We start from the raw sequence: 57,671 nt of genomic DNA, 5'->3' as shown, positions 1-57,671 counted from the left end.
TTCGTTCTTCCGCTTTCTTCCGCGGCGGGCCCCGGCCTTCCTTGGTCCGAGGCCGCCGGGGGTGTTGCATGGTGGGCTGTGACTCCGGAATCACAGCCCACCGCGGCCCCGCACGGCAACACCACGAACTCACGCGGCAACGCCACCGACCCGCACACCACCATCGAGACCGTCTTCCGCATCGAGTCCCCCCGCATCATCGCCGCCGTCGCCCGCACGGTCCGCGACGTCGGCATCGCCGAGGAACTTGCCCAGGACGCCCTGGTCGCCGCCCTTGAGCAGTGGCCGAGGGACGGCGTGCCCGACAACCCGGGCGCCTGGCTCATGGCCACCGCCAGGCACCGCGCCGTCGACCTGATCCGGCGCCGGGAGAACTACGCCCGCAAGCTCCAGGAGATCGGCCGCACCCTGGAGACCACGGCCCCGCCCGAGGAACCCGCCACCCCCGACGACATCGACGACGACCTCCTCCGCCTGGTCTTCACCACCTGCCACCCGGTGCTGTCCCCCGAGGCCCGCACCGCCCTCACCCTCCGCCTCCTCGGCGGCCTGACCACCCCTGAGATCGCCCGCGCCTTCCTCGCCCCCGAGCCGACGATCGCCCAGCGCATCGTCCGCGCCAAACGCACCCTGGCCACCAAGAACATCGCCTTCGAGGTCCCCTACGGCCCCGACCGCGAGGCCCGCCTCGGCTCCGTCCTGGACGTCATCTACCTGATCTTCAACGAGGGTTACGCGGCGACGACCGGCGACGACTGGCTCCGCCCCGGCCTCTGCGAGGACGCGCTCCGCCTCGCCCGCCTCCTCGCCGGCCTGATGCCGAAGGAACCCGAAGTGCACGCCCTGGCCTCGCTGTTGGAGTTCCAGGCCTCCCGCTCGGCCGCCCGCACCGCCCCGAACGGCGACCCCGTCCTCCTCAAGGACCAGAACCGGCGCCGCTGGAACCGCCTGCTCATCGCCCGCGGCATCACCGCCCTCGGCCGCGCCGACGCGGCCGCCACCGGCGCCCCCGGCCCCTACGCCCTCCAGGCCACCATCGCCGCCTGCCACGCCCACGCGTACACCTACGACGAGACCGACTGGCCGACCATCGCCACCCTGTACGGCCTCCTCGCCGCCCGATCGCCGTCCCCGGTGGTCGAGTTGAACCGCGCGGTGGCCGTCTCGATGGCGGACGGTCCCGCCCCCGCGCTGGAGATCGTCGACACCCTCGCCGCCGAACCCGCCCTGCGCGACTACCACTTGCTCCCGAGCGTCCGCGGCGACCTGCTGCTGCGCCTGGGCCGTACGACGGAGGCGAGGGCGGAGTTCACCCGAGCCGCTTCCTTCGCCCGCAACGAACGCGAACGCCAACTCCTGCTGCGCCGGGCGGAGAAGGTGTCGTAACGGGATACACACGGCACCCCCGGTACCAGAATTCGACGGAGCGTCACATGGCTGGCCGGGGGACTCGGGGGACTGAGACGTGCTGGATGCTGTCGACGGCCAGATCCTCGCGCTGGACGGCGCGTCGGTCATCACGGCCGTAGGAGGAGTGGCGGCCGCCGCCACCTCGGCCGCCTGGGGGACACCACTCGGACTCGACGTCGTCCGCAACGCCATCCTGGACGGTTCCGTGCCCCACGAACTGAGGTACGACACGGGGCGGGGTGGGTTCCGCTCCTGGCCGGGGAGGATCGCCCGTCGTCTCGCCGAGACCCTGTCCCCGTACGGGGATCTCGGCGTCGCACAGCATCTCTCCGACGTGGACCTGACGTCCCCCCAGGCGGTCGACCACGCCCTTGGCTGGCTCCACGCGTTGGCTCCCGAGGCGGGGGTGGACCTCTATCTGCGTCTCAGCAGGCAGGGGTACCTGGGCCTCCAATCGCCGGCCCCAAGACAGGTTCCGCACTCGCGAGTCCATGCGGTCCTTGAGTACACGCGTGGTGCTTCGACGTCGTCGGACCATGAGGTGAGGAGCCTTCTCTCGGCCGCCGCCACGGTCGCCGACGACGCCGAGTCGATCAGCCTGTTGTTGTGGCACATTCGATGGCCGAACCACGAGATGAACCGTCACGCCCACGACCTCGCCCACACAGCAAGCCGCCGCGCCCGCGTCCGAGTCCGAGTCCTCCGAGACCACACCATCGAACCCCTCCCCTGACAGCCCGACCGTCAGACAGGCCGCCCGATCAACATCGCCGGCGCCCCCGCCACCCGAGTAAGAAACACCGTCGCCGAGTTGGGCCCCTGAGGCTTCACCTTCTTCCGCAACTCCTCCGGCTCGACCGCGGACCCCCGCTTCTTCACCGTCAGCACACCCACCCCCCGCTCCCGCAGCACCGCCTTCAACTTCTTCACGCCGAACGGCAGTTGATCGGTGATCTCATAGGCGGAGGCGTACGCAATCGGCCGTAGCTCATCGGCCGTCACATACGCGATGGTCTCGTCGATGAGCCCACCCCCCACCTCCTCCGCGACCTCGGCGACGAGATGCGCGCGGATGACGGCACCGTCGGGCTCGTACAAGTACCGCCCCACGGAACGGACTTCAGGGTCCCGCAGCCCACGTCCGTGCAGAACTCGCGGACCGGGCAGCAGAGTTGCCCGGACGGCACCCGGCCGCACCCCCGCCCCGAACCACAGCACCGCCTCCTTCACATCGCCCCCGTCGGAGATCCACTCCGCCTCGGCCGTCGAGGGGATCGCCTCGTGAGGGACCCCGGGCGCGATCTTCAGCGCGGCGAGCGGGGCCGCCGTAGCCGCGCCGATGGCCCAGGACAACGGCGGTGAGTACGCCTCGGGATCGAAGATGCGTCCCCGTCCACCCCGCCGCGCGGGATCGACGAACACGGCGTCGTACGACGACGTGTCCACGTCCGTGACATCCGCCTCGCGCACCTCGATGAGGTCGGCGAGGCCCAGTGCCTCCGCGTTCGCGCGGGCCACCGCGACCGTCAGCGGGTCGCGGTCGACGGCCAGCACCCGCACCCCCGCCCGCGCGAGCGCGATCGCGTCGCCGCCGATTCCGCAGCAGAGGTCGGCGACGGAGGTCACGCCCAGGTCCAGCAGCCGGCCGGCGCGGTACGTGGCGACGCTCGACCGGGTCGACTGTTCGAAGCCGTTCGGGGTGAAGAACATGCGGTCGGCGTCCTCGGGGGCGAACTTCGCCGCTGCCGCCCGTTGCCGCAGCCGGGCCTGGCCGAGGGCCGCCGAGACGAGCTCGACGGGGTGTTCGCGGCGCAGCCGGGTCGCGACGGCGAGTTCCTTGGCCGGGTTGGTGCCGCGGACCTCGTCGAGGAGGGCGCGGCCCTCGGGGGTGAGCAGGGCGGCGAAGGCGAGTACGGGGTCGTTCACCGGGTCATTGTGGGCCAGTCGGTGGACGGTGTGCCTCCGGTGGCGGTGTGTTGGCGGTGTCGGCGCGGGGATCGGGGCCGGTGCCTGAAAAGATCCGACCCCATGCGAGTAGTCGTACAAAATGACATCAATCGGGCGCGTGGAGATCAGGCGGGCCGGGGAATCCGGGGCGATCGGGGTCGGCTGACGGGAGTCGCCCGTGGCGCGCTCGCCGCCCTCGCGCTGGCCGCTCTGGTCTCCGGGTGCGGTGAGTCCGGTTCCGGCGCGGCCGTCCACCCGGCAGGCGGCGCGCAGCCGCTGCACGCGCCCCCGGCCCGCGCGCTGGACTCCTACGCGACCAAGTTGCGCGCCGCCTACGCGGCCCGGGTGGCCGCCGCGAAGCGCTGGGGGCTGCCGAAGGTGCCCCTCCAGGCGCCGTCGGCCCCCGCGCGGAAGCCGGAGATCACCGCGCGCAAGGGCTTCGAGGTGGACGACCAGGAGGAGCTGAACCTCCCGCCGGTCTTCACGACGATCCCCACCAAGCAGAAGATCGTGTTCCTGACGATCGACGACGGCGAGAACAAGGACCCCGCGTTCCTGCGGATGATGAGCGACCTGAAGATCCCGTACACCGCCTTCCTCAGCAACTACCTGGTGAAGGACGACTACGGCTACTTCAAGAAGATGCAGGCCCAGGGGCACACGCTCAACAACCACACCCTCACGCACCCGTACCTGCCGGGTCTGTCGTACGCCGAGCAGAAGCGCGAGATCTGCGGCATGCAGGACATCATGAAGAAGCAGTTCGGCAAGGCCCCGACGGTCTTCCGCCCGCCCTACGGCAACTACAACCACGACACCCTCGTCGCCGCGAAGTCCTGCGGGATCAAGTACGCCCCGATCTGGGACGAGGAGGTGTACGTCGACCACTGGGAGTACCGCGAGGACGACCAGGAGCTGCACCCCGGTGACATCGTCCTGACGCACTTCCGCGGCCGTGACGAGTGGAAGGGCACGATGGTCGACGACATGCGCCGCTTCCTGGGCAAGGTCACCGCCGAGGGGTATGCGGTGGCCCGCCTGGAGGACTACCTGTGAGGGTTCGGGTACCGGTGGCCGTCGTCCTGGCGGCCACCCTCCTCACCGGTTGCGCCCAGTCCGTCGACCCCATCGAACGGCTGGGCAAGAAGGCCGCCCAACGCGTCCACCCGCACGGCCCGACCCGCGAACAGCCGTACCGCCACTGGGGTTTGACGGCCCCCCTGGCCCCGGCCCCCACACCCTCCCTCCGGCCCGCCGCCCGCTCGGCGGGCCCGGGCCTGCCACCCGTCGTGGACCACGTCCGCACCCGTGACAGGGTCGTCTTCCTGACCTACGACGACCATGCCACCGGTGCGCGACAAGAGCCGAGGGACCCGAGGTTCGCCGATCTGGTTCGTGAACTGCGGCTTCCAGTCACGGTGTTCCCCACCGCCCCGGAGCGCGGCCACTTCGCCGGCCTGCCCTACGCCGCCCAGCGCACCGAGATCTGCGGCCACCGTCCGCGCCCCAACTCCCGCCTGCTCAGGCCCCCTTACGGGACGTACGACACGACGACCCGCCGAGCCGCGGCCGACTGCGGAGTCTCCGCCCTGGTCCTCTGGCGGGCCTCCACGACGACGGGCACCCTGACCTACGCCCGAGGCGAGCACCGCCTCACCCCCGGCGACATCGTGCAGGTGGGCCCGGCCGACAGCACGGCCCGACTGTTGCGCGGAATTCAGCAACGGGGGCTGACGGTAGGGCGGTTGGAGGACTACCTGTAGCCCAGGATCGTCACCATGAGCCCCAGGAACACGGCGGCGGTCAGGGCCTGCGCGGACCCGCTGATCGAATATCCGCGCCGGAAGAAGGAGACGCCGGCCGCGAGCGCCGCGACGATCAGCACGCCCAGCCACGCCGACGCCGCCAGGATGCTGCCGCCCATCCCCACGATCACGCTGGACATGAGGCCGAAGATGACCTCCACGGGCATCAGAATCGCCATCGCGCAGCCCTCGACGGCGGGGGAGGGACGGGGTGGGGAGGGAGCCGTCGTGGGGGAGGGGGACCGGGGAGGCATGGGGAGACGCTACGGGGTGGCTTGAGCGCCGGTCGGGGAGATCGGCCTGTCGGGGGTTCGGGGAGGAATGCCGGCTCGGGCGGTCTGGGCGAGGGCGCGGCTCTTCGGCGTAGGCCAGTCTTCGGCGCAGGCCGGCGAATCCGGTTCGTCCGGTGTTCGGGGAGTGGGACCGCGGTCTCCGCCGCAGGCCGGCGAAATCAGCCGTCCGGCGTTCGAGAGGACCGGGCCGCCCTCCTTCGGACCAGGCCGGTAGATCCGGCCTTCGCGGCGGTCATGGACCGGGCCCGCGCCTCTCCCGTGCAGGTCGGCGGCGAAGTCGGCCTGTCCGGTGTTCGAGGGTGGGGCACCTGGTCAGCTCAGGTCGGCCTTCAGGGCAGGCGGTTCTTGAGTACAGGCGGTTCTTGAACGCAGGCGGACACAATCAGCCCGTCCGGCGTTTGAGGACGAGGCCGTTCAGGCCGAAGGGGGGTCTGGGGGCCCAGCCCCCAGGGACGGCGACACCAACACCCCCGCCACACAGCCCAGGGCGACTGAAAAATTCGGCTCAAGCGCCGCGGGCATTGGCACTCCGCTTGACCGAGTGCTAATCGCAGTCATAGTCTCAGGTCTGGCACTCCCCCCTGGAGAGTGCCAATAGCGACGGGCAGGTCCGGCACCCGCGACGACGGATCCACCTGGTCGCCACCTCAGACAGTTAACCCCGTGAGATCTCCGAAGGGGGAGGTCGGATCGTGACGACCACCAGCTCCAAGGTTGCCATCAAGCCGCTCGAGGACCGCATTGTGGTCCAGCCGCTCGACGCCGAGCAGACCACGGCCTCTGGCCTGGTCATCCCGGACACCGCCAAGGAGAAGCCCCAGGAGGGCGTCGTCCTGGCCGTGGGCCCGGGCCGCTTCGAGAACGGCGAGCGACTTCCGCTCGACGTCAAGACCGGCGACATCGTGCTGTACAGCAAGTACGGCGGTACCGAAGTGAAGTACAGCGGCGAGGAGTACCTCGTCCTCTCGGCCCGCGACGTGCTCGCGATCATCGAGAAGTAAGAGCCTCCGGGGTCACCCCCGGAAGTTCTGTGCTTCACGCACATTCTGTATGTGAGCTACGCCCCTGGCCCCCGCGACCTTATGAAGCCGGGCGTCAGGGGCGTAGTTCGTTTCACCCACGTTTTCCGAGAGGGCTGAACCGCTCCCATGGCGAAGATCCTGAAGTTCGACGAGGACGCCCGTCGCGCCCTCGAGCGCGGCGTCAACAAGCTTGCCGACACGGTCAAGGTGACGATCGGCCCCAAGGGCCGCAACGTCGTCATCGACAAGAAGTTCGGCGCCCCCACCATCACCAACGACGGCGTCACCATCGCCCGCGAGGTCGAGCTCGACGACCCGTACGAGAACCTCGGTGCCCAGCTGGTGAAGGAGGTGGCGACCAAGACCAACGACATCGCGGGTGACGGCACCACCACCGCCACCGTGCTCGCCCAGGCGCTCGTGCGCGAGGGCCTGCGCAACGTCGCCGCCGGCGCCTCCCCGGCTTCCCTGAAGAAGGGCATCGACGCCGCCGTCAAGGCCATCTCCGACGAGCTGCTCGCCACCGCGCGGCCGATCGACGACAAGGCCGACATCGCGGCCGTCGCCGGTCTGTCCGCGCAGGACAGCCAGGTCGGCGAGCTCATCGCCGAGGCGATGGACAAGGTCGGCAAGGACGGTGTCATCACCGTCGAGGAGTCCAACACCTTCGGTCTGGAGCTGGACTTCACCGAGGGCATGGCCTTCGACAAGGGCTACCTGTCGCCGTACTTCGTGACGGACCAGGAGCGCATGGAAGCGGTCCTCGAGGACCCGTACATCCTCATCCACCAGGGCAAGATCAGCTCCATCCAGGACCTGCTGCCGCTGCTGGAGAAGGTCATCCAGGCCAACGCCTCCAAGCCGCTGCTGATCATCGCCGAGGACGTCGAGGGCGAGGCCCTGTCGACCCTGGTCGTGAACAAGATCCGCGGCACGTTCAACGCGGTCGCGGTCAAGGCCCCCGGCTTCGGCGACCGTCGCAAGGCGATGCTCGGCGACCTCGCCACCCTCACCGGCGGTCAGGTCATCGCCGAGGAGGTCGGCCTCAAGCTCGACCAGGTCGGCCTGGACGTGCTGGGCTCCGCCCGCCGCGTGACGGTCACCAAGGACGACACCACGGTCGTCGACGGTGCCGGCGACTCCTCCGAGGTCGCGGGCCGCGTCAACCAGATCAAGGCCGAGATCGAGAACACCGACTCCGACTGGGACCGCGAGAAGCTCCAGGAGCGCCTCGCGAAGCTGGCCGGCGGCGTGTGCGTGATCAAGGTCGGCGCCGCCACCGAGGTGGAGCTCAAGGAGAAGAAGCACCGTCTGGAGGACGCCATCTCCGCGACCCGCGCCGCGGTCGAGGAGGGCATCGTCTCCGGTGGTGGCTCCGCACTGGTCCACGCCGCCAAGGTCCTCGAGGGCAACCTCGGCAAGACCGGCGACGAGGCCACCGGTGTCGCGGTCGTGCGCCGCGCGGTCGTCGAGCCGCTGCGCTGGATCGCCGAGAACGCCGGCCTCGAGGGCTACGTCATCACCGCCAAGGTCGCCGACCTGGAGCCCGGCCAGGGCTTCAACGCCGCGACCGGCGAGTACGGCGACCTGGTCAAGGCCGGTGTCATCGACCCGGTCAAGGTCACCCGCTCCGCCCTGGAGAACGCCGCCTCCATCGCCTCCCTGCTCCTCACGACCGAGACCCTGGTCGTAGAGAAGAAGGAAGAGGAGGAGCCGGCCGCCGGTGGTCACGGCCACTCCCACTGACGCGAGTCGGTGACCCCGTAACACACCGAAGGCCCGGCGCCCCTCTGGGGGAGCCGGGCCTTCGTGTCGCCGTCACTGTCAGCGGGACGGCTGCCGTCACTGCGGCCCGTACTTCCGCCCGGTCTTCGACGTGATCCCGCCCAGCACCGCCTGCGGGGTGACCTTCACCAGGCCCATCAGCGCCTTGTAGCGCGGGTCCGGGATCGACAGCGACTTGCCGCGCGCGAGGTCCGCGAGCGCCGCCGCGACCAGCTTGTCCGCGTCCAGCCACATCCAGTTCGGGATGTTGTCCGTGCCCATCCCGGCCCGCTGGTGGAACTCGGTCCGTACGAAACCGGGCGCCAGCGCCATCAGCCGTACGCCGGTCCCGGCCAGGTCCTTGGCCGCCCCCTGGGTGAACTGCACCACCCACGCCTTCGACGCGCCGTACGTCCCGCGCGGCACGAAGGCCGCCACCGACGCCACGTTGACCACCCCGCCGCGCCCGCGCTCCCGCATCGCCTCGGTCGCCGCGCCGGTCAGCCGCAGCACCGCCTCGCAGTGCACCTTGAGCATCCTCAGCTCGTCGGCCATCGGTACGTCGAGATAGCGGCCCTTGTTGCCGAAGCCCGCGTTGTTGACCAGCAGGTCGACGGGGTGCTTGCGGTCGGCGAGGCGGGCGGCCACCGCCTCGATGCCCTCGTCCGTGGCGAGGTCGGCGGTCAGCACCTCCGCCTCGATGCCGTGCCGGTCGTGCAGTTCGGTCGCCTGCTCCCCGAGCCGCGCGGTGTTCCGCGCCACCAGCACGAGGTTGTGCCCGTCCGCCGCGAGCCGCCGCGCGAACGCGGCACCGATCCCCGCGGTCGATCCCGTAATCAATGCCGTTGTCATGGCGCAAGATTAGTGACCCGGAGCGAGCCGGTCCGATCTCTGCACAGGGCCTCCCGATCCGTGACGAACACGTGTCGAACACCGCGTCGAACGGGCGGTGGCGCCAGGTCAGCCCGGGTACTCCGCGACATACTTCCGCGCCTGCGCCAGCGCCTCCGGATGCAGCGCCTCGCCCGCCAAAAGCAACTGCGGCAGCAGCTCCCGCTCGGTCGTCACGGCCCGGAACTGGAGGGCCACCGTCACCTCGTGGTCGGGCCGGTGCACGATCTCGATCGCGTCGCCCGCCCGGATCTCACCGGGCTCGATCACCCGCAGATAGGCCCCCGGCGCCCCCTTCACGGTGAACCGTTTCACCCACCCGCGCTCGCCCAGATGGTCCTGGAACGTACGGCACGGGATCCGCCCGCAGGTGACCTCCAGGACCACCTCGGAACCGATCCGCCAGCGCTCGCCGATCCGCGCCCCGGACACGTCGAGCCCCAGCGTCGTCAGGTTCTCCCCGAAGGAGCCGTTGGCCAGCGGGCGCCCCAACTCCCGCTCCCAGTCGTCGAGATCCTCGCGCGCGACCGCGTACACCGCCTGGTCGTCGCCGCCGTGGTGGCGCCGGTGACACACCGCGTCCCCGGCCAGCCCGCTCCCGGCGACACCTTTGGGCCCGGGCGCGCTCACCCGCACGGCCGCGCCGGTCGGCCGCTTGTCGATGCCGGTCACCCCGTCGGGCTGCTCCGTGTACGGCACGGCCGTGGCCCGGCCCAGATTCAGCGAGAGAAGCTTCATGGAGGCACGGTAGGCGAGATCACCTCAAAGGTGCGACGCGTTTTTCATCGCCGTACCAAAGAAGCACTTATGCTCGACACATGATCGAGGCCCGACATCTCCGTGTGCTGCGCGCCGTCGCCGCCACCGGCTCCTTCTCGGCGGCCGGGCGTGAACTGGGCTGCACCCAGCCCGCCGTGAGCCAGCAGATGAAGGCCCTGGAGACCTCGGTCGGCACCCCGCTGCTGATCCGCACCGGCCGCGAGATGCGCCTGACCCAGGCGGGCGAGGCCCTGGTCCGGCACGGGGCGGGCATCCTCGCCGGCCTCACGGCAGCGGAAGAAGAGGTCGCAGCGATCGCGGGCCTGCGCGCCGGCCGGGTCCGCCTGGTCTCCTTCCCCAGCGGCAGCTCGACGCTCGTCCCCACCGCACTGGCCGCCCTGCGCGCCGCGCACCCCGGAACCCGCGTCTCCCTGGAGGAGGCCGAGCCGCCGGACTCCGTCGACCTCCTCCGGGAGGGCGATTGCGACGTGGCACTGGCCTTCCGTTACGAGGCCGCCACGGGCGCCGAGGACTGGTCCGACCTGGTGGTCCGCCCGCTGCTCAGCGACCGCCTGGTCGCCCTGGTCCCGGAAAAACACCGGCTCGCGCGCGCGGGGTCGGTCGCCATCGGCGAACTCGCCCGCGAACCCTGGATCGCCGGGTGCCCGCGCTGCCGGGGCCAGTTGGTCGAGGTGTGCGAGACGGCGGGCTTCACCCCGCGCATCGATTTCGCGACCGACGACTATCCGGCGGTCGTCGGCCTGGTGAGCGCGGGCCTGGGCGTCGCCGTCCTGCCCCAGCTCGCCATCGAGTCCGTACGGCCCCGGGGCGCGCGGACGGTGACGCTGGAACCGGCGGTGCGGCGGGAGATCGTCGCGCTCACCCTGCCGGACCTGGAGCGGGTGCCGGCGGTGGCGGCGACCCTGGGCCAGTTGGAGCGCGCTGCCGCGACGGGACGCCCGGGGCGCGAAAAGTAAGGGGCACGCGCGTGCGTGCCCATCCGTGCGGAAACGTTCCTTCAGTTGTTCGAAGCGGAGTCCCCGCCGGCCGCCGAGGCCGACACGAGCCGATTGCGGGCCCGCCCCATCAGTTCTTCGCGCTCGTCCTCGGTCAGGCCGCCCCAGACGCCGTACGGCTCGCGCACCGCCAGCGCGTGCGCCGCGCACTGTGCGCGGACCGGGCACCTCATGCAGACCTCTTTGGCCGAGTTCTCACGAGCGCTTCGTGCCGCACCGCGCTCGCCCTCGGGATGAAAGAAGAGCGAGCTGTCGACCCCTCGGCAGGCAGCCAGGAGCTGCCAGTCCCACAGGTCCGCGTTCGGTCCGGGAAGGCGGGAGAAATCTGCCATTGCGTGACCCCTTGTAGCCGTTATGGGCGGATACGGTGTCCACGACCGTACAACTACGATCTAAGGAGATGAAAATATGACTCATTGCGAATCTAGCCTCAGACACCAGTAAAAGGGAAGAAATAGGGCTGAATGGGGCACCGGTTGTGATGAAAGCTTGAGGGTCGGCCCCGCATGCCTCCACCGTGTCCGCACCCTCACGTAGAGTGCCGAAGAGGACACACGGCCCCGTAACTCTTTCGAGTGACCGTCGTTGAGAGTGCGAGGCGGTTGAGAACAACAAGAGCTCGGGCAGGCGTCCGAGACGGTCGACCGCACAGGTGACGATTTCGTACCAGCCTGGAGGCTCAAGGTGACGCGCATCAGTTGCGGAGGGCGGCCATGACATCCGTCCTCGTCTGTGACGACTCCCCGCTTGCCCGAGAGGCGCTCCGCCGCGCGGTCGCGACCGTGCCCGGTGTCGAGCGCGTGACGACGGCGGCCAACGGCGAGGAAGTCCTCCGCCGCTGGGGTGCCGACCGTTCGGACCTCATCCTGATGGACGTCCGCATGCCCGGACTCGGCGGTGTCGAGACCGTGCGGCGGCTGCTGTCCGCCGACCCGGGCGCACGCATCATCATGCTCACCGTCGCCGAAGACCTGGACGGCGTGGCCCTCGCGGTCGCGGCCGGCGCCCGCGGCTATCTGCACAAGGACGCCTCGCGCGCCGAACTGCGGGCCACGGTCACCCAGGCCCTCGCCGACCCGACCTGGCGACTGGCCCCCCGCCGGCTGCGCTCCGCCGAGATGGGCGCCGCACCGACGCTCACCGCGCGCGAGATCCAGGTCCTGGAGGGCATGAGCCACGGCCGCTCGAACGCGGAGATCGGCCGTGAGCTGTTCCTCTCCGAGGACACGGTCAAGACCCACGCCAGGCGGCTCTTCAAGAAACTCGGCGCCTCGGACCGGGCACACGCCGTGGCGCTCGGTTTCCGCTGGGGCCTGGTCCGTTAGGGCCAGGTCAGTGGGTCGTAGCGGGGATACGAGAATCCCCGCCCGCCACCGGGTGGGCGGGGACGGTGAAGGGGCCCGCCGGGCGCCCGCTGCTCGTTTCGCCGCGGATGCCGCATCCTTGAGGTGTGGAGTTCCTCGGGGACGAGTCGGTCGAGCGGGAGGGGAGGGCGCAGGAGATGAGTTCCGGCGCACCTGCTCATAACGCTTCGGTGCACAACAACGGACGCGGTGCCACGGACCCTTCGGCCACAAGGCACCATGGACCGATGCGTGACGACGAGGGGGCCAGTGCCCAAGGGGCGATTGGTGGACTCGTCCTTCGCGCGGTCGACGGAGACGAGCAGGCCACCCACGATCTGCTCGCCCACGTCCACCCCCTGGCACTGCGCTACTGCCGCACCCGGCTGTCCCGACTCCCGGGTGACGCGCGGCACTTCGTGGAGGACCTCGCCCAGGAGGTCTGCGTGGCTGTCCTCCTCGCACTGCCGCGCTACAAGGACACCGGCCGCCCCTTCGAGGCCTTCGTCTTCGCCATCGCCGCCCACAAGGTCGCCGACCTCCAGCGGGCCGCGATGCGCCACCCCGGCTCCACGGCCGTCCCGTCCGACGAGATGCCCGAGCGGCCGGACGACTCCCTCGGCCCCGAGGAGCGCGCCCTGCTCAGCAGCGACGCCGAATGGGCCAAGAAACTCATGGCCAACCTCCCGGAGAACCAGCGCGAGTTGCTTCTGCTGCGTATCGCCGTCGGCCTCACCGCCGAGGAGACCGGCCAGATGTTGGGAATGTCACCCGGCGCGGTCCGGGTCGCCCAGCACCGCGCGCTGAGCCGGTTGCGGGCACTGGCCGAGCAGTAGCACCCGTACGGGCGCCACCTTTTTTGAACAGCCGGGCGCCCGGTTCCGTACGAACATACGAAGCCCGGAGTCAGCCGTAGCCGTGGAATCGTGGAATTCGGGGCGCCTGCTTCCCGTTAGCATGGACATCCGCACCGATCAAGGCCATTTGGGGAAGGTGTCATGACTGCCAACGTCGACGGAGTGCCCGCCAAATTCGCGACACTAGGGCTGACCTACGACGACGTGCTGCTGCTGCCGGGCGCGTCCGACGTGCTGCCGAACGCGGTCGACACCTCGTCCCGCATCTCGCGCAACGTCCGGGTCAACATCCCGCTGCTCTCCGCGGCGATGGACAAGGTGACCGAGTCCCGCATGGCCATCGCGATGGCCCGCCAGGGCGGCGTCGGCGTGCTGCACCGCAACCTGTCCATCGAGGACCAGGTCAACCAGGTCGACCTCGTGAAGCGCTCCGAGTCCGGCATGGTCACCGACCCGATCACCGTGCACCCGGACGCCACGCTGGCCGAGGCCGACGCCCTGTGCGCCAAGTTCCGCATCAGCGGCGTCCCGGTGACCGACGGCAACAAGAAGCTGCTCGGCATCGTCACCAACCGTGACATGGCCTTCGAGACCGACCGCTCCCGTCAGGTGCGCGAGGTCATGACCCCGATGCCCCTGGTCACCGGCAAGGTCGGCATCACCGGCGCCGACGCCATGCAGCTGCTGCGCCGCCACAAGATCGAGAAGCTTCCCCTGGTCGACGAGTCCGGGATCCTCAAGGGCCTCATCACGGTCAAGGACTTCGTCAAGGCCGAGCAGTACCCGAACGCCGCCAAGGACGCCGAGAGCCGCCTGATCGTCGGCGCCGCCGTGGGCGCCAGCCCCGAGGCGCTGGAGCGCGCCCAGGGCCTCGCCGAGGCCGGTGTGGACTTCCTGGTCGTCGACACCTCGCACGGCCACAACAGCAACGCCCTCAACTGGATGGCGAAGATCAAGTCGAGCGTGAACGTCGACGTGATCGGCGGCAACGTCGCCACCCGTGACGGCGCCCAGGCCCTGATCGACGCCGGTGTCGACGGCATCAAGGTCGGCGTCGGCCCCGGCTCCATCTGTACGACCCGCGTCGTCGCCGGCATCGGCGTCCCGCAGGTCACCGCGATCTACGAAGCGTCCCTCGCCGCCCGCGCGGCCGGCGTCCCGCTCATCGGCGACGGCGGCCTGCAGTACTCCGGCGACATCGGCAAGGCGCTCGCCGCCGGCGCCGACGCGGTGATGCTCGGCAGCCTGCTCGCGGGCTGCGAGGAGTCGCCGGGCGAGCTGCAGTTCATCAACGGCAAGCAGTTCAAGTCGTACCGTGGCATGGGCTCGCTCGGCGCGATGCAGTCCCGCGGCCAGGGCCGGTCGTACTCCAAGGACCGCTACTTCCAGGCCGAGGTCGCCTCCGACGACAAGCTCGTGCCCGAGGGCATCGAGGGCCAGGTGCCCTACCGCGGCCCGCTGGCCAACGTGCTGCACCAGCTCGTCGGCGGGCTGCGCCAGACCATGGGCTATGTGGGCGCGGCCACCATCGAGGAGATGGACACCAAGGGCCGCTTCGTCCGCATCACGTCGGCGGGCCTCAAGGAGAGCCACCCGCACGACATCCAGATGACGGTCGAGGCACCGAACTACAGCCGCAGCAAGTAGTCGCCACGCGCGCGTGAACCGAGTCGAGGGCGGCTCCGGAGCATCCGGGGCCGCCCTTGTCGTACCCGTCGGCGATACTGGAAGACGCTGAAACGCAGAGGAAAGGCCACAGACGTGACTGAGATCGAGATCGGGCGCGGCAAGCGCGGCCGCCGGGCGTATGCCTTCGACGACATCGCCGTCGTCCCCAGCCGCCGTACGCGGGACCCGAAGGAGGTCTCCATCGCCTGGCAGATCGACGCCTACCGCTTCGAACTGCCCTTTCTGGCCGCCCCCATGGACTCGGTCGTCTCCCCGGCCACCGCGATCCGCATCGGCGAGCTCGGCGGCCTCGGCGTGCTGAACCTCGAAGGACTCTGGACGAGGTACGAGGACCCCCAGCCCCTGCTGGACGAGATCACCGAGCTGGACGCGGACGCCGCGACGCGCCGCCTCCAGGAGATCTACGCGGCTCCCATCAAGGAGGAGCTGATCGGGCAGCGCATCAAGGAGGTGCGCGACTCGGGCGTGGTCACCGCCGCCGCGCTCTCCCCGCAGCGCACGGCCCAGTTCTCCAAGGCCGTCGTCGACGCGGGCGTGGACATCTTCGTGATCCGCGGTACGACGGTCTCCGCGGAGCACGTGTCGGGTTCGCACGAGCCGCTGAACCTGAAGCAGTTCATCTACGAGCTGGACGTCCCGGTGATCGTCGGCGGCTGCGCCACGTACACGGCGGCCCTGCACCTGATGCGCACGGGCGCGGCCGGCGTCCTCGTCGGCTTCGGCGGCGGCGCGGCCCACACCACGCGCAACGTGCTGGGCATCCAGGTCCCGATGGCCACGGCGGTCGCCGACGTGGCCGCCGCCCGCCGCGACTACATGGACGAGTCCGGCGGCCGGTACGCGCACGTCATCGCCGACGGCGGTGTCGGCTGGTCCGGCGACCTCCCCAAGGCGATCGCCTGCGGCGCGGACGCGGTCATGATGGGCTCCCCGCTGGCCCGCGCCACGGACGGCCCCGGCAAGGGCCACCACTGGGGCATGGAAGCGGTCAACGAGGAACTCCCGCGCGGCAAGAAGGTCGACCTCGGCACGGTCGGCACGATCGAGGAGATCCTCACGGGTCCGTCGCACATTCCGGACGGCTCGATGAACATCTTCGGGGCGCTGCGCCGCGCGATGGCGACCACCGGTTACAGCGAGCTGAAGGAGTTCCAGCGCGTCGAGGTCACGGTGGCGGACTCGCAGCACAAGAGGTAGGCGGTAGGCGGTCTACGACGCTTCGAAGGGCCCGGGCCTGGGTGGTCCGGGCCCTTTCGTGTGCCCAAGTGGGGGTGGTGGGGCGCGTGTTGGGATTGGGGGCGCACGGTTGCGTTCGGGGCGAAAATTCGCAGGTGGGGCGTGTCGGGGCGGTAACGTCCGTGATCGGCGCCCCAGTTGTGTGGGGTGCCCCCTTCCACGGAAATCGTTCCGGACCCGGGCTCTCGGGGCCCGGCCCGAATTCCAGACGAACCGCCTACCGGGCTAATGGGCGGCCTCGAGGAAGGGGGCGCCCATGGGTCGCCACCGCAAGCTCACCCGCTGGGACCTGATCCGTCTTCGGATGGTGAAGCAACGCAGGAGGTGGATCTTGTGGATGTACGGCGGAAAGTGAGCGGCCACCCCCATACCAACTAGGGGTGGACACTCCGTTCACTTTTCAGGAGCTCACCGCAGTACCCGCTGCGGTGAGCTCCACCTGCTTCTCACGGTACCGGCGCCGCGCGCCACACGCCACCAGCCCCCGACGCACACCCCGCCCCAAGCGCCCCCGTGCGCAACCCGTGCGCCGGGGTCAGAGCGCGGCCTTCTTCGCCCCCGAGAACGCGGCGAACGCGGCGATGGCGAAGAAGGCGAAGGTGAGCGGGTCGGCGTCGGCCTTCCAGGCGTCCTGGACCACGTCGAAGTGGTCGAAGAAGACCTTGCCGAAGCTCACGCCGAACTCGTCCGCGATGAACATCGCGTCGCCGACCAGCTGGCCGAGGTAGACCGCGCCCAGTGCCAGCACCGCGCTGACCACGGGAAGCGCGGGATTGCGCCCGCCGAGCCTGCCCGCCGCGAGGCCGATGACGAAGCCGACGCCGATCGCCGCCCAGCCGATCTCGTGCTTGGTGGTGCCGATGACGAAGCCGTAGACGCCGGCGGCGACCAGCGCGGCGCCGACGGCGGCGACCAGGCCGAGCGCGATGTTGTTCTTCGGGGGCGCGGGCGGGGCGTACGGCGCGCTCGGGGCCGGAGGCGGCGGTACGGCGCCGGGCTGCTGGGCGTACGGGTTGCCGTCGACCGGCTGCGGCTGCGGCTGCGGCTGTGCGGGCGTGGGCGCGGGCGCCTGCGGCTGGGCCGGCGCCTCGGGCTGCGGCTGTGGCTGCTGTGGTGGCGTGGCTGACTGGCTCATGACAGAAATCCCCCCACGGGATGTGACGACACAAAGGTGATGCGGAAGATGCGTGCGCACGGATATGAGACACCTGTGCGACGAGTGTGGGGAGATTAGCAGGTGGACATGGCCCTGTGACCAGTCGTTTTCGTGCTCAGAGCCGGTGTGCCGCACCCGTCGGTGTGGCCCCGCGCGTGTCCAGCAACAACTGCGCCTTCACCGACAGGCCCTGGAGGTCGTACGTCCGGTGCTGCTGGAGCAGGATCGTCAGGTCGGCGTCGGCCGCCGCCTCGTAGAGGGAGTCCGCGCGGGGGACCGGGCGGTCCAGGACGCTCCAGGAGGGGATGTGGGGGTCGTGGTAGCTGACGGAGGCGCCGAGCTCCATCAGGCGGATCGCGATCTCCTGGGCGGGGGTGCCCTGTTGGTCGGCGAGGTCGGCCTTGTAGGTGACGCCGAGGAGGAGGACGCGGGCCCCGCGCGCGGACTTGCCGTGCTCGTTGAGGAGCGTGGCGGCGCGCTGGATGACGTAGCGGGGCATCTGGTTGTTGACCTGCTGGGCGAGCTCGACCATGCGGAGGGGGCGGGGGCCGTGGCCCGTCAGGTCCTGGGGGACGGCGTGGCCGCCGACGCCGGGGCCGGGGCGGAAGGCGTGGAAGCCGAACGGCTTGGTCTCCGCGCAGCGGATGACGTCCCACAGGTCGACGCCCAAGTCGTGGCACAGGACGGCCATTTCGTTGACGAGGGCGATGTTGACGTGCCGGAAATTGGTCTCCAGTAGCTGCACGGTTTCCGCTTCGCGCAGTCCACGCGCGCGTACCACCTTGTCGGTGAGACGGCCGTAGAAGGCGGCGGCGGACTCGGTGCAGGCCGGGGTCAGGCCGCCGATCACCTTGGGAGTGTTGGCCGGGGTGAAGTCGCGGTTGCCGGGGTCGACTCGGCTGGGGGAGTAGGCGAGGTGGAAGTCGCGGCCCGCGCGGAGGCCCGATCCCTCTTCGAGGAGGGGGCGCAGGAAGGTCTCGGTGGTGCCGGGGTGCACCGGTGACTCCAGGATCACCGTGGTGTGCGGGCGCAGGTGCGTGGCGAGGGCGCGGGCGGCCGTCTCGATCTGGCTGAGGTCGAGGCCGCCGTCGGCGTCCCGGGGGGTGGGCGCGCAGATCACGGCGGTACGTACGCGGCCGAGCTCGGCGGGGTCGGTGGCCGGCCGGAAGCCCCCCGAGAGCATCCGGCGCAGTTCGGCGGGGCTGAGGGAGCCGACCTCAGGGCCGGTCTTGAAGCCGACCGTGGCGATACCGGCGGCGACAGCGGCCTGGGCCAGGGGCAGGCCGAGAGGACCGAGTCCGATGACGGCGAGATCTGCGGGCATGGCGTGGGCCGTCCTTCCCAATAACCGAAGCGGGACAGGTGCGCAAGCCCTGTGGACAGAACGAGCGAGCGCAATGTCAGACTAGGAGTAAATATGACCGTTATGCGGGATTGGACGGCTGTGTTTCTCGGCGGTCCTGTGATTGTTGTCCACAGGCTGGGGGCGAGTGGTGGCTGAAGTCGGGCAACCCGGTCAGAATTTGGGCAGGAGGGAAACGAACCGGGCTTCGCCGAACGGGTGCGGCCGGCGCTACCGATAGCGGGAGGCAGCGGTGAGGACAGCGACACTGGGTCCGGCGCAGCGAGCCGAGGCACTGGCGGGATTGGCCGAGCACGAACTGGATGTGCTCGTGGTGGGCGGAGGAGTGGTCGGCGCGGGCACCGCCCTGGACGCCGTGACCCGCGGCTTGTCCACGGGACTGGTCGAGGCGCGCGACTGGGCCTCGGGCACGTCCAGCAGGTCGAGCAAGCTCATCCACGGAGGTCTGCGCTATCTGGAGATGCTCGACTTCGCACTCGTCCGCGAGGCCCTGAAGGAACGCGGACTGCTCCTGGAGCGGCTCGCCCCGCACCTGGTGAAGCCGGTGCCGTTCCTGTACCCCCTCCAGCACAAGGGCTGGGAGCGCCTCTACGCCGGGTCGGGCGTCGCGCTCTACGACGCGATGTCCATGGCCCGCGCCCATGGACGGGGTCTGCCCACCCACCGCCACCTGAGTCGCCGTCACGCCCTGCGCGTGGCACCCGCGTTGAAGAAGGACGCCCTGGTGGGGGCCCTTCAGTACTACGACGCCCAGATGGACGACGCCCGCTATGTGGCCACCCTGGTGCGCACGGCGTCGTCGTACGGCGCGAAAGTCGCCAACCGCGCGCGGGTGACCGGTTTCCTGCGTGAGGGCGAGCGGGTGGTCGGCGCCAAGGTGAAGGACGTCGAGGCGGGCGGCGAGTACGAGATCCGCGCCAAGCAGATCGTGAACGCGACGGGTGTGTGGACCGACGACACCCAGGCGATGGTCGGGGAGCGCGGACAGTTCCACGTCCGCGCCTCCAAGGGCATCCACCTCGTCGTGCCCAAGGACCGCATCAACTCCACCAGCGGACTGATCCTGCGCACCGAGAAGTCCGTGCTGTTCGTCATCCCGTGGGGCCGGCACTGGATCGTCGGCACCACCGACACCGACTGGGACCTCGACAAGGCCCACCCGGCCGCGTCCAGCGCCGACATCGACTACCTCCTCGAGCACGTGAACTCGGTCCTCGCGGTGCCGCTGACCAGAGACGACGTCCAGGGCGTGTACGCGGGTCTACGGCCCCTGCTGGCCGGCGAGTCGGACGCCACCAGCAAGCTGTCGCGCGAGCACACCGTCGCGCATCCGGTGCCGGGGCTCGTCGTCGTGGCGGGCGGCAAGTACACGACGTACCGGGTGATGGCCAAGGACGCCGTGGACGAGGCGGTGCACGGGCTCGACATGCGGGTCGCCGAGTGCGTCACCGAGGACGTGCCGCTGCTCGGCGCGGAGGGGTACCACGCGCTGTGGAACGCGCGGGCGAGGATCGCCTCGAAGACCGGCATCCATGTGGTGCGCGTGGAGCACCTGTTGAACCGCTTCGGGTCGATGGCGGAGGAGGTCCTCGACCTCATCGCCAAGGACCCGACGCTCGGCGAACCCCTCCAGGCCGCCGACGACTATCTGCGCGCGGAGATCGTCTACGCAGCCTCGCACGAGGGCGCACGACACCTGGACGACGTCCTCACCCGCCGTACCCGCATCTCGATCGAGACCTTCGACCGGGGCACGCGCAGCGCCCGTGAGGCCGCCGAGCTGATGGCACCGGTGCTCGGCTGGGACAAGGACCAGATCGAGCGCGAGGTCGAGCACTACGAGAAGCGGGTCGAGGCCGAGCGCGAGTCGCAACGCCAGCCCGACGACCTGACGGCGGACGCGGCGCGGTTGGGGGCGCCGGACATCGTGCCGACGGAGGGCGGCTGAGAGCGGCGGTGGGCGGCTGAGAGCGGCTGAGAATCCGCCGGGCGCCTACCGCCGTGTCACTCGGCGGCGGCTTCACTCGAACGAGTGTCGTGAGCTGGGATCTTTGTCCGGAACCCGGCCGTTCTACGAGGTGCGGGGGCAGAACTCGGCGGCGAGCAGGGCCGGTTCGAGGCTGGGATCCGCGACCTCGCTCGTGTTCACACGGAAGGTGAGGACATGCCGGCCGTCGACGGTGGCTGCGGTGCGCACGTAGCTGCCCGAGATCCGGCCGTTGTGCCCCCACACCGTGATGCCACACGGCAGCTTCACCGGAAACAGACCCATGCCGTACGAGCCGTGTGCGGTACGGGTGTTGAGCATCTCGCGCAGCCGGCGCGAGGGCAGTAGTCCGCCGCCGAGCAGGGCCGAGTAGAAGCGGTTCAGATCGGTGAGCGTGGTCACCAGCTCGCCCGCGGCGCCGGCCACCCGCGGGTCGAGAGCGGTGACGTCGGAGCCGTCGGTGGCGTAGGCGCGGCCGTGCGGTGTCGGAAGAGCGGTGCGGGAGCCCGGGAAGGAGGTGCCCGTCAGACCCAGCGGAGCGATGATGCGGCGCTCGGCCTCGGTGGCGTACGAATTGCCGGTGACCTGTCGGATCACCAGGCCGAGCAGCACGTAGTTGGTGTTCGAGTAGGAGAAGCGGCCGCGATCGGCCGGAGGGTGTGTGAGGGCCATACGGACGGCCTCAGTTGGGGAGACGGGGATCGTGCCCCCGGTGAGCGCGGTGAAGTCGTACAGGCCGCTGGTGTGGGTGAGCAGGGAGCGGAGGGTCAGCGCGCGCCCGTCGTTGCCCGCTCCGTGTACCAGACCGGGCAGGTGCCGCTCCACCGTGTCGGACAGGGACAGCCGGTGTTCGGCGGCGAGTTGGAGGATCACCGTCGCGATGAAGGTCTTCGTGATGCTGCCGGCGCGGAAGTGGTCGGCGCGGGTGATGCCGGTTCCGGCTTGTGCGTAGACCGTCCTGGCCTGTGCGTAGACCGTCGCGGCCTGTGCGTAGACGGTCCCGGTCGGTACGTGGGTCGTTCCGGCCCGCGTCTGGTCCGTCCCGGTCCGGTTGCCGCGGGGGCCCGTGCCGTCCTGGGCCAGTAGTGCCGCCGCGGGGGCTCCGCCTCGGGTGACCAGGAGTGTGACCAGGGCGTTCGTGGTCGTGGCCGGGTGGGCCCGGGAGGGGACCGGGGACAGGCAGAGGAGGGCCAGGGACACCGGAATGGCCAGCAGTGTCCGAGGAGTGGGCATCGTGATCCTCCGTTCTCGGGGCTCATCGTGCAGCACTTGGCTGTGTGACCTGCGGCGGATATCCGACGGGATGTGCCTTCGGCGCAGAAGGAAAGGCCCCCTGGGCGTTGGGCACTTGTTCGGTGGGGGACAATGGAGGCTCTGTCAGGGCGGGTTGCATGAGGGGACGCATGTCGGAGGCGGAGCGGGCGGGGACATCCCGTCAAGACACTCGTCAGGACAAGAACGAGCGTCTTCTCGCCGGGCGGTACCGGTTGGGAGAAGTGCTCGGCCGCGGAGGCATGGGCACGGTGTGGCGTGCCGAGGACGAAACCCTGGGCCGGACGGTCGCCGTCAAGGAACTGCGGTTCCCGTCCAGCATCGACGACGACGAGAAACGCCGGCTGATCACTCGGACGTTGCGCGAGGCCAAGGCCATCGCGCGGATCCGCAACACCAGCGCGGTGACCGTCTTCGACGTGGTCGACGAGGACGACCGGCCGTGGATCGTCATGGAGTTGGTCGAGGGCAAGTCGCTCGCCGAGGCCATCCGTGAGGACGGCCTGCTCGAACCGCGGCGCGCGGCGGAGGTCGGGCTCGCGATACTCGACGTGCTCCGCTCCGCGCACCGCCAGGGCATCCTGCACCGCGACGTGAAGCCGTCGAACGTGCTGATCGCCGAGGACGGGCGGGTCGTGCTCACCGACTTCGGTATCGCGCAGGTCGAGGGCGACCCGTCGATCACCTCCACCGGCATGCTCGTCGGCGCGCCCTCCTACATCTCCCCGGAGCGGGCCCGCGGGCACAAGCCGGGTCCGGCGGCCGACCTGTGGTCGCTCGGCGGGCTGCTGTACGCGGCGGTCGAGGGCGCACCGCCGTACGACAAGGGTTCAGCGATCGCCACGCTCACCGCGGTGATGACCGAGCCGTTGGAGGAGCCGAAGAACGCCGGGCCGTTGAAGGACGTCATCTACGGCCTGCTGAACAAGGACCCCGCCCAGCGGCTCGACGACGCGGGTGCCCGGGCAATGCTCACCGCGGTGATCCACGCGCCGGAGCCCAAGGCGGCCGAGCCGGAGCCGGCGGTGGACGCCACGAGGGTGGTGCCGTTGCCCGCGCAACCGGGGCCGGGTTCGGCCGGGTCCGGTGGCAAGAAGAGCGGTGGCGGGGGTTCGGCGGGGGCCGAGCGGTTGCGCGGGGCGTTGCGGTCCATGCGGAAGGCCGCGGGGGGTTCGGCGGGGGCCGGGGCGGCGACTTCGGCGGCTGCGGGATCGAGTGCGGGTTCCGTTACGACTCCGGGTTCGGCTACGAGTCCGAGTCCCGCCGCGGGTTCGGGTTCTGCGACGGGTTCGGGTCCTGGTGGGGCCTCAACTCCCGCTGGCGGTAAGCCTGGTGGCTCGGGTGCGGGCTCGGGTGCCGGTGCCGGTGCGGCTGGTGCCGGGACTGGTTCGGGCGGCGCGGTCGGTGCTTCGGGCAAGAGTGGCTCGGGTGCCTCGGAGGCCGGTGGCTCTGATGGCTCCAGTGCTGCGAAGGGCGCGGCTGCCGGTGCCGGCGCTGGTGCTGCGCCCGCTGGTTCCGGTCCTGCTGGATCCGGGTCTGTCGCTGCTGGGCCTCGGACGCCCGGGGTGCCCTCGGCTCGGTCGGGGGGTGCCTCCGGTGCGGTGACCCGTTCCGGGACGTCGACCGGCTCGGGCGCCGAGGGCGGCAAGGGTGCGGCGGCCGGTGCGGGTGCCGCTGCCGACTCGGCGGCGAAGGCCGGTGCGGCGGACCCGGGTACGCGTGACCTGGGTGCGCAGGCGTCGGACGTGCAGTCGTCGGAGCTTCGGGAGCCGGGTCTGAGGGACTCGGGTACCAGGGACATCGGTACGCACGAGGTGAGTGCGCGGACGGCCAACTCCGGTTCGGGCGGGCGGAGTTCGGGGTGGCCCGTGATGACGCCGCCGGATCTGCCGCCGCGGTCGGTGCCGAGGGCGCCGCTCACGGATGTGGTGCCGAAGCGGACGTTGGTGATCATCGCGGTCGTCATCCTGCTCGCGGTGATCGGTGTGGTGCTGGCGTTCACGCTCGGTGGCGGGGACGACAGCGGTTCGAAGGGGTCGAAGAAGAACGACGGCGGCAAGACGGTCGCCAGCGCGAGCGCGAGTGCGAGCTCCGGGACCGACACCAAGAAGGACGACGACGACACGGCGAGCACGGGCGGTGGGCAGGCCGACTCCTCGACGTCGGCATCCGCTTCGAGCGGCACATCGACGTCCACCGGTACGAACGCGTCCGGCGGGAGCGGTGACGAGACGGACGACTCCGCGGGTGGCGCCGCGGTCGTGAAGACGTACAAGGGGAGCCAGGGGTTCTCCATAGGCCTGCCCGCCGGGTGGTCGTACCAGTCGACGGACTCCGCCGGAGTCCGGTTGGTCGGCCCCGACGGGCAGAAGCTGCTGATCGCCTGGACCAGTACGCCGAAGAGCAATCCGGTGGCGGACTGGAAGAACCAGGAGCAGTACATGACGCGCTCCGGGTACACGCGGATCCGAATAGCGGGGGTGGACTACCGGGGCTGGAACACGGCCGACTGGGAGTTCACCTATGAGGACGGCGGGACGAAGTACCGCACGATCGACCGCGGGTTCGTCGTCAACAGTCATCTCGGATACGCGCTCATGTACACCGCGAAAGCGGCCAATTGGGACAGTGAACTCCGTAAGGACACCTGGACGACCCTGACGAAGACGTTCGAACCGAAGTCGTGAGGCGGGTGGGTTCGGGTTTGGCGCGCCAGATCCGTCAACCCCTCTTTGCGGGTTGCCTCCGGCACGTATCGTGAGTGGTTGCGGACCGTACGCATCCAGGTATGCAGACGGAACGGGGCGCAAGGCGAACGGAATTGACCAACCGGGCGGCCGGGGGAGGCAACGTGGACGACTATGCGGGTCGGGTGCTCGCCGACCGCTACCGCCTGCCGCTGCCGCCGTCCGACGAGTACGAACTCACCGAGTCCCGGGCCTTCGACACCTACAGCGGGCAGGAAGTCCTGGTACGCCAGGTGCCGTTGCCGGAGGTCGTCGAGGCGGAGGTGCTCGGCGAGGACGGACTGCCCGACGGGTTCACGGCGCGTGACCGCGGGGCACGACGGCCTACCGCGGCGCGGACCGCGACGCGGCGGCCCACCGATCCGGCGGTACGGCGTGCGGTCGAGGCCGCGCAGGCCGCGGCGCGGATCCCCGATCATCCCCGGCTGGACCAGGTCTTCGACGTGTTCGCCGAGGGCGGTTCGCTGTGGATAGTGAGCGAACTGGTGTCCGCCCAGCCGTTGTCCGCGCTGCTCGTCGAGAAGCCGCTGTCGCCGTACCGGGCGGCCGAGGTCGCGTCCGACGTCCTGATGGCGCTGCGGGTGCTGCACGCGCACGGCTGGGTGCACCGGAACATCACCGCGCGCACGGTGCTCGTCTGCGACGACGGCCGCGTGATGCTGACCGGGCTCGCGGTCGGAGCGGCGGAGGAGGCACTGTGCGGCTACGACCCGGTGCCGGTCCAGGACGGAGAGGACGGGCCCGGGTCGCAAGGGCAGCACAAGAGCACGGCCCAGGGGCAGTTCGGGGTCGGGCCTCAGAGGCAGCGCGATGGTGGGGCGCCGGGGCAGCAAAGCGGCGGCGCGCAGGGGCAGTTCGGCGGTCGAGCGGGGACGGGATCTGGCGGCGGGACGGTCGTGCCCGCGGGGCCCGGCGCGCAGGGCGGCTCCAGGCACCCCGGAGGTTCCACGGCCCCCGGAGGTTCGACGGGTCCGGCCGGCTTCATGGCTCCGGGTGGTTCCAGGGCTCCCGCGGGGCAGGTGGCTCCGGGCGGTTCTCGGTCCCCCTCTCCCTCGGGTTCGGCGGCAGCGGCCGGCTCCACAACTCCCGGCGGCTCTACGGTTCCTGCGCTCCCCGGTGACTCCCGCAGAGGCGGCGCCGGTGGTGGCGGGGCGATCGGCTTCGGGGGCGCGCGTGGCGGAACCGGCGCCGGTGCGGCCGCCGCTGCCGCAGGTCCCGGTGGTGTGGACCCCGAGGTCGCTCGGCGGGCGGCGATCGAGGCGCGGGCTGCCGGAGGGCTGCCCGGAGTCGGTGTGGAGGGCGGTGGCGGGAGCGGGTCCTCCGCCGCGTTGGCCCGCAGGGAAGCGGAGGCGGGCGGTGACGTCCGGGCCGCGCGGGCCGGGGCGATCGCCGCGTACCGGGCGGGCGCGCGAGCCGCTGCCCGTGTGCAGGAGACCCAGCCGGGGCGCCCGGCGCTGCCCGGTGCCCGGCCCGCGGTGGAGGGCGACCACGGCGCCGCCCAGGCCAACGGTTCGGCCCAACTGCCGTACACCGGCGTGGAACACACGGCCGGCACCACGCCCCCCGGCCAGATAGCCGACCCCTACGGCGTCCGCAACACCGCCTGGCACGGCGCCGCACCACGCCCCGGCACCAGCGTCCCGGACCCGACGACACAGGGCGACCGCCCCTTCCCTCCGCTGGAGAGCACCGACACCGGCACACAGCCCCAGGGCGGAACGGGCACATTCCCCGGCCCGGACGCACCGACCTACGGCGCTGATGCCCCGGCAGCCTTCGGCGGAGGCGCTCGTCAGCAGGGCGCGGGGGCGTCGCCTTACGGCGGAGCCGCCGGTCCGCACGGCGCGGACACCTCGTCCTACGGTGGAGACGACGCGGCCTACGGCGGAGCGCCCCGCCCACACGGTGCAGAGGCCTCGTCCTACAGCGGAGACACCAACCCGCGCGGCGAGGACCCCCATCTCCACGGCGGAGCCGCCCGCCCCTACGGTGACGACCCCTCGGCCTACGGCGCGCTCACGGCCGCCGACCAGCCCGGTACGGGCCCCGCAGGCGCCCCGCGCTTCCCTGGCGATGCCGGCGCAGGCAACTCCCGTTTCCCTGGCGACGGTTCCCCCGCCAACCCGCACTCTCCCGCCGACGCTTCAACCGGAGGCACCCGCTACTCCGCCGAAGCTTCCGCCGGCAACCCGCACTACTCCGCCGCCAACGCCCAACTCCCCGGCGCCACTTCCCACACCCCCCACCTCCCAGCTGCCCCCGACCCCGGCAACTCTGCCCACACTCCGGCCCGTTGGGACGACCTCGCCTCCGCAGGTGCCCCCGCTCGTCGGGGCCCCGCCACCGCGCTGGCCGCCGAGCGGGCGCGGCAGGTGCGGATGACGGTCGTGGGGCCCGTCACCGAGCGGTGGGCGCCTGAGCAGGCCGTGCCGGTACATGAGAACTGGCAGTTGGCCGCGCCGATCGGGCCGGCCACCGATCTGTGGGCGCTCGGGGCGCTGCTCTTCCGGGCCGTGCAGGGGCATGCGCCGTATCCCGAGGAGGCGACCGCCGAACTCGTGCAACTCGTGTGCGCGGAGCCCCCCGCGTTCGCGGAAGAGTGCGGGCCGCTGCGGCCGGTCGTCGAGTCCTTGCTGCGGCAGGACCCGACCGAGCGGCTCGACTTCGAGGAACTGCGGGGCTGGCTGCGGTCGTTGGTGCGTTCCGCGCCCGAGCCCGAGGCCGGTACATACGTCGTCGCCACCCCGCCGACCGACCCCCGGCGGCTGCCGATCGTGCGCAGGCGGGGCGAGTTGGTGCGCAGGCGCCGGGCCGGGCTGCCCGCGACCAGTCCGCACGGCCGGCACAAGCGGGCCAAGCAGGAGGTCGAAGGGTCGCCCCGGCGGCTGGGCCGGACCCTGCTCATCCTCATATTCCTGCTGTTGGCCGGTGCCGTCGCCTACGCCATGCTCTTCCTGCCCAAGTCCGGGGAGAACACCGGCGCCGGGCAGGGGGACAGGACGGGGTCCGCCGGGGACGTCAGCCCCGCGCCCAGCCAGCCCTCGGCCGAGGCGAGCAGCCAGCCGCAGCCCGACCAGACCTCACCGAGCAGCCCCAGTACCCCCTCCAAATCCGCGAGTTCGACCGAGACCCAGACCGGTTCGAACGTCGCCGACGGCTTCGTGCTGCGCAAGGACACCGCCGGGTTCCAGATCGCCGTGGCCAAGGGCTGGACCCGTACGCCGAAGAACGGGAGCGGCCAAGTCGTCTACTCGCACGGCGACTTCGAGCTGATCGTCGTGCCGGGGCGGGACAGTGCCGCGACGTACGGCAGCGACCCGATGGTGTATCAGCGGGACAATGAACGGGAGTTGCAGCCCTACCGCGACTCCAGCTGGGCCACGGCGACCGGGTTGCGGACCATCACGGTGGGCGGAAAGACCATGGCCGAGGGGCAGTTCACCTGGACGGACAGTCAGGTGGGCGACCTGTTCGTGCGCAACATGGCGTTCCTGATCAACGGGCGCTACCACGTCGTGCAGATACGCGGCCCGGAGGCCCAACGGGACGAGGTGACACGGCTGTACGAGCAGGCGTCGTCGACCTACCAGTACACCGGGTGACCCGCGAAAGCGGCTCGCCGTAGCCCCTTGGTTCCCGTTCGGGCGCAGAAGCGACAACCGTCACAGTGCGGTCTCCTTGGTACCCCGCTGGTTCCCTGTCGGAGGGCCGGTCCTTACGCTGAGCCTGTCAAGAGCATTGCGGGGAAACGTGAATCAGATGCAGGGCCTGCTCCTCGCGGGGCGCTATCGGCTGGCCGAATCGATCGGCAGCGGCGGCATGGGCCGGGTGTGGCGTGCCCACGACGAGGTGCTCCACCGGGCCGTCGCCATCAAGGAGTTGACGGCCGCGCTCTATGTGTCCGAGAGCGACCAGCCGAGACTTCTGGCGCGCACCCGCGCCGAGGCGCGCGCCGCCGCGCGGATCAACCACTCCGCCGTCGTCACCGTCCACGACGTACTCGAACACGACGGCCGCCCCTGGATCGTCATGGAGCTGGTCGAGGGCAACTCGCTGGCCGACGAGGTCAAGGAGCAGGGCCGGATCGAGCCGGCCGAGGCCGCGCGTATCGGTATGTGGGTGCTGCGCGCCCTGCGCGCCGCGCACGCCGCCGGCGTCCTGCACCGTGACGTCAAGCCGGGCAACGTGCTGCTCGGGCAGGACGGCCGGGTGCTGCTCACCGACTTCGGCATCGCGCAGATCGAGGGCGACAGCACCATCACCCGCACGGGAGAGGTCGTCGGCTCCGTCGACTACCTCGCCCCCGAGCGCGTCCGCGGCGCCGACCCCGGACCGTCCTCCGACCTGTGGGCGCTGGGCGCCACGCTCTACACGGCCGTCGAGGGCCGCTCGCCGTTCCGCCGCACCTCGCCGCTGTCCACGATGCAGGCCGTCGTCGAGGAGGAGGCCGGCGAACTGCGGTACGCGGGCCCGCTCGCGCCCGTCATCGCCGCGCTGCTGAACAAGGACCCCGCGCTACGGCCCGACGCGGACCAGACCGAGCAGATGCTCGCGGAGGCCGCCGAGGGGCGTCGGCCGCGGTCGGCGCAGGAGTGGCTGCCGACGCAGCACGTGGGCTCACGGGCGGGGAGCCTCACCCAGGACACACCCGGCACGGGCGCGACGCCCTACGGGCCGGGGGCCTCGGGCGCGACGCCTTACGCGGCGATGGCCTCGGGAGGGGCGCCGTACCCGCCGGGGGCCTCGGGTGCGACGCCCTACCCGTCGGCGACCGGGTCGGCCACCCACCACACACCTCTCGTCGGCGGTACGGCGGTCCCGCCCGCCCAGCTCGTCCCGCCCAAGCGCCGCCGGTTCCGTTCGGTCGTCCTGGTGGTCGTCCTCGCCGCGCTCGTCGGCGGCGGTACGGCGCTGGGGCTGCAGAAGTGGCACCAGGACCGGGAATCGGGCACGACCCCCGGCGCCACCATCTCGCAGAGCCCCTCCGGCAGCGCCACGGCCTCGACCCCGGCACAGGGCTCACTTCCCGCCAACTGGGAGGTCCACCACGACCCCTGGGGCTTCGATATCTCGCTCCCCAAGGGCTGGTCGCGGAAGGTCTACGGCGACAGCGGCGGCATCAAGCAGGTCGACTACACGCCCGACAACGGGAAGCACTTCGTCCGCATCGCCATCGACGCCACACCGGACTTCCCCACCGCGTACGACCACCAGCTGGACCTTGAAGTGCAGCTCCAACGCCTGGTCGACTACAACAGGGTGACCCTGGAGGCGAACACCTACCGCGACCGTTCGGGCTCGCTCTGGGACTACACCTGGACCGCGCAGGCGAAGGACACCCCCTACCCGGGGCCGCGACGCGCCATCGAGGAGACGTACATGTCACGTGACGGGATCGAGTACGCGATCTACATGTCGTCACCGGCCGCCGACTGGGCCACGACGAGCGCGCAGTTCAAGTCGGTCCTGCAGAGCTGGAGTCCCGCCTCGGGCTGACGGCTTCCGGTTGCGTCATGATGGTGCGCATGGGGACCGAGGGGGACAACGTCCGGGTGATCGCCGGGCGTTACCGACTGGAGCAGCGGCTCGGGCGCGGTGGCATGGGCATCGTGTGGCGGGCGACCGACCAACTCCTGGGCCGGCAGGTCGCCGTCAAGGAGGTCGCCCAGGACGACACCCTCTCCGAGGAGGAGGCCCGCCGGCACCGCGACCGCACGCTGCGCGAGGCACGGGCGGTCGCGCAGTTGCGGCACCCGCACATCATCGTCGTGCACGACGTCGTCGAGCAGGACGAACGGCCGTACATCGTCATGGAGTTGATCGGTGGCGGTTCGCTCGCCGACCGGATCTCCCGCCGCGGTCCGGTCGACGCCGCCGAGGCCGCGCGGATCGGGATCGCCCTGCTCGGGGCGCTGCGTACGGCGCACGCGGCGGGTGTCCTGCACCGGGACATCAAACCGGCGAACGTCCTGCTGGAGTCGGCCGACGACCGGACCGACCCCGGCCGAGCCGATTCCGACCGGGTCGTCCTGACCGACTTCGGTATCGCGCAGGTCGCGGGTGCCACGACGCTCAGCGAGAGCGGGGTGTTCGTCGGCTCGCCCGAGTACACCGCGCCGGAGCGGATGTCGGGCGCGCGGACCGGTCCCGCGTCCGATCTGTGGTCCCTCGGCGCGCTGCTGTGCACGGTGCTGAGCGGTGAATCGCCGTTCCGGCGCGACTCGTTGGGCGGCATCCTGCACGCGGTCGTCGTCGACGAGATCCGCCCGCCCGAACAGGTCCGGCCGCTGCTGCCCGTCGTACGAGGACTGCTCGAACGGGATCCCGAACGGCGGCTGGGGGCGGCGGAGGCGGAGCGGATGCTACGGGCCTTCCTGGACACCGGGCGCACCCCGAACGCCGCCCCGGCCGGCCCTACGGCGCACCCGGCGCCGGGCTACACACCGACCCAACGGGACGTACCGAAGAGGCAGTTGGCCACCCCGGCACCACCACCGGCCCCCGCGCCCTCCGCGACGGCGGAGCAGCAGTCGCCGCCCGGCCGTTCCACGCGCGGAGTGCTCGTGGCCGCGTTGCTGGTCGCGGCGATGGCGGGGGCCGGGGTGTCGGCCGCCGCACTCCTGATGCGCGGGGACGGGGACGGGGGTGCCGCCGCGCCGGCGAGTTCGGCGCCGCTGACGTCCACGAGTACCGGGACGCGATCCCCGTCCCCGCGCACCGGCACGCCATCCCCGTCCCCCTCGCAGTCCTCTTCGGCTACGGCCAACTCGCCCACCGCGCCCTCCGGTTACCGCATCGCCCACGACCCCGACGGCTTCGCCCTCGCCGTACCGGAGGACTTCGTGCGCGTGCCGCAGGGTGAGCGCATCTTCTACATGTCGCCGGGGGAGACCTTCCGCCTCGGTATCAAGATGACCGACCCCGAGACGGGTGGTCCGCTCGCGGTGATGAAGAGCGCGGCGGCCAAGGGGGCGGACACGAACCCCGGTTACCACGACGGCAAGGTCACCGACACCACGCACTACGGACACCCCGCCGCGCTCTGGGAGTTCAGCTGGAACGGCTTCAGCACGGCGGAGGGACCCCGGCACACGTACGACTTGTGCTGGGAGCAGGACGGCCGGATGTACGACGTGTGGGTGTCGGCGCCGGTCGGGAAGGTGCGGGAGGCGAAGGAGTACTTCGACGTCGCGCTGGACACGTTCGTACCGTCATAAAGGGGAGATAGGTGACGGTTCGAGTCACGGGTGTGTGACCGGAAAGCGTTCCCTGTGGATACGGGAGCGGTCGCCGCGATATGGATGGACGTATGAGCAGCGACGGGGGAGCCCGACACGGAGCCGACGAGCCGACGAGTTTCGCTCTGCAACCACCGGCTCCGCAGGCATCGGCCCAGGCGTCGGCTCCGCAGCCGCCGAACCCGCGTATGGCCGTGCCGGTGCAGGTGCCGCACCCGGACAATCCCTACGCGACGCCCGCCCGGACCCCCGACCCGGCGCCGGACCCCGGCACCGGACGGCTCATAGCCGGTCGCTACCGGCTGCTCGGCAAGCTCGGGCACGGCGGGATGGGCACGGTGTGGCGCGCCCAGGACGAGACGGTGGACCGCGAGGTTGCCGTGAAGGAGCCGCGCGTCCCGGACCATCTTCCCGAACGTGAACGTTCCAACGCGTTCGAGCGGATGCGCCGCGAGGCCCGCGCGGCGGCCCGGCTCGACCACCCGGCCGTCGTGAACGTGCACGACGTGGCCGTCGTCGACGGTCAGCCGTGGATCGTGATGGAACTGGTGACCGGCCGCTCGCTGGGCGACGCGTTGCAGGAGGGCACCCTCGACGCGCGCGACGCGGCCCGGATCGGCCTCCAGGTGCTCGGCGCGCTGGAGGCCGCGCACGCGGCGGGCGTCCTGCACCGTGACGTCAAGCCGGACAACGTCCTGCTGGGCCGCTACGACCGGGTCGTCCTGACCGACTTCGGCATCGCCCAGATCGAGGGCGAGACCAACCTGACGGACACCGGCGGTTTCGTCGGCTCGCCCGAATACATCGCGCCGGAACGGGTGTTGGGGCAGCGACCCGGCCCCGCCTCCGACCTCTGGTCCCTCGGCGTGGTCCTGTACGCGGCGACGGAGGGCGTCTCGCCGTTCCGCCGCAGCAACACCCCCGCCACCCTCCAGTCGGTCCTCAACGCCGCTCCCGCGGCCCCGACTTCGGCGCCGGGCCCGCTCGCCGACCTCATCACCGGCCTGCTGGCCAAGGACCCGTCGAGCCGCCCGAACGCGGCCCGGGTGCGTGCCGTACTCGAATCGGTGGCGAACCCGCCCGCTCCGGCGTCGACGCAGGAGGTGCGGTACGTCGAAAGACCCGGCGGGAGACGCCGGTTGGGACGCAAGACGTGGTTCGGGCTCGGTGCCGTGGTCGTCGCGGTCGCGGTGGCCGCCGCGTATGTGGTGGTCGCCGACCCGTTCGCGAAGCCGCTGCCGGGCGACTGGAAGAAACACCACGTGTCCGATGTGGCCGCGACGCTCGCCGTCCCGGCCGCGTACAGGCAGAGCACCCCCGACCGTACGTCGGACAAGAGCCACTGGGTCACGTACACCGACCCGAGCGGCAGCATCTGGGTCTTCCTGAGCCTCGACAAGAAGTCCGAGGACACCAACGGCTACATCAAGGACTCGGCGGCGGCCGAAATGTACTCGGACAACGGCGACTTCAAGACCAACGGCAGCGTCGACCTCGACATGGGCAAGGCCGCGAAGACCGTCCCGAAGCCGACCGGCACGTACCAGGGCCGGCCCTCGGCCGAGAACACGGTCACGTACGACTCCGACGACACCCAGAACCCCCTCCCGCGCGAGCTGAGGATCCTCTACTACAAGTCCTCCGCCGGGGACATGTACCGGCTCACCGTCAGCTACCCCGGCAAGGGCGACTTCACGGCCCGTGGCCGCGAGGTGGCGCGGGCGGCGATCGCGAACCTGGACATCGACACGCTGTGAGCGACGGCACGGACGCCGAGCTCGCGGTCATGAGCGTGCGCGCGCTCGGCGACCGGGGTCTGCCGTGCGACGTGATCGACGTGTACGCGGCCCGCCGCCGCTACTCCCCGGTGGAAATGGAGCAGTTGGGCCTGCGCGACGCGGGAGCCGACTTCGACCTCTTCGGGCTGCGGGACCGGCTGGAGAGCGTGGTCTGGGTGAGCGACGAGGAGTTCGCGGCCCATGGCCTCGACGCGCGGGAGATCGCGGAACTGCGGCGCTGGGCCCTGGAATGGGAGTCCGACCTGGGGCTCCGGCTCGCGGAGGACTACGACGACGAGCCCGATCCCGACGGCGACTGGCCACGGGCGCCCGCCGAACCTCCCCCCGATTCCCGGCACTTCTCCGCCATCACCCTCAACCTCCCCTCGACACCCGGTACTTCCCCGGCGTCACCCCGAACTCCCGGCTGAACGCGTGCGACAGCGCGTACGGGCTGCCGTACCCCGCCTCCCGCGCCACCGCCGCCAGCGGGGCGTCCGTGTCCCGCAGCCGCGTCGCCGCCAACGTCAGCCGCCACCACGTCAGATACGCCATCGGCGCCCGCCCCACCAGCGCGGTGAACCGGCGGGCCAGCGTCGCCCGGGACACGCCCGCCGCCGCGGCCAGCCGGTCGTTGGTCCAGGGGGCGGCCGGGTCCGAGTGCAGGGCCCGTAGCGCGGCCGTGGTCACCGGGTCGTTCAGCACGGAGGGCCAACTGCCGGTCTCCGCCTCGGACATCCACGCCCGCACCATGTAGATCAGCAGCAGGTCGAGGAGGCTCGGCAGCGCCAGGCAGGCCCCGGGCCGCCGTTCGTCCAGCTCGTTCGCCAACAGGTCCACGGCAGACCGGAGTTCGGGATGGAGACCGACCCGGTTCGGCAGATGGACCACCTCCGGCAGCTCCGCCATCAGCGGATGCGTCCGGCTCCGGTCCAGCCGGTACTTCCCGCACAGCAACTCCACCGCACGCCCGCCCCCGGCCGGCCGGCGCATCTCCTCGAACGGCACCGCCCGCGCCGTGTCGCCGGGCGAGTCCGCCAGCACATGTCCCGCTCCGTGCGGCAGCAGGACGACGTCCCCCGCGCCCAGCGTCACCGCCTCGCCGCCGCCGTCCGGCAGCAGCCAGCAACCGCCCGCCAGCACGACATGGAACCCGGCACCCTCGTACGGCGCGAGCCGAGTGCACCAACTGCCGTTCACCAGCAGCCGGTTGGAGGACGGCTGCCCGGTCCGTACGGCGGAGATCGCGTCGCTCACCACATCCATGGGTCGACGGTACGCCAGAGGAGCGCTGGTGAGTCGTATGCGTATCCAAGAGAGTCTTTCACGCATTGAGACACTCACCAGTGGCTTCCTAAGCTCGCTTCCATGACCGAGGACAACACACAGACCTTCCTGATCGGCGACGTCGAAGTCGTCCGCGTCGTCGAGTGGCACCGGCCCTTCGCCCCCGCCCGCACCCTCGTCCCGGACCTGGCCCCCGAGGTGTGGCAGGAGAACCGCGAGCTGCTCGCCCCCGACCACTGGGACCCCGAGAGCGACCGCGCGGTCGTGGCGCTCCAGACCTGGGTGCTGCGCAGCGCCGGGCGGACCGTCCTCGTGGACACCGGGGTCGGCAACGGGCGGGAGCGGCCCGGCAATCCGCTGTTCCACATGAGCCAGGGCGACCTCCCGGGGCGGCTGGCGCGGGCCGGCGTAGAGCCCGAGGACGTCGACGTGGTCGTCAACACGCACCTCCACGGCGACCACGTCGGCTGGAACACCCATGACGTGGACGGGAGTTGGGAGCCGATGTTCCCCCGAGCCAGCTACCTCGTCCCCGCCGCCGACGACTTCCACTTCGGGCCCGACAACGACTACGGCGGCGCGGTACGGCCCGACGACCGCCTGACCTACGAGGACAGCGTCGCGCCCGTGCACCGGGCCGGGTCGGTCACCCTGTGGGACGGCACGTACCGCGTCGACGAGCATCTGACGCTGGAGTCCGCGCCCGGGCACACCCCCGGTTCGTCCGTCCTCCGGGTCGCCTCCGGCGGCGAACGGGCCGTGTTCGTCGGGGACTTGCTCCACAGCCCCGTCCAGATCCCGCACCCCGAGTGCAGCAGCTGCTTCTGCCTCGATCCCCGGCAGGCCGTGCACAGCCGGCGGCGCGTGCTCGAACGGGCGGCGGACGAAGGTGAGTTGGTGATTCCGGCGCACTTCGGCGGCACGGGTGTCGCGCGGGTGCGGCGGGCCGGCGACACGCTGGTGCTCGGGAAGTAGGACGCGCGTCGACAAGGCCGCACCCGGCACGGTACTGATGGGGCATGAGCGAAGTCGGCGAACAGGTGCGCGACGGACGGCTGGTCGGCGGTCGCTACCGGTTGCTCGAACGGATCGGCTCCGGCGGCATGGGCACCGTATGGCGTGCGTTCGACGAACTCGTGGACCGTGAAGTCGCCGTCAAACAACCGCGGTTGCCCGGCGACCCGGAGGACGAGGAGTTCCAGCGCGCCGCCCACCGGCTCTACCGTGAGGCCCGCGCCGCCGCCCGGGTCGACCACCCCTCCGCCGTGGCCATCCACGATGTCGTCATCGAGGACGAACAACTCCCGTGGATCGTCATGGAGTTGGTCCGCGGCGAGTCCCTGCACGAACTGCTCGGGCGTGGCCCCCTCGCCCCCGCCGAGGCCGCCCGCATCGGCCTCGCGGTCCTCGGCGCCCTGCGCGCCGCCCACGCCGTGGGGATCGTGCACCGCGATGTGAAACCCGCCAACGTCCTGCTCGGCCCGCACGGCCGCGTCGTCCTCACCGACTTCGGCATCGCGCACATCCAGGGCGAGGAATCCCTCACCGCCAGCGGCGAGTTCGTGGGCTCACTGGAGTTCATCGCCCCCGAGCGCATGTCGGGCACGGGCGCGGGCCCGGCCTCCGACCTGTGGTCCCTGGGCGTCCTCCTGTACGCGGCCGTGGAAGGAGCGTCCCCCTTCCGCCGTGCCACCGTGGAGTCCACCCTCGGCGCGATCCTCGCCGGCGCCCCACCCGAGCCGACCCGGGCGGGGCCGCTGGCGCCGCTGGTTCTGCGGTTGTTGGCGCGGGAGCCGGAGGGGCGGCCGGGGGCGGAGGAGGTGGGGGTGGTGCTGGAGGCGGTGGCGGCGGGGAAGGACGTACCGGAGCCGCCGGTCATCGCCGTTCCGCAGGACGCGGTGCCTGACACGGAGGCCTCCAGTGCCACCGTCGACGACCCAGTTCCGCAGCCCAAGTCCCGCCGCCTTCGCCGCCGTTCGCTTCTCATCGCCCTCGGGGTACTCCTCGTGGCGGGCCTCGTCCTCGGCACCGTTGTGGAGAACCTCCTCGGCAAGGACTCCTGGACCGCTCACCAGCGGGAGGGCATGGACGCGGTCCTCACCCTTCCATCCCAGTACCGGCTTCTCGAGACACAGTCGGCATCCGGCAGCCGCATCGTCACCTACGGCACCAATGCCCTGCGCGTCCGCCTCACGGAATGGGACAAGGCTCCCGGCTCGCCGCTCACCGAAGCCCGGTCCTGGGGCGAGAACACTTCAGACCCCCACTACACGCGCACCAGTTTCCGGGGGAACAAGGACGCCGTCCTCGCCGACACCACCTACGACAAGTCGGGTGTCCTCACCCGCGCCATGGCCCTGGTCATCCGTACCGCCGACCACCGCATGTACGAACTGCGCGTGGACATGCCCAAGGGAACCCCGGACGAGAAGAAAGGCACCGCCCTCTTCAAGGGCGCCCGCGACCGGCTGACCCTCGCGAAGGACTGACCAGCCGGTGATCATCCTTTACCAACGCCCTGATCAGCGCATTTGTTGCCAGTGATCACTGGCGTGATGTGGATGCCCGGTGAAACCCGATTACCGACGGGTACCCAAAGCCCCCGTGGCGGCATACGCTGCCGCACATGACGGACTCGCAGGCCCCGGAAAAGACCGGTACGGAAACGACGACCGGCACGAACCCCCTCGCGCCGGCCCCCACAGGCGCCCGTACCGCCGCCGACGTGGTGACCCCGGAGCTGGTCGCCCAGCTCACGAAGGGTGTGGTCGGCTCCGGCCGGACCGCCAACCACTCACCGTTCACCGGCGAGAAGCTCGCCGACCTGCCCGAGTCCACCCCCGAGGACGTGGCGAAGGCCTTCGACGCGGCCCGCGCCGCGCAGGCACTGTGGGAGCAGACGCCGGTACGGCAGCGCGCGGCGGTCCTGCTCCGCTTCCACGATCTCGTCCTCGCCCGCCAGGCCGAGGTCCTCGACCTGATCCAACTGGAGACCGGCAAGGCGCGGTTGCACGCGCACGAGGAGGTGCAGGCCGTCGCCGTCGCGGCCCGCCACTACGGCCGCAAGGCCCCCGCCTACCTCAAGCCGAAGCGGCACACCGGCGCCGTCCCGACCCTCACCAAGGTCACCGAACTCCGCCACCCGCGCGGGGTGGTCGGCCAGATCGCCCCCTGGAACTACCCGCTCGAACTCTCCGTCGGCGACGCGCTCCCGGCCTTCGCGGCGGGCAACGCGGTCGTGATGAAGCCGGACACCGAGACCTGCCTGACCGCGCTCTGGGCCCGCGACCTCCTCATCGAGGCGGGCCTGCCGGCCGACGTCTTCCAGATCGTCCTCGGCGAGGGCCCGGTCGTCGGCCCCGAGGTCGTCCAGCACGCCGACTACGTCTCCTTCACCGGTTCCACCCGCACCGGCCGCGAGGTCGCGCGCAGCGCCGCCGGCCGTCTGGTCGGCGTCTCCCTCGAACTCGGCGGAAAGAACGCCATGTTGGTCCTGGAGGACGCCGACATCGAGAAGGCGGCGGCGGGCGCGGTCCGCGCCTGCTTCTCCTCCGCGGGCCAACTCTGCGTCTCCATCGAGCGGTTGTACGTCCACGAGTCGATCGCGGACACCTTCCTGGACCGCTTCGCCGCCCGCACGAAGGCGATGCGCCTGGGCACGGCCCTCGCGTACGGCGCCGACATGGGATCGCTCGCGGGGGAGCGGCAGTTGGAGGCGGTCACCCGGCACGTGGACGAGGCGGTCGCCAAGGGCGCCAAGCTCGTCGCCGGTGGCGTGGCCCGCCCCGACATCGGCCCGTACTTCTTCGAGCCCACCATCCTCGACGGCGTCGAGGCCCCCATGTCCGTCTGCGCCGAGGAGACCTTCGGCCCGGTCGTCTCCGTCTACCGCTTCAAGACGGACGACGAGGTCGTGCAGGAGGCCAACTCCACGCCGTACGGCCTCAATTCCTCGGTCTGGACGAAGAACAGCGGCCGAGGCCGCACCATCGCCGCCCGCCTCCGCACCGGCACGGTCAACATCAACGAGGGCTACGCCTCCGCCTACGGCAGCGTCCAGTCCCCCATGGGCGGCATGAAGGACTCCGGCCTGGGCCGCCGCCACGGCTCCGAGGGCATCCTCAAGTACACCGAGGCCCAAACGGTCGCCCAGCAACGGCTGTTGCCCATGGCTCCGTCACTGGGAATGACGGACGAGGCGTACGCCCAGTTCATGAGCAGGAGTCTCCGCGTGATGAAGGCATTCCGGCTCAGGTAGAGGTCTTTGCTTCTAGGGGCGCGGGGAACCGCGCGACCAGCCACACACGACCCGCAGCGAATCTCAATGAGGAGAACACGTTGTCGCAAGATGCCTACGACTATGACGTCCTCGTCGTCGGTTCCGGCTTCGGCGGCTCGGTAACCGCCCTCCGCCTGACCGAAAAGGGCTACACCGTAGGCGTGTTGGAAGCAGGCCGCCGCTTCACCCCCACGACGCTCCCCAAGAACTCCTGGGACCTCAAGAACTACCTCTGGGCCCCCAGGCTCAACCTGTACGGCATCCAGCGCATCCACCTCCTCGGCAACGTCATGGTCCTCGCCGGCGCAGGCGTGGGCGGCGGCTCCCTGAACTACGCCAACACCCTGTACGTCCCGCCGAAGCCGTTCTTCGAAGACCCCCAGTGGCGCGACATCACCAACTGGGAAGAGGAGTTGGCCCCGTACTACGACCAGGCCCGCCGCATGCTCGGTGTACGCCTCAACCCGACGATGACCCCGTCCGACGTCCATCTGAAGGCTGCGGCCCAGCGGATGGGCGTAGGAGACACCTTCCACATGGCCCCCGTCGGCGTCTTCTTCGGCGACGGCGAGGACGCCAAGGGCACCAGCAAGGCCGCGCCCGGCAAGCAGGTGGCCGACCCGTACTTCGGCGGCGCCGGCCCCGCCCGCAAGGCCTGCACCGAGTGCGGCGAGTGCATGACGGGCTGTCGGCACGGCGCGAAGAACACCCTCAACGAGAACTACCTCTACCTCGCCGAGAAGGCGGGCGCGGTGGTCCACCCGATGACGACGGTCGTGTCGGTCACGGACGACTCGCAGGGCGGCTACGCGGTGGCGACCCTGCCCACGGACGCGCGCCGCGCGTCGGAGGGGAGGACCTTCAAGGCCCGCCAGGTCGTCCTCGCCGCCGGCACCTACGGCACCCAGACCCTGCTGCACCGTATGAAGGCGGGCGGGCAACTGCCGTACCTCTCCGAGAAGTTGGGCGAGCTGACCCGCACCAACTCCGAGGCGCTGGTCGGCGCGCAGACCAACAACCGCCGCTACCGCAAGGCGACCGGCACCCCGAGGGTCGACTTCACGCGCGGAGTCGCCATCACCTCCTCGATCCACCCCGACGAGAACACCCACATCGAACCGGTCCGCTACGGCAGGGGATCCAACTCGATGGGCGGTCTCTCCATCCTCCAAGTCCCGTACGCGGAGGGCTCGTCGAGGGCGCTGGCCTGGCTGGCGAACGCGGCCCGCCACCCGCTCCTGGTCCTGCGTTCGCTCTCCAACCGGCACTGGTCGGAGCGGACCATCATCGGCCTGGTGATGCAGTCGCTGGACAACTCCCTGACGACGTACCTGAAACCGGACGGCGTGGGGAAAGGGTTGTTGACGGCACGTCAGGGACACGGCGCCCCCAACCCCAAGCAGATCAGGGCGGCTTCGGAGGGCGCGGTGGCGATCGCCGCCGAGATCAACGGCTTCGCGGGCTCGAACGTCGGCGAACTCATGGGCACCCCGCTCACCGCGCACTTCCTCGGCGGCTGCCCCATCGGCGCCTCCCGCGAGACCGGCGTGATCGACCCGTACCACCGCCTCTACGGCCACGCGGGCATCTCGGTCGTCGACGGCTCGGCGGTCTCGGCGAACCTCGGCGTCAACCCGTCCCTCACCATCACCGCGCAGGCCGAGCGCGCGATGTCGTACTGGCCCAACAAGGGTGAGCCCGACCCGCGTCCGGAGCAGGGGCTGTCGTACGAACGCCTGAAAGCGGTGGAGCCGCACCGACCGGCCGTGCCCGAGGGCGCGTTCGGCGCGCTGCGGCTGCCGTTCCTGGGGATGCCGACGGTGCCGCCGAAGTCGTAAAAGACAAGCGGTAGTTGACGTAGAGACAGGCCGTACGGACAGAAGGACCTGCGCCCCCCTCCGAGCGCAGGTCCTTCTTCGTCGAGCGAGCTACGGGTTACGCGCTCTCTCCGGCCTTGCGGCGACGCATCATGACGACCGTGCCGACACCCGCGACGACCGCCGCGCCGCCCACGAGCCCGATCACCGGGAGCGCGGAACTGGAGCCGGTCTCGGCGAGGTTGCCGGTCGGGAGGTCGGAGACCTCGCCCTGCGGCTTCTTCACCGAGGTGTCCTTGCCGCCGTCGCCCGGGGTGGCGGTGCCCGGGTCGGTGTTGCTGGAGCCGGCCTTCAGGACCTCGAAGTCGTACTCGGCCCAGCCCTCGGCGATGCAGTCCTGGCCCTTGACGTTGTCGAGGTAGGCGCCGGAACCGAAGGAGTAGGCGTCGCCGGCCGGGGCCTTGGCGCTGATGCTGACGCGCAGGTCGACGGTCTCGCTCTTCCCGGACTTCAGGGCGTCGACGTAGAAGAAGTAGTCACCGGCCCAGTCGTCGTCGCCGATGCGGTCCCAGGAGCCGGAGTCGGGGTTCTTGAACTCCAGGTCCACGTACGGGCTCAGGAACTTCGACTCGTCGAACTCGAAGTTCTCGACCTCGGCGTAGAAGGCGACGCCGTCGACCGTGGTCTTCGACTCGTTCGTGACGGTCAGCTTGAAGTTGTGGAAGCCGTCGCCCGCGACGATCTTGCCCGGCAGGCCCTTGATGTCCGCGGACACCTTGGCGTCGGAGAAGTCCTCGTCCAGGTCCTCGCAGAACGGCACGTCCGGGTCCGTGGGCTCGTCGCTCGGCTCGCCCGAGGTGGTCGGCGTGGCCGACGTGGTCTCGCTGTCGCTCGCCGAGGGCGTGGTCGAGTCGCTCGGCAGCGTGCTGCCGGTCGGCGAGGTGGAGTCGGACGGCGTCGCCGAGGTCGTGTCCGTCGGGGTCGGCGACGTCGTCTCGCTCACGGTGTCGGTCGGCGTCGGCGACGCCGAGTCCTCCGCGAACGCGGCCGGCGCGGACAGCAGAGCGAGCGGAGCGATGACGGCCGTCGCGGCGGCCGCGGCCATGGCACGGCGAAGCTTCATGAAGTCCTCGAGAAGTCCGGTGTACTGCGGCAGCGCAGCACCCTGAGCGGAGGGCTCCGCGTGTGGGGCGCGGCTGTGACCCTTGGTTATGCAGGTGAGACCCGGGAAGCATGCGAACGGTTGTGCCCACTCTCACCAGATTCTTATGTGGGCTGTGTCACACCCGAGTTCTCCTTGTGAACGGGCTTTCGGAACGTCTAGAACTTGGGGACGTGTCTGACAAGCCTGCCGAGGAACCGTCCTCGAACCCGGAGATCCCCGACGATGTCTGGGAACAGTTCGCCCGCGACACGGAGCGCGACATCCGCGCCTCCGCCCCGAAGGAACCGTCCGCCCGCGCCCGCGAGGTGACCGAGCGCCTGAAGAGGAGCGAGGCCGAGAGCAAGGCGAAGAGTAAGGGCAAGGGTAAGAAAAAGGGCCACGAGCCCGAGGGCTGGCGGACCGGTCCCGCCTGGCAGGAGATGAACGGGCGGGCCGCACGCAGGCGCCGTGTGTGGGCCGTTCTCGGTCTTCCGCTCGCCATAGCCGTCGCCGTGGTCGCGATGAAGCCCTCGCTCATACCCGGCGACCCCTTCGGCAAGGGAAACGGGAACGGCACCGGTGGCGCCGGCGCCGCCGCGGCCTCCCCGCTCGCGCCGGAGACCGCCGCCCCGACCGCCGCGCCCTCCGCCGTGGACCCCGAAGTCCCCACTCTGGACCGGCCGTTCGCCGGTTCACCCGCCCTCAACTGGGCCGACGGCGCGGCCGGCATCGTCCTGCCGAAGGCGAAGGCCGTGGGCGCGCTCTCCAAGGCGCGGGTCCAACTCGCCCTCCAGCAGACCGAGAAGTTCCTCGTCGCCGCCAACCTCGACCCGAAGACGATCGCGGGCGCCCGCCCGACCACCGCGCTCGGGATACTCGACCCCCAACAGCCGGGAATGCTGGACGAGTTGAACACGTCCCTGCGCACCCCGACCGAGACGCACAACCCCCTGCTGCTCTTCAGCCGCTTCAACTCCAAGGACATTCGGCTCGTCGGCGACGTCGTGAAGACCCGCGGCCGTATCACCTTCAAGACGAACAGCCGCTCCGGTGTCGAGGTGCACGCCGACTACACCTTCGTCTACCCGCTCGTCCGCACCGACGGCTCCACCGAGGTCGCCCGCACCATCGTCCGCCGCGTGATCGACCTCGAACTCCTCGACCCCGCGCGCTACCAGGTCACCCCGGGCCGCCTCAACGTCGTCCACTACGACTCGGACTTCGGCAACAGCGCCTGCGACGTGTACGACGGCTACTTCCACCCCGAGTTCACCTCGGACCTCACCTCGGACGAGCCCACGGGCGCCACGCCGTCCGGCCCGACGACTGACCCGTACGACCGCAGCCGGGAGATCGGCGAGGGCGAGAACGAGTCGTGCGGGACGGTGAGCCGCACCTGAGCCGTAGCTGAGTCGTACCCGAGGTGTGGTGCAGGGCAAGCGAAGGGCCCCGCGGGACGGAGCCGCGGGGCCCTTCTCCGTCAGCACCGACGTCAGGGCAGCGCCGGTGCCTGGGAGCGGCGCCGGGGGGTTGCGCCGCTTGTCTCGGATGCCCTGGGTCGGCGCCCCGGCGCGCACGGGGCGCACGCTTGGTCTCGACCTTTGGCGGTAGGACGGTGCACTGCGGTGAGGCAGCCAATGCAGTTGTGTGCGCGGGGACTTGGGAGTCCGGGAGTACTCGGTCCGGGAGTACGTGGGACACCCGGAGGCTTTCTACGCATCGTGCTGGATGGACGCGGCCTCCGCAACCGTTCGGTCCGGCTTTGTGCATTTTTGCATTTTCCGCCGGGCGGCCCCGGGCGTCCCCGGAGCCGTCCGTTCTTGGGTGACCGGGCTGCTGTCCCCTGCCGTCCGGTCACGACCCTGGAGCGAGGTCCCACGACGTACGGCACGATCCGTACGTCTCATCGCCCCAGCCGAGCCACGCGTGGTTCTTTCGGGCCCGCCCCTGGCTGGCACGGACACCACCCCCAACGAAGGGGTTCGCGGGGCGGTCACGCGCCGTACGGGTGAGACGGCGCTCGAACTCAGATCCGCCCCCGGGACAGTTCGAGCAGTGTCATCGCGAGGGAGGTGCCGGGTCGGCCGAGCGCGTCGCTGTAGTGGCTGAGGATCTCGTTCTCCCGGCTCAGGCTCACCCGCCGCCCGCCGGAGGCGATCCGCGCGTCCTGGACGACGGCGGACACGGCGACCCGTTCCTGGATCAGCCCGATGATCCGGTCGTCGAGGGCGTCGATCCGCTCACGGGCGTCGGCGATGGTCTGCTCGGATGTGGTCGTGGTCATGGTGATACGGGGCTCCTCGTGTCTGCGGAACACCTGGACCGGCCGACCCGGGAAACGACAGGCGCCCCGGGCCTTGTCGGCCCGGGGCGCCTGGAAAGTCGCTCGTCAGTAACTCAAGCAGCTCGACCATGGCAGCCGGCGGGCCGGTTGCCATAGGTAAAGAGGGAGGTCGGGTGCGTGAGCATGGGGGGAGTATGGCACAGGACCGGTCGGGGGCGCCGGGGGAGCCCGCGTCCGCGAAGCCCCCAGTACGACCAGGTGTCCCACGCGAGCCCCGTTAGAATCGGTGACCAGAACCCCGCCCAACCGCCGGAAGGCCCCCGTGTCAGCAGCGACCCCCGCCCCCGACACCGTCCTGGTCGTCGACTTCGGCGCGCAGTACGCCCAGCTCATCGCCCGCCGCGTCCGCGAGGCCCGGGTCTACAGCGAGATCGTGCCGAGCACCATGCCGGTCGCGGAGATGCTCGCCAAGAACCCGGCGGCGATCATCCTCTCCGGCGGCCCCTCGTCGGTCTACGCGGAGGGCGCCCCCCGCCTGGACCGCGCACTCTTCGACGCCGGCGTCCCCGTCTTCGGCATGTGCTACGGCTTCCAGCTGATGGCCACCGCCCTCGGCGGCACCGTCGACAACACCGGCGCCCGCGAGTACGGCCGTACGGAACTGCACGTCTCCCGGTCGTCCTCCACCCTCTTCGAAGGCACCCCGGACGAGCAGCCGGTGTGGATGTCCCACGGCGACGCCTGCTCCGCCGCCCCCGAGGGCTTCACGGTCACCGCGTCCACGGACGTGGTCCCGGTCGCCGCCTTCGAGAACGACGAGAAGAAGCTCTACGGCGTCCAGTACCACCCCGAGGTCATGCACTCCACGCACGGCCAGCAGATCCTGGAGCACTTCCTCTACCGCGGCGCCGGCCTCACCCCGGACTGGACGACCGGCAACGTCATCGACGAACAGGTCGCCCTCATCCGCGAGCAGGTAGGCGACAAGCGCGCCATCTGCGGCCTGTCCGGCGGCGTCGACTCCGCCGTGGCCGCCGCCCTCGTGGCCCGCGCCATCGGCGACCAGCTGACCTGCGTCTACGTCGACCACGGTCTGATGCGCAAGGGCGAGACCGAGCAGGTCGAGAAGGACTTCGTGGCCGCGACCGGCGTCAAGCTCGTCGTCGTGGACGCGGAGGAGCGCTTCCTCACCGCGCTCAAGGGGGTCTCCGACCCCGAGCAGAAGCGGAAGATCATCGGCCGCGAGTTCATCCGCGTCTTCGAGCAGGCGCAGGCCGACATCATCGCGGACGAGGGCCCCGAGGTCGCCTTCCTGGTGCAGGGCACCCTGTACCCGGACGTCGTCGAGTCCGGCGGCGGCACCGGCACCGCGAACATCAAGTCCCACCACAACGTCGGCGGACTGCCCGAAGACCTCGAATTCGAGCTGGTCGAACCGCTGCGCAAGCTGTTCAAGGACGAGGTCCGGATGGTCGGCCAGGAGCTGGGCCTCCCGGACGAGATCGTCCAGCGCCAGCCCTTCCCCGGCCCCGGCCTCGGCATCCGCATCGTCGGCGAGGTCACCAAGGACCGCCTCGACCTGCTCCGCGACGCCGACGCCATCGCCCGCGAGGAACTGACCGCGGCCGGCCTGGACCGCGACATCTGGCAGTGCCCGGTGGTCCTCCTCGCTGACGTCCGCAGCGTCGGCGTCCAGGGCGACGGCCGCACCTACGGTCACCCCATCGTCCTGCGCCCGGTCTCCTCCGAGGACGCCATGACGGCCGACTGGTCCCGCCTGCCGTACGACGTCCTCGCGAAGATCTCCACCCGCATCACGAACGAGGTCGCCGACGTCAACCGCGTCGTCCTCGACATCACCTCGAAGCCCCCGGGCACCATCGAGTGGGAGTAGTCCCGCACCCTTGCTGATCAGGTCCGCTTGAGGGTCCGCACCGGCCCTCCGGGCTTCCAGACCTGAACGACGAGGTACTTCTCGTCCTCGACGTAGGTCCGCACGACCTCCGTCAGCTCGGTGCGGAAGAGGTGGAACGGCTCCGGCGGTTCCACCTCTTTGCTGTACGCCCCCTTCACCCCGGGATCCGTCACCTCCACCGCCCGCCCGGCGACCCGCACGTCCCCGCCGCCCATCTCCGTACCCGCCCCCGGATTCGCCTGGAGCGCGAAGCGCGCGTCCCGCCGTAGATCCACCGCCTTGAGCGAGTCGGGCATCATCCCGAGCCACAACTCGCCGTCCAGGAACCGCACTTCGAGCCCGCTGGTGCGCGGCGAGCCGTCCGCGCGCACGGTCGCGAGGATGTGATGGGTGAAGGCACCGAAGCGCGTCTCGACGATCGCGGCGAGGTCCGGTTCGGCGGCGGTGAAGGTGGCCCAGTTCGCTGTCATACGGCGAGTGTTCCGCCGATATCCGACAACCTGTGTCCTCTTTACAGACCTGCACTGCCCTTTTCGACCGACCGGCGGTAACTTCTCGCCCTTACAACAAACCCAGTGCTGGAGGACCGATGCACGGGCCGACGCCGCCCTCCCCCCTGCCCACCGACCGGCTGCGGTTCGCCATGCCGCCGATGCACGAGTCGGTCGAGGACGAACGCCGGCACCGCAAGGAACGGCTCGCGGGCGCCCTGCGCCTGTTCGGCCGGCTCGGCTTCGAGGACGGGGTCTCGGGGCACATCACCGCCCGCGACCCCGAGTTCAGCGACTGCTTCTGGGTCAACCCCTTCGGGATGCCCTTCCGGCACGTCACCGTGAGCGATCTGGTGCTGGCCAACTCGGACGGCCAGGTGCTCCAGGGCCGCCACCACGTGAACCAGGCCGCGTTCACCGTGCACTCCCAGGTCCACGCCGCCCGCCCGGACGTCGTCGCGGTCGCCCACTGCCACTCCGTGCACGGCCGCGCGCTCTCCGCCCTCGGCGACTTCCTCGACCCCATCAGCCAGGAGAGCTGCGCCTTCTACGAGGACCACGCGCTCTACGACGCCTACAGCGGGGTCTCCGTCGACGCCGAGGAGGGCAAGCGGATCGCCGCCGGTCTTGGCTCCCGCAAGGCGCTCGTGCTGCGCAACCACGGACTGCTCACCGTGGGCGACTCGGTGGACGCGGCGGCCTGGTGGTTCGTGTCCATGGAACGCTCCTGCCAGGTCCAGCTCCTCGCGAAGGCGGCCGGCCGTCTTCTCCTCATCGACCACAAACTCGCCGTCGCCACCCGCGAACAGACCGGCGGCGACCTCGTCGCCTGGATCAACTACCAGCCCCTGTGGCAGGACATCAGTCGCAGCGAACCGGACCTTCTCAGCTGACACCGACCGGCTGACGCGGCTCAGCTGAATCCCCGCAGCACGGCCGCCTTGGTCATCCTGAACTCCTCGTCCGTGAGCACCCCTTCCCGGTGCAACTCGCCCAACTCCCGCAGTCTGCGCAGGAGTACGTCGTGATGATCGGCCGGCGGCGGAACGGTGGCCAGCCGTCGAGGGCGGTCCGGGAACTCCCCGTTGTCGAGTTCCCGGACCGACGGATGCGGCAGCCGCGCGGTCACCGCCGTGGCGACCAGCGCGGTGAGCAGGTCGCGGCGGGCGCTGCCCCACAGATCGAGGGCGTACGGGTCCTTCTCCGGCGGCAGTTTGGAGAACACGGTCTCGCGCGTCACGAACCGCATGAACCCGTCCTCGTATCCGGAGTTGGGCAGCCACTCCACCTGCACGAGGTCCCCCACGGAGACGATGCGCGGCCCGGTGGCCCGCTTGACGCGCTCGGAGGTGTCGGCCCAGTCGATGCGTACCTGGGCACCGTCGAAGGACACCGTGCCGTCGGAGGAGCGGACGGAGACCGGGACCGGCGGGCCGGGCAGGAGATAGGCCTTGGTGGGCTCCTTGGGGATCTGGTCCAGGAGCAGCCCGTGCCGGATCTCCTCCGCCACGTACTCGGCGACCCCGGACCGGTCGATGTCCACGATCAGCCGGTACGGATCCGCCGCGTCCGGCAGCCGTCCACCGGTCGCCTGGAGCAGCGGGTCGGCCCCCTCGCGCAGCCTCAGCCGCAGCCGGCCACGCTTGCGCTCGGGTTCGTAGACCACGCCCGCGACGGCTTCGAGGGGCACGGCGATCTCCCCGTACGTCTGCCGGAACAGCGGCACGGAGCGGTGAAGTCCCGGCGTGATACGGACCGTTGTGCCGTCGAAGGCCCAGGTCCCGTCGCGCTGGATGATCTCGGCCATGGGGAAATTCTCGCAGCCGGGTCAACACGGCGGCGCTCGCTTCACCCGCGCTGACCAGACCTGCCGGACGCGGACCCTGTTCCGTAGGGCACAATCCGCTGTTGTCGTGCGGGAGTTGCAAGGCGGTGGCCAAAGGCTTCGGAGCCGGCCGCCGAACGTGAGGGCCCGGGGTCGAGGGCCGAGGACCATCAGGGTCGTGGGGAAGGCAGGCGTCGGGCGTGGCGGTGCAGGAGGCGAGACAGGGCGGCGAGCACATCGGTGCCCACGGAGGGGGCTGCACCTGCGGGGACTGCCCGCACGGAGCACGCGAGGGGCATCGGCGCGCGGTCGCCGCGTTCCTGGTGAAGCGGGACGGTTTCGCGGCCGGGGAGGGCTTGCCCGCGGCGGTGGCGCACTCGGCGTCCGCCTCCCGGCAGTGGGTCTCGGACGAACTGACCCAGTCCGCCGACGTCGTCGCCGAACGCGGCCGTGCCGAGGGCGGCGCCTGGCTGGCCCGGCTGTGGCACCGCACGGCCTTCGCGGTGTGGAGCGCCTTCGTCGTGCTGCTCCTGGTGCAGGCGTTCACCGCGATCGGCGCGGGCTGGACGGCGGCCCGCACGGCCGGACTGCTGGCCGCGCTCGTGGTCGCCGGTACGGTGACCGCCGCCTCCTGGTTCCACCGGGCACGCGGCGGGGCGCTGGCGCCGGTCATCGGTGAGGACAACCGGCTTTCGACCTCCCGCGCGGTGGCCGTGTCCTGGGTGCTGTTCGTGGCGTACGCGGTGCTGGTCCTGGCCGGCCGCCTCGCCGCCGCCTCCGACCACGCCGAACGCGACGCCCTCATCTCCGGCCTCGAACTCGCCCGCGGCGCCGGTGTGGTGACCGTCCTCGCCGTGGTCTGCGCGATCGCCGTACTCGTCCGCCGGGTCGTCGGCCTGCGGGTCCTGGGCCAGCGCCTCCAGAAGCTGCCCGCCGACCGCCCCCGCGCCGCCGACCTCCTCACCGACGACGCGGGCCGCGGCACCTTCGCCGACATCCAGTACGTCGCGATCAGTGCCGTCGCCCTCGTCTTCGTCGCCGTGCGCCTCGCCCGCCGCCCCGACCAACTGCCCGACCTACCCTGGGGGTTGGCGGTGGTCGTGCTGATCTCCGCCGCGACGTACCTGGCCGGCAAGTACGCGGAGGGCGGCCGTCCGGTCATCCTCTCGGTGGTGCGCTCCCGGGAGGCGGGCGACCTCGACGCCCCGATCCGCACCGGCGACGACATCGAGATCCGCGGCGCCGGCTTCGTCCCCCCGGGCGCCCAGACGGCCGACCGGCTGTCCCGCATGGTCGTCCGCATCGGCCCGGTCAACGTCCACGTCCCCCTGGTCCCGGTCGCCGGTGGCTTCTCCAACCCCACGGACACCCTGCTGACCGTCCCCGTCCCGGTCGATGTCGAGCCCGGACGAGTGGAGGTCCAGGTGGTGACCGCGGCGGGCGTGGAGACGAACGCCTGCGTGGTCGACGTGACGGACTGACGCCACCCGTGAGCGACGACGGGCGACCGACCCGGGCCCACATCTGAATATCCATAGAAGCGGGCCGACCGCCGCCCGAGTTCTGCCACAGTCCGAAAAACTGTCCGAAGCATGGTTGAGCGGGCCCCCCTTTTCGTACGTATGGTCTGTTGAGGGGTCAACGGCGGCGAGAGGCGGCTAAGGGCGATGACTCACAGCACTCGAATGGATACGCAAACCCCGTACCTCGACGGCGACCGGAGCTGGCGTGACACCGCCACCCGGTACGCCCTGCTCCCACTGCGCGTCTTCCTCGGCGTCACCTTCATCTACGCGGGCCTGGACAAACTCACCGACAGCGCCTTCATGAAGTCCTCCGGCGCCGGCTCGATCGGCGAGACGATGCGCGCGGTCCGCGACTCGTCGGCGATCCCGGCCCTGGTCGACCTGTCCCTGAAGAGTCCCGTCGGCTTCGGCTACGCCATCGCCTTCGGTGAACTCGCCGTCGGCATCGGCACGTTGATCGGTCTGCTGGCCCGCCTCGCCGCACTCGGCGGCGCGCTGATCTCGCTCAGCCTGTGGCTGACCATCAGCTGGGCCAACGACCCCTACTACTACGGCAACGACCTCGCCTATCTGATGGCCTGGCTGCCCCTCGTCCTCGCGGGCGCCTCCGTGTTCTCCTTCGACGCGGCGATCCGAGCAAGGCGAAGGCAGCGCGCGGGAGGCTACCGGTAGCCCCTGAGGGGGAGCCGAGCAGGAGGTGACGGGGTCCTGGGACCCGGTCACCGTGTTCCCGACGCGCGGGCCACCCTTCAGGTCCGCAGACGATCGTCAGCCGGATATGTCCGGACCGGGGTCGGCCGTGCTCCTACGGCCGGCCCTTCGGTGTCGGCGGATCGCGCCGTTGACGCCCGCCACCACACCGCCCAGCACCAGGCCGACCACGACCAGCGGGATCACCGCGAACCACTCGGTCACCCACAGCCCGCCCACGTCCCCGGCGTAGACCACGCCCGCGGCGATGAGGAAGAGGCCGATCACCAGCTTCCCGGGCTGGAACTCATGACGCAGCACGGCTGACCTCCGCCTGTCCGACGCCGACATGGAGGTCCAGGTCCAGCGTGCCCGTGCTCTTGACGCCTGCCGCCGGGGTCAGGGTGACCTGCTGCTGCTTGTCCGGCTCCACGTCCACGTCCTTCTTGTCGTCACCGGGCAACTGGATGTCTCCGACGCCCACTCTCACCTTCAGCTCCACCGTCACGTCCGAGGGCACGATCACCTTCAACTGCCCGACGCCCACCTCGGCGTGGGCCGAGACCGTCTGCCCCTTCGTCAGGTTCAGTCTGGTCAGGTCGAGTGTGCCCACGCCGTTCCCGAGGTCGTACTTCGGTTGTACCTGGGCCACCGCCGCGGGCTGCCAGGTGAGGCGTTCCCAGTGGGTGGTGAGGTCCTTGGGCAGGGCCGCCGAGGCGGCGAGCAGGCCGGCCGTGACGATCGCGAGGAACACCGAGCCCGCCCCCGTACGCCCGAGGAACGCGCTGATCGCGATCCCCAGTCCGAAGACGACGAGCGCACAGGCCAGGCCCGCCTGCAGGCTGGTGCCGAGCTCCTGGTCGTTCCACTTCGCGGCGGTGCCCAGGCCCCCCGCGAGCAGCGCGAGCAGGAACACCCAGCCGCCGATCCAGCGCGGGCCGCGCGGCTTCGGGGGTGCCGGGCGCGGGCTCCGCTGGTCCTCGCGCCAGTGCGGGTACGTGGGGCCGAGGCTGATGTGGATCGCGTCCGCGATGTCCCGGTCGCGGGAGTCGCCGGGGCCCCACAGATAACCGGTGCCACCGACGTGTGTGCCGTCCTTGACGATCGGATCACGCCACCAGGAGGGATAGGAGGCGACCACCGGCGGCGCCTGGGCCTCCGGCGGGGCATCGGCGACGGCCTGCGCGGCCAGCGGGTCGGGGTCGGGGGCGCCGCGCTGCTGCGACCAGTACCCCGCGCCCGCCAGCAGGAGGGAGAGGACGACGGCGAAGGTCAGCACACTGGCGTTGTTCAGCATCGACAGGAACACACCGCAGCCGACGAGCGCGAACAGCACGGCGGCCAGGGCCTGGCCGTCCACGCGGCCGGTGAAGAGCTTGCGGACCTCGTTCTCCTCCTCGTCGTCGTACGGGACGAAGAGCCAGGCGAAGCCGTAGAAGATGAGGCCGATGCCGCCCGTCGCCGAGAGCACGGCGAGGGTGATACGGAAGATCACCGGGTCCATGTCGCACTGCCGCCCGAGCCCCGCGCACACCCCCGCGAGCACCTTCGACCGCCGGTCCCGCCGGAACCGGTGCACGGCCGTGCCCGCGCTGCCGCCGCCGGGCATCGCACCCGGCGAGGAGGCGGCAGCCGCGCCGGGCACGGCGTCCTGCGGCCCGGCGCCCGCTCGCGGACGTGGGCCGGAGCCGGGTCCCGGACCCGTCGCGGCGTGCTCGTGATCTGTCATGCGTCCATGCTGCCCGCCGCGAGGCGCCGATGGCAGTCGGGACGACCCTGGCCGAACCCTGAAATCGGCCCCGACCCGGACCGGGGGAGTGTTCGACGACGACCCCGACACCGATCCGACATCGCCCCGACACCGCGAAAGCCCCCGCAGCGCGCCGTATTCGAAGATCAGGGGAGTCTCGGGGGTCCACCCTGATGCCCACAACGGCGGGGCGTGTGAACATCGGTGGCATGCCGGAAGCCGCAGCACTGCCCGTCGAGGACCCGCGGCCGCCGCGCAAGCTCTACCGCAGCAGTGACGGTCGCTGGCTCGGTGGGGTGGCGCGGGGGCTCGCCGGGCATCTCGGGCTGCCGGTGATCTGGGTGCGGCTGGTGTTCGTGGGGCTGTTCCTCGCGGACGGACTCGGCGCGTTGCTGTACGCCTCGTTCTGGTTCTTCGTGCCGCTCGGCGTCGGCGGGGTCGCCGGCCAGCGGCCCCCGTCCCTCGTCTCCACCGAGACCTCACCGGACGGCCGCCGCAGACTCGTCGCCCGCAAGCCGGACAAGGGCCAGATCGTCGCCCTGCTCCTCATGGTCGTCGTGGCGCTGGTCTTCGTCGGCAATGTGAACCTGGGCAGCGGCGCCAAGGCCTATCTCTTCCCGGTCGTCCTCGTCGGCGCGGGCGTCGCCCTCGTCTGGCGCCAGGCGGACAACGCCCGCCGAGCCCGCTGGGCCGAGGTCGGCAGCCGCCGCCGTACGCTCAGCCTGCTGCGCGCGGGCGGTGGCGTCCTGCTGGTCACCGCCGGTGCCACCGCGATCTTCGTGTTGCAGGGCTCCGCCGACCACCTCGGCTCGGTCCTCCAGGCCGCCCTCGCGGTCCTCGTCGGCATCACCCTGCTCGCCGGCCCCTACCTCGTGCGGATGACCCAGGACCTCTCCGAGGAGCGCCTGATGCGCATCCGCGCCCAGGAGCGTGCCGAGGTCGCCGCCCATGTCCACGACTCCGTGCTGCACACCCTGACCCTGATCCAGCGCAACGCGGAGAGCCCCAACGAAGTGCGCCGCCTGGCCCGCGCCCAGGAGCGCGACCTGCGCGCCTGGCTCTACAAACCGGAGGGCACCGGCAAGGACGAGGCCGACGAACCCGACACCCTCGCCGAGGCGGTGCGCCGCAGCGCGGCGGAGGTCGAGGACAAGCACGGCGTCCCCATCGAGGTCGTCGTCGTCGGGGACTGCCCGCTCGACGACAGAATCGGCGCCCAGATGCAGGCCGCGCGCGAGGCGATGGTGAACGCGGCCAAGTACGGTGGCGAGGGCGGTGCCGTGCAGGTCTACGCCGAGGTGGAGGGGAAGACGGTCTTCGTGTCCGTCCGTGACCGCGGACCGGGCTTCGACCTCGACTCGATACCCGCCGACCGCATGGGCGTCAGAGAATCGATCATCGGCCGTATGGAGCGACACGGCGGTACGGCACGGCTGCGCGCGGTGCCGGACGGCGGTACCGAGGTCGAGCTGGAGATGGAGAGGGCGGAGAAGACGTCATGAGCGACGCGACCGAGACGAACGAACCGGCGGAGCCTGTGGAGCCGACCGGCGGGAGCGCGGGCGGGCGTCATGTGCGCGTGGTCCTCGTCGACGACCACCGCATGTTCCGTACGGGGGTCCAGGCCGAGATCGGCCGCACCGAGGAGACCGGTGTCGAGGTGGTCGGCGAGGCCGCGGACGTCGACCAGGCGGTCACGGTCATCACCGCGACCCGCCCCGAGGTGGTCCTCCTCGACGTCCACCTCCCGGGCGGCGGCGGGGTCGAAGTCCTGCGCCGCTGCGCCCCGTTGATGAGCGACGCCGAGCAGCCCGTCCGCTTCCTCGCGCTGTCCGTGTCGGACGCGGCGGAGGACGTGATCGGGGTGATCCGCGGCGGTGCGCGCGGCTACGTCACCAAGACGATCACCGGCACGGACCTCGTCAACTCCGTCTTCCGGGTCCAGGAGGGCGACGCGGTCTTCTCGCCCCGGCTGGCCGGCTTCGTCCTCGACGCCTTCGCGTCGACCGACGCCCCGCCGGTGGACGAGGACCTCGACCGCCTCACCCAGCGCGAGCGCGAGGTGCTCCGCCTCATCGCGCGCGGCTACGCCTACAAGGAGATCGCCAAGCAGCTGTTCATCTCGGTGAAGACGGTCGAGTCCCATGTCTCGGCGGTGCTCCGCAAGCTCCAGCTGTCGAACCGGCACGAGCTGACGCGGTGGGCGACGGCACGTCGACTGGTGTGACCCACCCAAGCCCTGACTGATGCGACCGTCCAGTAGGCGTGTGCGCGATCACGCGGATACCCTGTGCGCGACGGGAGGAGGACGGCATGCTTCTGAGGTTCCGCGTGGCGAACGTACGGTCGCTGCGCGACGAGCAGGAGCTGTCCTTCGTTGTGCCCCACGGCGAGGAGTCGGACGTCGCCCGCGAGCTGCCCCTGTCGGACGGTAAGTCGCTACAGGTCTATCCGCTCCTGGGAGTCTTCGGCGCGAACGCTTCAGGCAAGTCCAATGTGATCGTCGCGCTGAAGAAGATGAAGGAAGCTGTCCTCGGGTCCTACGCTCAGTGGACGTCGTACCAAGGGATTCCTCGTGAGGAGTTCGCGCTCGATCCGAAGTCGGCCGCGGAGAGCACTTTCTACGAGGCGGACTTCGTACTCGACGATGGCGTGCGCTGGACCTACGGTTTCGAACTCGGGGCAAAAGCGGTGGCGTCCGAGTGGTTGCACGCCTATCCCAAGGGACGGCGTCAGGTCTGGCTGGACCGCGACGCCACGCGCGATCACGTCTTCGAGTTCCCCGGCGACCGTATCCACGACCGCGCGCACCTCGCCCGGTCAACCCGCCCGAACGCCCTCCTGCTGAGTCGCGCGGCGAACGACAACCACCCTCAACTCACCCGGATCTACGACTGGTTCAACCAGAACCTGTGGGATGTCACGCCGGAGACCGAGCGCACGCAGCGCGAGGCCTACACCGCCCGGCAGCTGCTGGACGAGAACGCTCGCGACCGTATCGAGGAACTCCTTCGTGTCGCCGATCTCGGTATCAAGGGCGCGGAGGTCGAACAGCGCCCGGGGCAGTCCCCGCTCGTACGGCTGCTGCATGGTGGTGACTCCGACGAACCCGTGGCGCTGGACTGGCAGCGAGAATCGTTCGGCACACGCTCGTGGTTCGCGTTGATCGGGCCGTTGCTGTTGGCGTTGGACAAGGGCGCGGTTCTCCTGATCGACGAGTTGGACTCCAGCCTCCACCCACGCTTCGCCGCGGAAGTCGTACGCCTCTTCCAAGCGCCGTGGGTCAACACCAAAGGCGCCCAGTTGGTCTTCACCTCCCATGCCCCGTCGCTTCTCAAGTCCCCAAGAGGCGGTCGTCCCTTGGAGCCGGGACAGATCTGGTTCACGGAGAAGGACGCGAGCGGTGCCACGGAGCTGTACCCACTCAGCGATGCGGAGCCGGGTCCCGAAGAGGACCTCATGGACTCCTACCTCGCGGGTGCGTTCGGCGCGGTTCCGAAGGTGACGCAAGGACAGATCGGCCGCAGGGTACTGACGGCACTGGCAGGGGAGGCAGAGCGTTCCTGATGGCGCGGGACAAGGGGCGGGACAACATCACGGGCCGGCACAGAAAAGTGCTGCCGCAGGATCGTCCGCGTGAGGTGTACGTCTTCACCGAGGGTGAGGTCACCGAGCCGGAGTTCATCGAGTTCGTCACCGCACAGGGCACCCGCGCGCAACAGGGCCGCGAGGTCATCTGCAGTGTCGAGAACCTGAACGCGCCGACGAAGCGTCGCAAGCCGCTGCCGCTCGTGGACGAAGCCATCGGGAAGTGGACCGAGGTCGAGAAGGCCGCCAAGAAGGCGAAGTTGGATCCCGAGAGCTGGAACTGGCCCCAGGTCTGGTGCCTTTTCGACCGGGACCAGCACGAGGACATTCCGACCGCGTTCTCGCGAGCCCGGAAGGCGAAGCTGCACGTCGCCTATTCCCACCCCTGTTTCGAGTTGTGGCGGCTGCTCCACTACCAGAACTACACGAGCACCTTCGGCGGCGTCTGCGACAGCGCGGCGGGGAAGCTGAAAAGCCAGCACGGCTTCGCCCAGACCTACGGCCCCACGATCAGCTCCGTCTCCCCGGAGCAGGCCAAGCGCGTCATGCCCGGTCAGCTGCGCGGCAAGTACAAGAAGGCCCGGCAGCACGCCAAGCAGATCAGCGCGGATCACACGGGCCCCGACCAGAACCAGTGGGACCCGTACACGAACGTGTGGAGCTTCGTGGAGGACGGCCTCGATGAAGTTCCCCCCGCGAACTGGACAGCGGGTGTTTACGCTGCCGGGACGAAGCTCTGCCTGAGCAAGGATCTCGTTTCGAGCGGGGTGACGTACCCGTAGTCGGGATGCCGACGGAGCCGGCTGCGGTTGTACTCGACCTCGACGTAGCGGAAAACGTCGGTCCGGGCGGCCTCGCGGGTCTCCCACATGGTCGTCCCGATCTCCGCTTTCAGGATAGCGAACCAGCTTTCCGCGGCGGCATTATCGTAACAAGAGCCGACGCGCCCCATCGACTGCCTCATACGCAACTTGTGTATTTCGCTGCGGAATTCGTCACTCGTGTACTCGCTGCCGCGATCCGTATGCATGACGCAACCCTGCTCCAGGCCGCCACGCCCGGCCGCCATCCGCAAGGCCGCGACCGGCAGCTCGGCGCGGTGGTGGTCGGCCATCGCCCAGCCGATCACCTCCCGCGTCGCGAGATCGATACAGGTCGCCAGATACAACTTCCCTTCCAGCGTGCCGAGTTCAGTCATGTCGCCGACGAGCCGCATCCCGGGCCGGGACGCGGTGAAGTCCCGGCCGATCAGGTCGAGCGCGAACACCGCCCGCTTCGCCTGCCGGGTCAGGCCCCGCCGCCGGCGGCGGGTGATCCCCACGATCCGGTGCTTGCGCATCAACCGCTCGATCTTCTTGGAGTTCACCACCCGCCCGGCCCGCCGCAGAGAGGCGTGGACCCGCGGGACCCCGTAGGCACCGCGAGATCCGGCGTGAAGCACCCGGATCTCGCCCACCAGCACCTCCTCGGCCCGCTCCCGCACCGTCCGGGCCGGCCGTGAC

General features: G+C 70.7%; 47 protein-coding genes. 31 read left to right on the top strand and 16 right to left on the bottom strand.

Going from position 1 to position 57,671, the window contains the following annotated elements; all coding sequences use genetic code 11:
• Positions 1–78: 78 nt before the first annotated feature.
• Together ACIRRY_RS24800 and ACIRRY_RS24795 are read left to right on the top strand one after the other, a co-directional pair.
• Entirely contained in the window at positions 79–1,386 is a 1,308-nt protein-coding gene (locus tag ACIRRY_RS24800; RefSeq protein WP_403976494.1) for an RNA polymerase sigma factor, read from the top strand.
• A gap of 79 nt (positions 1,387–1,465) precedes the next feature.
• Positions 1,466–2,143 (top strand): hypothetical protein, encoded by a 678-nt coding sequence (locus ACIRRY_RS24795; protein ID WP_403976492.1) that lies wholly within the window; start codon positions 1,466–1,468, stop codon positions 2,141–2,143.
• 11 nt (positions 2,144–2,154) lie between these two features.
• On the opposite strand, the gene ACIRRY_RS24790 is transcribed toward ACIRRY_RS24795, so the two are convergent.
• Positions 2,155–3,456 (bottom strand): methyltransferase domain-containing protein, encoded by a 1,302-nt coding sequence (locus ACIRRY_RS24790; RefSeq protein ID WP_403976490.1) that lies wholly within the window; start codon positions 3,454–3,456, stop codon positions 2,155–2,157.
• Here ACIRRY_RS24790 and ACIRRY_RS24785 point away from each other — a divergent pair.
• Together ACIRRY_RS24785 and ACIRRY_RS24780 are read left to right on the top strand one after the other, a co-directional pair.
• A complete protein-coding gene (locus ACIRRY_RS24785; RefSeq protein ID WP_403976489.1) occupies positions 3,439–4,413 on the top strand; it encodes a polysaccharide deacetylase family protein in 975 nt (324 codons plus the stop codon). The two genes, ACIRRY_RS24790 and ACIRRY_RS24785, sit on opposite strands and share 18 nt — an antisense overlap.
• Positions 4,410–5,120: a hypothetical protein gene (locus tag ACIRRY_RS24780; RefSeq protein WP_403976487.1), complete on the top strand. Its 711-nt coding sequence runs from the start codon at positions 4,410–4,412 to the stop codon at positions 5,118–5,120. The genes ACIRRY_RS24785 and ACIRRY_RS24780 overlap by 4 nt, the downstream gene beginning before the upstream one ends.
• Here ACIRRY_RS24780 and ACIRRY_RS24775 read toward each other — a convergent pair.
• Positions 5,111–5,416, bottom strand: coding sequence for a hypothetical protein (locus ACIRRY_RS24775; RefSeq protein ID WP_403976485.1), 306 nt, complete (start codon positions 5,414–5,416; stop codon positions 5,111–5,113). The genes ACIRRY_RS24780 and ACIRRY_RS24775 overlap by 10 nt on opposite strands.
• Before the next feature lie 731 nt (positions 5,417–6,147).
• Here ACIRRY_RS24775 and groES point away from each other — a divergent pair.
• Together groES and groL are read left to right on the top strand one after the other, a co-directional pair.
• On the top strand, positions 6,148–6,456 hold the full coding sequence (gene groES / locus ACIRRY_RS24770; protein WP_019066754.1) for a co-chaperone GroES: 309 nt from the start codon (positions 6,148–6,150) through the stop codon (positions 6,454–6,456).
• Positions 6,457–6,603: 147 nt separating this feature from the next.
• Entirely contained in the window at positions 6,604–8,223 is a 1,620-nt protein-coding gene (groL, locus tag ACIRRY_RS24765) for a chaperonin GroEL (RefSeq protein ID WP_403976483.1), read from the top strand.
• A gap of 96 nt (positions 8,224–8,319) precedes the next feature.
• Here the strand turns inward: groL and ACIRRY_RS24760 are convergent, their stop codons facing one another.
• Complete coding sequence (locus tag ACIRRY_RS24760) at positions 8,320–9,093, bottom strand: SDR family NAD(P)-dependent oxidoreductase (RefSeq protein ID WP_403976481.1); 774 nt, start codon at positions 9,091–9,093, stop codon at positions 8,320–8,322.
• Between the two features lie 108 nt (positions 9,094–9,201).
• Positions 9,202–9,870: an MOSC domain-containing protein gene (locus ACIRRY_RS24755; RefSeq protein WP_403976479.1), complete on the bottom strand. Its 669-nt coding sequence runs from the start codon at positions 9,868–9,870 to the stop codon at positions 9,202–9,204.
• Positions 9,871–9,950: 80 nt separating this feature from the next.
• On the opposite strand from ACIRRY_RS24755, the gene ACIRRY_RS24750 reads away from it, so the two are divergent.
• A complete protein-coding gene (locus tag ACIRRY_RS24750) occupies positions 9,951–10,868 on the top strand; it encodes a LysR family transcriptional regulator (protein WP_403976477.1) in 918 nt (305 codons plus the stop codon).
• A gap of 41 nt (positions 10,869–10,909) precedes the next feature.
• Here the strand turns inward: ACIRRY_RS24750 and ACIRRY_RS24745 are convergent, their stop codons facing one another.
• Positions 10,910–11,239: a WhiB family transcriptional regulator gene (locus tag ACIRRY_RS24745; RefSeq protein ID WP_403976475.1), complete on the bottom strand. Its 330-nt coding sequence runs from the start codon at positions 11,237–11,239 to the stop codon at positions 10,910–10,912.
• Positions 11,240–11,620: 381 nt separating this feature from the next.
• Between ACIRRY_RS24745 and ACIRRY_RS24740 the strand changes: the two genes are divergently transcribed.
• From ACIRRY_RS24740 to ACIRRY_RS24725, 4 genes are all read left to right on the top strand, one after another.
• Positions 11,621–12,232, top strand: a complete 612-nt coding sequence (locus tag ACIRRY_RS24740; RefSeq protein ID WP_003948568.1) for a response regulator transcription factor — start codon at positions 11,621–11,623, stop codon at positions 12,230–12,232.
• A 266-nt stretch (positions 12,233–12,498) separates the two neighbouring features.
• On the top strand, positions 12,499–13,086 hold the full coding sequence (locus tag ACIRRY_RS24735) for a sigma-70 family RNA polymerase sigma factor (protein ID WP_200715865.1): 588 nt from the start codon (positions 12,499–12,501) through the stop codon (positions 13,084–13,086).
• 162 nt (positions 13,087–13,248) lie between these two features.
• Positions 13,249–14,754: an IMP dehydrogenase gene (guaB, locus tag ACIRRY_RS24730; RefSeq protein WP_403976473.1), complete on the top strand. Its 1,506-nt coding sequence runs from the start codon at positions 13,249–13,251 to the stop codon at positions 14,752–14,754.
• Between the two features lie 114 nt (positions 14,755–14,868).
• Positions 14,869–15,993: a GuaB3 family IMP dehydrogenase-related protein gene (locus tag ACIRRY_RS24725; RefSeq protein WP_403976471.1), complete on the top strand. Its 1,125-nt coding sequence runs from the start codon at positions 14,869–14,871 to the stop codon at positions 15,991–15,993.
• A gap of 574 nt (positions 15,994–16,567) precedes the next feature.
• Here ACIRRY_RS24725 and ACIRRY_RS24720 read toward each other — a convergent pair.
• Positions 16,568–17,167, bottom strand: a complete 600-nt coding sequence (locus ACIRRY_RS24720) for a hypothetical protein (protein WP_403976469.1) — start codon at positions 17,165–17,167, stop codon at positions 16,568–16,570.
• A gap of 136 nt (positions 17,168–17,303) precedes the next feature.
• Positions 17,304–18,512: a nucleotide sugar dehydrogenase gene (locus ACIRRY_RS24715; protein ID WP_403976467.1), complete on the bottom strand. Its 1,209-nt coding sequence runs from the start codon at positions 18,510–18,512 to the stop codon at positions 17,304–17,306.
• 271 nt (positions 18,513–18,783) lie between these two features.
• Here ACIRRY_RS24715 and ACIRRY_RS24710 point away from each other — a divergent pair, with 271 nt between their 5' ends.
• Entirely contained in the window at positions 18,784–20,499 is a 1,716-nt protein-coding gene (locus ACIRRY_RS24710; RefSeq protein WP_403976465.1) for a glycerol-3-phosphate dehydrogenase/oxidase, read from the top strand.
• A 123-nt stretch (positions 20,500–20,622) separates the two neighbouring features.
• Here the strand turns inward: ACIRRY_RS24710 and ACIRRY_RS24705 are convergent, their stop codons facing one another.
• Complete coding sequence (locus ACIRRY_RS24705; protein ID WP_403976463.1) at positions 20,623–21,771, bottom strand: serine hydrolase domain-containing protein; 1,149 nt, start codon at positions 21,769–21,771, stop codon at positions 20,623–20,625.
• Positions 21,772–21,941: 170 nt separating this feature from the next.
• Here ACIRRY_RS24705 and ACIRRY_RS24700 point away from each other — a divergent pair, with 170 nt between their 5' ends.
• The 6 genes from ACIRRY_RS24700 (at position 21,942) to ACIRRY_RS24675 (ending at position 34,004) form a co-directional block, all read left to right on the top strand.
• Positions 21,942–24,497, top strand: coding sequence for a serine/threonine-protein kinase (locus ACIRRY_RS24700; protein WP_403976461.1), 2,556 nt, complete (start codon positions 21,942–21,944; stop codon positions 24,495–24,497).
• A gap of 134 nt (positions 24,498–24,631) precedes the next feature.
• Positions 24,632–28,159 (top strand): protein kinase, encoded by a 3,528-nt coding sequence (locus ACIRRY_RS24695; RefSeq protein WP_403976459.1) that lies wholly within the window; start codon positions 24,632–24,634, stop codon positions 28,157–28,159.
• A 157-nt stretch (positions 28,160–28,316) separates the two neighbouring features.
• The gene (locus tag ACIRRY_RS24690) at positions 28,317–30,053 is read left to right on the top strand and encodes a protein kinase (protein ID WP_403976988.1); all 1,737 of its coding nucleotides are present in this window, start codon (positions 28,317–28,319) and stop codon (positions 30,051–30,053) included.
• Positions 30,054–30,082: 29 nt separating this feature from the next.
• Complete coding sequence (locus tag ACIRRY_RS24685) at positions 30,083–31,774, top strand: serine/threonine-protein kinase (RefSeq protein WP_403976457.1); 1,692 nt, start codon at positions 30,083–30,085, stop codon at positions 31,772–31,774.
• A gap of 92 nt (positions 31,775–31,866) precedes the next feature.
• Complete coding sequence (locus ACIRRY_RS24680) at positions 31,867–33,552, top strand: serine/threonine-protein kinase (protein ID WP_403976455.1); 1,686 nt, start codon at positions 31,867–31,869, stop codon at positions 33,550–33,552.
• The gene (locus ACIRRY_RS24675) at positions 33,549–34,004 is read left to right on the top strand and encodes a hypothetical protein (RefSeq protein WP_403976453.1); all 456 of its coding nucleotides are present in this window, start codon (positions 33,549–33,551) and stop codon (positions 34,002–34,004) included. Before ACIRRY_RS24680 ends, ACIRRY_RS24675 begins: the two co-directional genes overlap by 4 nt.
• Here ACIRRY_RS24675 and ACIRRY_RS24670 read toward each other — a convergent pair.
• The gene (locus ACIRRY_RS24670; protein WP_403976451.1) at positions 33,949–34,839 is read right to left on the bottom strand and encodes an AraC family transcriptional regulator; all 891 of its coding nucleotides are present in this window, start codon (positions 34,837–34,839) and stop codon (positions 33,949–33,951) included. The two genes, ACIRRY_RS24675 and ACIRRY_RS24670, sit on opposite strands and share 56 nt — an antisense overlap.
• Before the next feature lie 102 nt (positions 34,840–34,941).
• Between ACIRRY_RS24670 and ACIRRY_RS24665 the strand changes: the two genes are divergently transcribed.
• The 4 genes from ACIRRY_RS24665 (at position 34,942) to ACIRRY_RS24650 (ending at position 40,977) form a co-directional block, all read left to right on the top strand.
• A complete protein-coding gene (locus tag ACIRRY_RS24665) occupies positions 34,942–35,835 on the top strand; it encodes an MBL fold metallo-hydrolase (RefSeq protein ID WP_403976449.1) in 894 nt (297 codons plus the stop codon).
• 44 nt (positions 35,836–35,879) lie between these two features.
• Positions 35,880–37,349, top strand: coding sequence for a serine/threonine-protein kinase (locus ACIRRY_RS24660; RefSeq protein WP_403976447.1), 1,470 nt, complete (start codon positions 35,880–35,882; stop codon positions 37,347–37,349).
• Positions 37,350–37,486: 137 nt separating this feature from the next.
• Positions 37,487–39,118, top strand: a complete 1,632-nt coding sequence (locus ACIRRY_RS24655; RefSeq protein WP_403976445.1) for a succinic semialdehyde dehydrogenase — start codon at positions 37,487–37,489, stop codon at positions 39,116–39,118.
• A gap of 80 nt (positions 39,119–39,198) precedes the next feature.
• Complete coding sequence (locus ACIRRY_RS24650) at positions 39,199–40,977, top strand: GMC oxidoreductase (RefSeq protein WP_403976443.1); 1,779 nt, start codon at positions 39,199–39,201, stop codon at positions 40,975–40,977.
• Positions 40,978–41,074: 97 nt separating this feature from the next.
• Here ACIRRY_RS24650 and ACIRRY_RS24645 read toward each other — a convergent pair whose 3' ends face one another.
• Positions 41,075–42,079, bottom strand: coding sequence for an LAETG motif-containing sortase-dependent surface protein (locus ACIRRY_RS24645; RefSeq protein WP_403976441.1), 1,005 nt, complete (start codon positions 42,077–42,079; stop codon positions 41,075–41,077).
• Between the two features lie 212 nt (positions 42,080–42,291).
• Between ACIRRY_RS24645 and ACIRRY_RS24640 the strand changes: the two genes are divergently transcribed.
• Positions 42,292–43,500, top strand: coding sequence for a hypothetical protein (locus ACIRRY_RS24640; RefSeq protein ID WP_403976439.1), 1,209 nt, complete (start codon positions 42,292–42,294; stop codon positions 43,498–43,500).
• 626 nt (positions 43,501–44,126) lie between these two features.
• Here ACIRRY_RS24640 and ACIRRY_RS24635 read toward each other — a convergent pair.
• Positions 44,127–44,384 carry a chorismate mutase gene (locus ACIRRY_RS24635; protein WP_403976437.1) on the bottom strand — a complete coding sequence of 86 codons (258 nt, stop codon included), beginning with the start codon at positions 44,382–44,384 and terminating at the stop codon, positions 44,127–44,129.
• A 322-nt stretch (positions 44,385–44,706) separates the two neighbouring features.
• On the opposite strand from ACIRRY_RS24635, the gene guaA reads away from it, so the two are divergent.
• On the top strand, positions 44,707–46,278 hold the full coding sequence (gene guaA, locus ACIRRY_RS24630; protein WP_403976435.1) for a glutamine-hydrolyzing GMP synthase: 1,572 nt from the start codon (positions 44,707–44,709) through the stop codon (positions 46,276–46,278).
• 17 nt (positions 46,279–46,295) lie between these two features.
• Here guaA and ACIRRY_RS24625 read toward each other — a convergent pair whose 3' ends face one another.
• Positions 46,296–46,769, bottom strand: coding sequence for a pyridoxamine 5'-phosphate oxidase family protein (locus ACIRRY_RS24625; protein ID WP_403976433.1), 474 nt, complete (start codon positions 46,767–46,769; stop codon positions 46,296–46,298).
• Positions 46,770–46,888: 119 nt separating this feature from the next.
• Between ACIRRY_RS24625 and ACIRRY_RS24620 the strand changes: the two genes are divergently transcribed.
• Positions 46,889–47,683, top strand: a complete 795-nt coding sequence (locus ACIRRY_RS24620; RefSeq protein WP_403976431.1) for a class II aldolase/adducin family protein — start codon at positions 46,889–46,891, stop codon at positions 47,681–47,683.
• Between the two features lie 20 nt (positions 47,684–47,703).
• Here the strand turns inward: ACIRRY_RS24620 and ACIRRY_RS24615 are convergent, their stop codons facing one another.
• The gene (locus ACIRRY_RS24615) at positions 47,704–48,597 is read right to left on the bottom strand and encodes a DUF4429 domain-containing protein (protein ID WP_403976429.1); all 894 of its coding nucleotides are present in this window, start codon (positions 48,595–48,597) and stop codon (positions 47,704–47,706) included.
• Between the two features lie 218 nt (positions 48,598–48,815).
• Between ACIRRY_RS24615 and ACIRRY_RS24610 the strand changes: the two genes are divergently transcribed.
• Together ACIRRY_RS24610 and ACIRRY_RS24605 are read left to right on the top strand one after the other, a co-directional pair.
• Positions 48,816–50,096 carry a hypothetical protein gene (locus ACIRRY_RS24610; RefSeq protein WP_403976427.1) on the top strand — a complete coding sequence of 427 codons (1,281 nt, stop codon included), beginning with the start codon at positions 48,816–48,818 and terminating at the stop codon, positions 50,094–50,096.
• A 186-nt stretch (positions 50,097–50,282) separates the two neighbouring features.
• Positions 50,283–50,813, top strand: a complete 531-nt coding sequence (locus ACIRRY_RS24605) for a DoxX family protein (RefSeq protein WP_200687589.1) — start codon at positions 50,283–50,285, stop codon at positions 50,811–50,813.
• A 96-nt stretch (positions 50,814–50,909) separates the two neighbouring features.
• Here the strand turns inward: ACIRRY_RS24605 and ACIRRY_RS24600 are convergent, their stop codons facing one another.
• Together ACIRRY_RS24600 and ACIRRY_RS24595 are read right to left on the bottom strand one after the other, a co-directional pair.
• A complete protein-coding gene (locus ACIRRY_RS24600) occupies positions 50,910–51,152 on the bottom strand; it encodes a hypothetical protein (RefSeq protein WP_403976425.1) in 243 nt (80 codons plus the stop codon).
• Entirely contained in the window at positions 51,139–52,560 is a 1,422-nt protein-coding gene (locus tag ACIRRY_RS24595) for a PspC domain-containing protein (protein ID WP_403976423.1), read from the bottom strand. Before ACIRRY_RS24595 ends, ACIRRY_RS24600 begins: the two co-directional genes overlap by 14 nt.
• A 194-nt stretch (positions 52,561–52,754) precedes the next feature.
• Here ACIRRY_RS24595 and ACIRRY_RS24590 point away from each other — a divergent pair, with 194 nt between their 5' ends.
• The 4 genes from ACIRRY_RS24590 to ACIRRY_RS24575 all read left to right on the top strand — a co-directional run bounded on the left by ACIRRY_RS24590 (position 52,755) and on the right by ACIRRY_RS24575 (position 56,951).
• Positions 52,755–54,083, top strand: coding sequence for a PspC domain-containing protein (locus ACIRRY_RS24590; protein WP_403976421.1), 1,329 nt, complete (start codon positions 52,755–52,757; stop codon positions 54,081–54,083).
• The gene (locus ACIRRY_RS24585; protein ID WP_403976419.1) at positions 54,080–54,808 is read left to right on the top strand and encodes a LuxR C-terminal-related transcriptional regulator; all 729 of its coding nucleotides are present in this window, start codon (positions 54,080–54,082) and stop codon (positions 54,806–54,808) included. The genes ACIRRY_RS24590 and ACIRRY_RS24585 overlap by 4 nt, the downstream gene beginning before the upstream one ends.
• 86 nt (positions 54,809–54,894) lie before the next feature.
• Positions 54,895–56,148, top strand: a complete 1,254-nt coding sequence (locus tag ACIRRY_RS24580; RefSeq protein ID WP_403976417.1) for an ATP/GTP-binding protein — start codon at positions 54,895–54,897, stop codon at positions 56,146–56,148.
• The gene (locus tag ACIRRY_RS24575) at positions 56,148–56,951 is read left to right on the top strand and encodes an RloB family protein (RefSeq protein WP_403976415.1); all 804 of its coding nucleotides are present in this window, start codon (positions 56,148–56,150) and stop codon (positions 56,949–56,951) included. Before ACIRRY_RS24580 ends, ACIRRY_RS24575 begins: the two co-directional genes overlap by 1 nt.
• Here the strand turns inward: ACIRRY_RS24575 and ACIRRY_RS24570 are convergent.
• On the bottom strand, positions 56,885–57,671 hold a 787-nt coding region (locus ACIRRY_RS24570), incomplete at its 5' end, for an IS3 family transposase (protein ID WP_403976413.1). The two genes, ACIRRY_RS24575 and ACIRRY_RS24570, sit on opposite strands and share 67 nt — an antisense overlap.

The sequence above is a fragment of the Streptomyces sp. NPDC101776 genome (assembly GCF_044766845.1).
GTDB lineage: Bacteria > Actinomycetota > Actinomycetes > Streptomycetales > Streptomycetaceae > Streptomyces.
Note: the sequence above shows the minus strand (reverse complement) of the source record. Positions and strands in the feature narration are given on the sequence as shown.

What these genes read in the sequence shown, in the direction of transcription:
- ACIRRY_RS24785 (WP_403976489.1), top strand. Translation starts at nt 3,439, where the DNA reads ATGCGAGTAGTCGTACAAAATGACATCAATCGGGCGCGTGGAGATCAG.
- ACIRRY_RS24775 (WP_403976485.1), bottom strand. Translation starts at nt 5,416, where the DNA reads ATGCCTCCCCGGTCCCCCTCCCCCACGACGGCTCCCTCCCCACCCCGT.
- groL (WP_403976483.1), top strand. Translation starts at nt 6,604, where the DNA reads ATGGCGAAGATCCTGAAGTTCGACGAGGACGCCCGTCGCGCCCTCGAG.
- ACIRRY_RS24760 (WP_403976481.1), bottom strand. Translation starts at nt 9,093, where the DNA reads ATGACAACGGCATTGATTACGGGATCGACCGCGGGGATCGGTGCCGCG.
- ACIRRY_RS24755 (WP_403976479.1), bottom strand. Translation starts at nt 9,870, where the DNA reads ATGAAGCTTCTCTCGCTGAATCTGGGCCGGGCCACGGCCGTGCCGTAC.
- ACIRRY_RS24750 (WP_403976477.1), top strand. Translation starts at nt 9,951, where the DNA reads ATGATCGAGGCCCGACATCTCCGTGTGCTGCGCGCCGTCGCCGCCACC.
- ACIRRY_RS24745 (WP_403976475.1), bottom strand. Translation starts at nt 11,239, where the DNA reads ATGGCAGATTTCTCCCGCCTTCCCGGACCGAACGCGGACCTGTGGGAC.
- ACIRRY_RS24740 (WP_003948568.1), top strand. Translation starts at nt 11,621, where the DNA reads ATGACATCCGTCCTCGTCTGTGACGACTCCCCGCTTGCCCGAGAGGCG.
- ACIRRY_RS24735 (WP_200715865.1), top strand. Translation starts at nt 12,499, where the DNA reads ATGCGTGACGACGAGGGGGCCAGTGCCCAAGGGGCGATTGGTGGACTC.
- guaB (WP_403976473.1), top strand. Translation starts at nt 13,249, where the DNA reads ATGACTGCCAACGTCGACGGAGTGCCCGCCAAATTCGCGACACTAGGG.
- ACIRRY_RS24720 (WP_403976469.1), bottom strand. Translation starts at nt 17,167, where the DNA reads ATGAGCCAGTCAGCCACGCCACCACAGCAGCCACAGCCGCAGCCCGAG.
- ACIRRY_RS24715 (WP_403976467.1), bottom strand. Translation starts at nt 18,512, where the DNA reads ATGCCCGCAGATCTCGCCGTCATCGGACTCGGTCCTCTCGGCCTGCCC.
- ACIRRY_RS24705 (WP_403976463.1), bottom strand. Translation starts at nt 21,771, where the DNA reads ATGCCCACTCCTCGGACACTGCTGGCCATTCCGGTGTCCCTGGCCCTC.
- ACIRRY_RS24700 (WP_403976461.1), top strand. Translation starts at nt 21,942, where the DNA reads ATGTCGGAGGCGGAGCGGGCGGGGACATCCCGTCAAGACACTCGTCAG.
- ACIRRY_RS24690 (WP_403976988.1), top strand. Translation starts at nt 28,317, where the DNA reads ATGCAGGGCCTGCTCCTCGCGGGGCGCTATCGGCTGGCCGAATCGATC.
- ACIRRY_RS24685 (WP_403976457.1), top strand. Translation starts at nt 30,083, where the DNA reads ATGGGGACCGAGGGGGACAACGTCCGGGTGATCGCCGGGCGTTACCGA.
- ACIRRY_RS24680 (WP_403976455.1), top strand. Translation starts at nt 31,867, where the DNA reads ATGAGCAGCGACGGGGGAGCCCGACACGGAGCCGACGAGCCGACGAGT.
- ACIRRY_RS24670 (WP_403976451.1), bottom strand. Translation starts at nt 34,839, where the DNA reads ATGGATGTGGTGAGCGACGCGATCTCCGCCGTACGGACCGGGCAGCCG.
- ACIRRY_RS24665 (WP_403976449.1), top strand. Translation starts at nt 34,942, where the DNA reads ATGACCGAGGACAACACACAGACCTTCCTGATCGGCGACGTCGAAGTC.
- ACIRRY_RS24660 (WP_403976447.1), top strand. Translation starts at nt 35,880, where the DNA reads ATGAGCGAAGTCGGCGAACAGGTGCGCGACGGACGGCTGGTCGGCGGT.
- ACIRRY_RS24655 (WP_403976445.1), top strand. Translation starts at nt 37,487, where the DNA reads ATGACGGACTCGCAGGCCCCGGAAAAGACCGGTACGGAAACGACGACC.
- ACIRRY_RS24645 (WP_403976441.1), bottom strand. Translation starts at nt 42,079, where the DNA reads ATGAAGCTTCGCCGTGCCATGGCCGCGGCCGCCGCGACGGCCGTCATC.
- ACIRRY_RS24635 (WP_403976437.1), bottom strand. Translation starts at nt 44,384, where the DNA reads ATGACCACGACCACATCCGAGCAGACCATCGCCGACGCCCGTGAGCGG.
- ACIRRY_RS24625 (WP_403976433.1), bottom strand. Translation starts at nt 46,769, where the DNA reads ATGACAGCGAACTGGGCCACCTTCACCGCCGCCGAACCGGACCTCGCC.
- ACIRRY_RS24620 (WP_403976431.1), top strand. Translation starts at nt 46,889, where the DNA reads ATGCACGGGCCGACGCCGCCCTCCCCCCTGCCCACCGACCGGCTGCGG.
- ACIRRY_RS24615 (WP_403976429.1), bottom strand. Translation starts at nt 48,597, where the DNA reads ATGGCCGAGATCATCCAGCGCGACGGGACCTGGGCCTTCGACGGCACA.
- ACIRRY_RS24605 (WP_200687589.1), top strand. Translation starts at nt 50,283, where the DNA reads ATGACTCACAGCACTCGAATGGATACGCAAACCCCGTACCTCGACGGC.
- ACIRRY_RS24595 (WP_403976423.1), bottom strand. Translation starts at nt 52,560, where the DNA reads ATGACAGATCACGAGCACGCCGCGACGGGTCCGGGACCCGGCTCCGGC.
- ACIRRY_RS24590 (WP_403976421.1), top strand. Translation starts at nt 52,755, where the DNA reads ATGCCCACAACGGCGGGGCGTGTGAACATCGGTGGCATGCCGGAAGCC.
- ACIRRY_RS24585 (WP_403976419.1), top strand. Translation starts at nt 54,080, where the DNA reads ATGAGCGACGCGACCGAGACGAACGAACCGGCGGAGCCTGTGGAGCCG.
- ACIRRY_RS24580 (WP_403976417.1), top strand. Translation starts at nt 54,895, where the DNA reads ATGCTTCTGAGGTTCCGCGTGGCGAACGTACGGTCGCTGCGCGACGAG.
- ACIRRY_RS24575 (WP_403976415.1), top strand. Translation starts at nt 56,148, where the DNA reads ATGGCGCGGGACAAGGGGCGGGACAACATCACGGGCCGGCACAGAAAA.